This is a genomic window from Paenalicyclobacillus macrosporangiidus (assembly GCF_900116805.1).
Classification (GTDB): domain Bacteria; phylum Bacillota; class Bacilli; order Alicyclobacillales; family Alicyclobacillaceae; genus Alicyclobacillus_H; species Alicyclobacillus_H macrosporangiidus.
Genome location: NZ_FPBV01000020.1, coordinates 1 through 57,538, shown reverse-complemented (window position 1 = coordinate 57,538; position 57,538 = coordinate 1). Strand labels below are relative to the sequence as shown.

Below are 57,538 nucleotides of genomic sequence, written 5' to 3'. Positions count from 1 at the left end.
CCTCCTGGAGTCTTCATAACATAAGCCGTTTCCGGTCAAGGTGAGTGGGCACGCGTCCGCCAGCTGATGGATGGGTCCTAGCCGCTTCACGATACAGAGACATGCGTATCATGCTGAATATCTCGGGAGGAGAGGACGACGTTGTTGTGAATTCCAAAAATAAGATACGTGTCCGTGCCTATGGCATGCGCAAAACGAATCGGAAGCCCCAGTGTCTTGGCTCAAACGTTCAGGTATCCAAGACAAGCAGGAATACCACGTCGGCCCGGACGCAATCGCATGGCGACTGCCCTGCGGTCCCGGTTGTCAGAACCCGCAAGCGCCTATCGCGCGTGGTGATCTATGGGTGCCATGGCCGAAAAGCGCTTCCGGTGAAAGTCGACAAAAAGGGAAGACTCGTGACTCGTCCGAAGATCCGTGCGCGCCGACAAACGCTCAGTTTCCGCGAACAGCGCTACACAGTGGTGGCGATGGACGAGTTTGTGCCTCTCCCGTTGGAGGATATCAGCCATGCGGTTCAGTACGTATATCTGATTCACAACATGGGGGACACCGATGCTCAGGTGTTTGTGCAGGTCGGAACCGACCATGAGAATTTGGCGGATGACCTTGAAGGCATCCTGACCATACAACCGAACCAGACCACGGTGGTTACCCCACTACGTTTCTCCAAGTTTGTACGACTACTGTACCGTTGTGCTGACCCAGAAAAGACCACCAAACTGCGTATCGTATTTCAAGCCCAAATTATGCGCTAAGAAAAGTTGGTTCAACGGGCCTACGCGGCACGATCGTATACAAGCCGCTTCCAATCTCCCCCGCGGAAAATGTGCGTTCGCTTTAGCCAGGTGCCTGTGTCGTCCATGCAAGTCACTCGTACAATATGTCGAAGGTTCGCTCGTCGGCTGATATGCTCAACCGACCGCACCACCCCATCCTGCATAAAAGCAAAAGGGGGTGATGTACCGAAGACCGGTGATCGCCATTCATACCCAATACCACACTACCTAAGGAGATGAAAATCGTTGTCGACCAAGGTGTTTTCAGAAGTCGCGTCATCGCTCAAAGCCCAAGTGTTCCAATCTGCAGCATCCAATCTGCACACGCGCGTCTTCCAGACGGCGCAATCCAATTTGCAAGCACGCGTCTTCCAGACGGCGCAGTCCAACTTGAGGGCACGTGTCTTTCAGACGGCACAGTCTAACCTGAGGGCACGGGTATTCCAGTCGCTCCACTCGCTCTTGCAGGCTGGCGTCTTCCAGACGGCGCAGTCCAACTTGCAAGCACGCGTCTTCCAGACAGCCCAGTCAAATCTCAGGACGCGGGTATTCCAGTCGCTCCACTCGCTCTTGCAGGCTGGTGTCTTCCAGACGGCGCAGTCCAACTTGCAAGCACGCGTCTTCCAGACAGCCCAGTCAAATCTCAGGACGCGGGTATTCCAGTCGCTCCACTCGCTCTTGCAGGCTGGCGTCTTCCAGACGGCGCAGTCCAACTTGCAAGCACGCGTCTTCCAGACAGCCCAGTCAAATCTCAGGACGCGGGTATTCCAGTCGCTCCACTCGCTCTTGCAGGCTGGCGTCTTCCAGACGGCGCAGTCCAACTTGCAAGCACGCGTCTTCCAGACAGCCCAGTCAAATCTCAGGACGCGGGTATTCCAGTCGCTCCACTCGCTCTTGCAGGCTGGTGTGTTCCAGACGGCGCAGTCCAACTTGCAAGCACGCGTCTTCCAGACAGCCCAATCGAACCTCAGGACGCGGGTATTCCAGTCTCTCGCTTCTCTCCTGCGGGTGACCCTTGTTCAGTCCATCGCGTCCACCGCACCGTTCGTGAAACTGGGCGGCCGCGCAACCGTAAGTGTGGTTTCATCCATCGTGACTACGTCAAGCACGTCCTATTCGGTTGGACTCGCGCAGGACGTCCTTCAATTGTCCGCATTCACCTTCACCGTGCGTAACACAGGCGCCGGCAGCGTTAACGCGAAAATTCAGCTGAGCGCGGATGGAACGAACTGGTACGATGACCCTGGCTCCGTGGTGCAGACGCTTACGACCGGGAAAATTTTCACCTTTACGCCAGGACGGTTCACCAAGTACGTGCGCATGGCGGCGAAAAAAGCGGATGCGACCGGCAGCACGCTGCAAACGTTCGCCCAAGGCCATGTATGATTCGGAACGCCACTTTCGTGATTTTTGCCCTGGAGAATTCTCCAGGGCTCGCTTGTCTATTCGGCAACTTGAACAAGCGGAGTGATGCATTGTGAGGACATGCAGCCACATCATGATAGCACCCACGACTTCGTTACAGGAAACCATCCAGATCATCGACGCGGATGCACGACAGATCGCTCTGGTTGTGGATGACCACTCACGGTTGATGGGAACCGTCACGGACGGCGACGTGCGGCGGGCTATCTTGCGAGGCGTTGGCTTGAATGAGCCGGTCCGCTCCATTATGAACATGTACCCCACCGTGGTCGCACACGGCACGCCTTCACAAACCATTTATGCCCTGATGCTTCGTAAAGGAGTCCGCCGCATTCCCGTCGTGGATGGCGGACGACGTGTCATCGGCCTGGAAATGTTCGAAGACTACGTCGATTCTCCGAAACGGGAGAACTGGGTTGTCATCATGGCAGGAGGATTGGGTACCAGGCTGGCTCCGCTTACGGATACATGCCCAAAACCTTTGCTCAAAGTCGGGCCGAAGCCGATTCTGGAAATCATCTTGGAATCTCTCATCGCCCACTCGTTTCATCGCTTTTTCTTTTCGGTGAACTACAGGGCGGAAATGATCGAGAGTTATTTTGGCGACGGCAGAAAATGGGGCGTGCGCATCGAGTACCTCCGAGAACAGAAGCGTCTCGGCACCGCGGGTGCGCTTTCTCTCCTTCCGCACGAGCCGGCGCAGCCCATCCTCGTGATGAATGGTGATCTGCTCACCAGCGTCGACTTTGGTCATTTGCTTGCGTTTCATACCGAAAATCAAAGCATCGCGACCATGTGCATCCGAGAACACGTCCATGCGATCCCATATGGCGTTGTGCACATCGATGGACACAACTTCCTCGCTATGGAGGAAAAACCAGTACAACGCATGTTTGTCAATGCGGGTATCTACGTCATCGCACCAGAGGTGTTGCGACTCCTGGAGAAGGATACCTGCATCGATATGACGTCCTTATTCGACCGACTCGCCTCACAAAAATCCCCTGTCCATGTCTTTCCGGTCCGGGAATACTGGCTGGACATCGGAAAAATGGACGATTACGTACGGGCCAATCAAGAATACGGTGAGGTGTTCCTATGAAAACACTCGTCATCGGATTTGGCTCGATTGGACAACGTCATTGCCGCATCCTTCTCGAACTGGGATGCCGGGTTGCCGTGGTCAGTTGTCAGGATTCCATCCCTTTCCCAGTGTATCGGACCATGGCCGAAGCGTTGCAAGAATTCAAGCCTGAATATGTGGTCATTGCAAATCGAACATCGGAACACTGCGATACGTTGGCCGGACTGCTTGCCATTGGCCATGATGGACCCATCCTGGTTGAGAAACCGTTATTCGACAAACCGCACCATCTGCCTCTTCATCAACAAAAGGTGTTCGTGGGGTACAATCTCAGGTTCCACCCGGTACTGCATCAACTCAAACAGCGACTGCGGTCACAATCTGTCATCTCCGTCCAAGTGTACGCGGGACAATACCTCCCGGCCTGGCGTCCTGGCGATTACCGGGACTGCTACTCTGCAAGGCGCGCAAAAGGGGGAGGTGTACTCCGTGACCTCAGCCATGAACTCGACTATACCCAATGGTTGTTTGGAACATGGACGAGGGTTGTGGCCGTCGGCGGGCACTACAGCCACCTGGAGATCGACAGCGAGGACGCCGTTTCGCTTCTGATGAGCACGAACGATTGCCCCATCGTGAACATACAGATGAATTATCTAGACCGGGCCCGGAGACGAGAGATCCTCATCAACACGGATGCTCATACGTATCGGGCAGACTTGGTCCAGAACACGCTGCAAACCGATGACTGCACTGAGACGTACCCGTGCGACCTCGACGCAACGTATCTGGCACAGCACCAGGCGCTGCTTGCGGGTGACTTCACCACACTCTGTTCCGTTGCGGAAGCACAGGAAACACTCAACCTGATCCTGAACGCGGAACAGTCCATCATCGAAGGCGGGTGGATGATACGATGAAAAGGATCTGCACCATCTGCGCGCGGGCTGGGTCGAAAGGGGTACCTGACAAAAATATCCGAAACGTGTTGGGCAAACCGCTCATCGCCCATTCCGTTTTGCAAGCTCAGTGCTCCGAGCTGTTTGACGAGATCGCGGTGAGCAGCGACTCTGACCATATCCTGCGCATCGCGGAGGCGTACGGCGTCCGACAACTGGTCCTGCGTCCCCCCGAGCTGGCCTGTGACGACGCCCCCAAACTGCCCGCAGTACAACACTGTGTGAAGGAAGTGGAGAGGAACGTCGGCTTCCGGTTCGATACCGTCGTCGACCTGGATGTCACCTCACCGTTAAGAACGGTGGACGATATCGCCGCAGCCGTCTGTCTCTTGGAACAATCAGACGCCCAGAATGTTTTGTCATGTACCCCCTCTCGGAGATCTCCTTATTTTAATATGGTCGAGGTGACGAAGGACGGGACCGTGTCATTGGTGAAGCCCCCCGCCACATCCGTCACCAGACGGCAAGACGCCCCGGTCACCTACGACCTCAACGCATCGGTGTACGTCTGGCAACGCGACAGCCTCTTTAGCTGCGACACCTTGTTCAACCCGCGAACGCTGTTGTACGTCATGCCGGCGGAGAGATCGATCGACATCGATACACGATTGGATTTTGACCTGGTGGAGTATGTATTCAGCAAAAGAAGGGTGAACCCATGAGGATAGAGACATACCGCGATCTGTTTGACTTGTCCGCAAAAACTGCGATTGTAACGGGCGGATTGGGGATTTTGGGCCGCCACTTTTGCACCGGGTTAGCCGAATTTGGGGCACGCGTCGCAGTCATTGACTTGAACGAAGCAGAGGTTGAACAATTTTCCAAGGAGCTGGAACAACGATATGGAACGCTCTGCATCGGCGTTCCGTGCGACGTCTCCAGTCCATTGTCTGTTCAGCGCATGGTGCAGAGGGTCGCGAAGGTACTGGGTCCCATCCAGATCCTTGTAAACAACGCGGCGAGCAAATCAAACGACCTGCAGGCCTTTTTTGCGCCGTTCGAAAACTATACACTGGAGCAGTGGCGAAAAGTGACGTCGGTGAACCTCGACGGTATGTTCTTGGTGGCGCAGGCCGTCGGAAAGCACATGATTGAACACGGCAGAGGAGGATCGATCGTACAAACTTCCTCCATATACGGTCTGATGGGGCCCGACGACCGGATATACGAGGGATCAAACTACCTGGGAGGTGCCATCAACACACCGGCCGTTTATGCCGCGACGAAAGCGGGCGTCATCGGCTTGACGAAGTATTTGGCGACGCGCTGGGCGAAGCATGGCATTCGCGTCAACACGTTGATCCCTGGCGGCGTGGAAAGCGGGCAGAACCACCAGTTTCTCAAGAATTACGCCCATCGGGTCCCGATGCAACGCATGGCGCAACCCCGTGAACTTGTCGGTGCGGTTCTCTTCTTGGCATCGGAGGCTTCCAGTTACGTGACAGGTCATAACCTCATCGTGGATGGCGGATTGCATGCCTGGTAACGGGTATCGACCACTTCGCGTCTGTCACCTGGCCGGTACGCCCTTGACCACTTGATGGTCGGGGACATTTCGGGTCACTACGGCCCCCGCCCCGACCGTGGCATATCTGCCGATGATTATCTTTTTTTCGGCAGATGAACCCTGTAACACGATGGCACCCGTTCCGATGTACGCACCTTCCTTCAGATGGACATTTCCGGAAATATTCGCTCCTGGCCCAATCGTCACATAATCTTCCACGATGCAATCGTGAGCGATGGTGCAATTCTGATTGTAGATGCCAAAATGACTACACCGAATGTCGCTCGTCATCCGAGCCCCCGCAAAGACGATGTTGCCCATCTTTCGTTCAAGTTCCGACCTTTGGCGTCGACCGAATGTAGCCGCAGGGTGAATGACGTTCACATACCGGATATCCGGATATCGGTGGTGAATGCGCCGGCGAATCTCGGGACGCCCAATGGCGATGACAAAATGGTAGGCGACATCAGCCAATGCACGCACTTGATCCTCGGTAGTGACCGGAAATCCGGAAACCTCGCCCGTCCTCTTGTCCCTGTCGATGAGCATCACGCTGTCATATCCGATTTCCCGGCAGATATCAGCCACTTCCACCGCCAGTCCGGAAGCGCCGAAAATGGCGATATTCACCGGATCATCTCGTCCTTGTGAAAGGTTTTCGCAGCTGTCTTACCAATCAATTCCCAGTAATACATGGGAGATAAACCATGGCCAGGCCGTTTGACGGCAAGATTGTCTTCGGAGTACACCTCTCCAGTCTGAATGAGGCGAGCCGCCACAATGCTCCGGCGAACCAACTCAGCGGTTTTTTGCTCCCCCATCGTGGGCAGTTTGGCGGGCGATCCCAACGCATCCTCCACTTGTCTGACGGCCTGAACCAAAGTGTGAAACTCATCCGGCTCCAAGGACGCTCGGTGGTCCGGTCCTTCCATTGTCCGGTCTAGTGTAAGGTGCTTTTCGATCACGACAGCCCCCCGCGCGACCGCAGCAACCGCCACCGCGATGCCAGGCGTATGGTCTGACAGTCCGACAGGAAGTTGGAAGGCTGCAGCTAGGGTGTCCATGGCGCGTAAATTCACATCCCGAAATGGGGCAGGGTATTCCGACGTGGCGTGTAACAGGATCACCCGTTCCGCCAGTGCCCGCTGACCCGCCTCGGAACTGTACACGCGACGCATTTCAGATAAACTGGGCCGAGCGCCAGGCGGTTGCGTAAATCCAAAGGCGAGTACCGCCAGGGCCTGTTCAACTTCTCCTAGTGTGCACATTCCGGTGGACAGAATTACCTTCCGCTGAGATTGCGCAGCTTTCAACAATAAGGGTGCGTTCGTGACATCCCCTGACGAGATTTTGAGCATGGAGACACCGAGATCGCGGACCAACAACTCTACACTTTCGTTGTCGAACGGTGTCGACAGAAAGCCAATTTGCCGGTGTTGACAGTGGGCATGCAATTGTCGATACGCTTCGGCGGACAGTTGGAATCTGCGCAGCATGTCATACTGGGATTCGTTCGCGACGGTCGTCTGTCTTTGATACTCAGGTTTGGGCGCATCGGTGCGCACCAAATTTTCTGATAGAAAGGTTTGAAATTTCACCGCATCTGCTCCCGCTGCGACTGCGGCATCGACCAGCTGCTTGGCCAGATCCAACGAGCCGTTGTGATTGACACCAATCTCAGCCACAATCAAGGTGCGCGAATGGGCCATTAGCTTCCCACCTCGTAAAAGTGTTTGGGCTGACTCTGTCCAGACTGCAAGTGCCGCCTTAACTCCTGCACGATCTTTTGGCTGCTTGTTCCGTCGCCGTACGGGTTCTCTATATTCGAACCATCGAATTGGTAAGCCGCCTCAATGGCCCGGAGAATCGCGTCTCTGCGGGCTTCACAATGAATGACCGAATTTCCCCTCAGCCTTCCCTTCTGCCGATCTCCAATGTCCACTGTCGGCTTCCCTAAGGCAGGAATTTCATAAATGCCGCTGGAAGAATTCCCGACCACCGCGTCGACCCACTTGGCAACGCTGAAATAATACTGTGACCCGAGTGAAGGATACGCTTTGGCATTTGGGTGGTCGCATACAAATCCATCGACCATTTCGGCAAGCCTGCGTCCATGGGGGTCCGCGTTCGGCTTGGTGAACAAAATACCCGTTTTCTCTCCAAGCTGGTCCAGTGCGTCCAGCAGTTCGTCAAACTCTGCCGTCGAATCCCTGTTTCCCAGCGTGACTGGATGGAATGTCACCAACAGATTTCGTGATAAAAAGCGAAACCCCAAGGCGCGTTCCAACTCGTCTCGAGGCAGCAACGACAATCGCACAATGCGGTCGATACCAGGGTGACCGACATTGAAGACACGGGCTGGATCCTCACCGAGTTGACACACGCGCCGACGCGAGGCCTCATTTGTCACGAAATGAAGGGATGCCATCTTCGTAATGCTGTGCCGGATGGCTTCATCAAGGGCTCCCTCGGTCACGTCTCCTCCCCCGATGTGCGCGATGGGTATGCGCGCAACGTACGCGGCCAGTGCCGCAGCGAATATTTCAAAACGATCCCCAAGCACGATGACGATATCCGGACGCAGCCTCTGCAGGGCGTCCGCAAACCCAATCACCCCAAGGCCGATGGATTTGGTCATACCGACCGGAGTATCACTCGACACAAGCATCTCGATCTGTTCTGTCATTTCAAACCCATCTGCCTGAATGGATTGGACCGTCAAGCCGAATTCCGGTGAGAGGTGCATGCCTGTCGCAACAACCTGCAGCTCAAGCTCTGGGTCCGCCTCGACCTCTCGCATCACGCCGTACAACAGTCCGTACTCTGCACGGCTACCGGTGACCACACAGATCCTGGCCTTCGCCATGATATCCTCCCAGAAACGAACTGCTTGGTAGATTCACCGTCCGCACTGCCAAACTCTCTGCCACAGAGAGATCCATGCGTGGACAATGTTTGTACATCTCCAACTGATGCAAGGGCGTCCAAAACGGCCGTGTCATGATACCCTCACGATTCGTGCGCTCGAGCAATTCATCGAAACAGTCTGCAAACGATTCGTCCAAAATCAATGCGTTGAGCCAGTAATTGCTCCTTGCAAATGGTGGTTCCTTGAAACAACGGTAACCTTGAGCCCCGTCAAATGCCTTGTGATACGCGGACGCCAGTTCGCGCTTAAGACGCAGCAAGTCTGGCAAGCGCTGCAATTGCGCGATTCCCAAGGCCGCGTTCAGATTCGGCATCCGGTAATTGTACCCAATCTGATCATGGACGAACTTCCATGGATGCGGTAACTTCGCCACCGTGGTGAGATGCCTTGCCATGCGCGCCAATTCGTCGTCGTTTGTGAGGATCGCTCCCCCTCCACCCGTCGTCACGATCTTGTTTCCGTTAAAGCTCAAAGCCGAAAGTTTTCCCCAATTCCCAGTGTGGCGGCCTTTATAGAAACTGCCCAACGCCTCTGCTGCATCTTCAATAAGTTGCAATTTGTACCGGCGGCACAATTCTGCGAGCGGGTCTAAATCCACCGGATGCCCAAACGTGTGAATCGGCACCAGGGCTTTCACCCGCCGTCCACTCATACGATTCCAACAGCCGTCCGGTCGAATCTCAGCCACGTCCTGGAGGTAAGATTCCAGCTTCGTCGGGTCCATGCCCAGTGTTTCTTCCGAGCAATCGACCAGGTGAGGGATGCCGCCACAATACGAGACCGCGTTGGCTGTCGCCACGAACGTCAGCGCGGGAACCAACACCTCATCGCCTGGTTCGACACCCGCGACGAGCAAGCAAATGTGTAACGCGGCTGTGCCATTCACCGTGGCGATGACATGCTTGACACCCGTGTATAACGCCAAGTCCGCCTCAAATCGCTCGACAAACCCACCGACGGAAGACACCCAACGCCGATCCAAGCACTCTTTGATAAATACACACTCACTTCCGTCAAAATCAGGCTCGTGCAGGACTATCTGCGTATCCGTGTTCGGAAGAACACTCCGCAACCGGCACAAGATGTCGTTGACCATTTGCACTTTCATCATAGGTTGTACATATACGGCTTATAGCCGCGAAGATTTGCTCGGTCCGTAAACCATGCCACCGTTTCCCGCAAGCCACGCGTCAATCCATCGCGCCCGTGGTATTCAGGAGTCCAGCCGAGGAGTTGTCGGGCTTTCGAGTTATCCGCCCATAGGCGTTCCACCTCGCTGGTCAACGGGCGAAGTCGATCCGTGTCCACTTCCACTTCCGCTTCAACCCCCATCACCTCAGTGATCAATTGCACGAGATCGCCAATTGAGATCTCATCGTTGCTGCCAATGTTTATCACTTGGCCTACAGAGGAATCCGACTGCGCCATCGCGGTGAATCCGCGGACCGTGTCTTTCACATACGTAAAGTCGCGGGTGGGCCGAAGGGACCCCAGTTTAATCCTCCTCGCCCCTGTCGCCATTTGCGCGATGATGGTCGGTATGACGGCTCGCAGAGACTGCCTCGGACCATATGTGTTGAATGGGCGAATGATGGAGACAGGTACGGCGAACGCATGGTAAAAAGACAAGGCCAACTGATCCGCTGCGATCTTGGTGGCCGCGTAGGGTGATTGACCGTGCAAGGGATGTTCCTCGGTGATCGGCACAAATCGAGCGGTGCCGTAAACTTCACTGGTTGAAGTGTGAATGACCCGCTTGACCTCCAGCTCGAGAGCTGCTTGGAGGACGTTCAGCGTGCCCTTGATGTTCGTGTCCACGTACGTCTGCGGCGCGTGAAAAGAGTACGGCACCCCAACCAATGCAGCCAAGTGAAAGACAATGTCCCGATCACGAAGCGCCTCTCTGACTACATACGGATCGCGTATGTCTCCTGAGACGATGTCGATCTGGGATTTGATGGGGTTCGGCAGGTGATCTAGCCACCCAAACGAATTGAAGGCATTGTAAAAAACAAACGCTCTTACGTCAGCACCCACACGGATCAGTTCTTCAACCAGGTGTGAGCCGATGAACCCATCTGCCCCGGTGACCAGCACTCTTTGCTGGGCGAGCTCCACCGCTCATCCCCCCATCTGTCGCAACGCGAGATCTTCCCTTTTCGATCATCGTATTCACCGGATGGCCGTGATGTCACCGACCAGAACTCCTCAACGATTCATCCGCCGTCATCGCAAGGTCAAACATAAAAAAGCGCGCCCATAGGCGCGCCTCCCTTCGCAATACCTCGTATATCCAATCCCTTCAACTGCCCGAGCGGCCAGCCGATCTTGCCCCGCCGCCGGCCAGCTACCTCACGTCCTCGACCTGATGACCGCCTCCCGCCTCAACGGCCGGCTCACTCCGTCTCGATGAACGCCTCGTGCAATGCCTTGACGGCCCGCTCCAGCTCCGCGGCCGCGATGATGCACGAGACCTTGATCTCTGAGGTGGACACCATCTTGATGGGGATGTCCGCGTCCGCCAGCACCTGGAACATGTGCGCCGCGACGCCCGGGTTGCTGATCATCCCCGCGCCGACGATGGACACCTTCGCCAAGCCGTCTTCGCGGACCAGATCCCGGTAGCCCAGGTCCGCCTGCAGGTCGCGCAGGATGCGCATCGCCCGCTCAGAGTCCTCCTCCTTGACGGTGAACGACACGTCCACGCCCGCCTGTTGCACGACGCTCTGAACAATGACGTCGACATTCACATTCCGCTCGGCCAGCGTCCCAAACACCGACGCCAGCCCGTGGCGCTGCAGCGGCACGCCCACCAACGCGATGCGCGCCACCTCCCGCTCAAACGCAATGCCCGTGACGACGTTCCTCTTCTCGAATCCAACGGGGGTCTCGACCACGTACGTTCCTTCCTCCTCCGTGAAGCTGGAGCGAACCACCAGCTTGACCTCGAACTGCTTCGCGTTCTCGACTGCGCGCGGATGCAGCACCTGCGCACCCAGGTTGGCGAGCTCGAGCATCTCGTCGTACGACACCTCGGTCAGCTTGCGGGCGTTCGGGACGACGCGCGGATCGGTCGTGAAGACCCCCGTGACGTCGGTGTAGATCTCGCAGACGTCCGCCTTCAGCACCGCCGCCACCGCGACCGCGGTGGTGTCCGATCCCCCTCGGCCCAGGGTCGTGACGTCATCCCCCGCAATCCCCTGGAAACCGGTGATGACCGGAATGATGCCCTGCTCCAGTGCCTCGCGCAGCACCTTGGTCTCGATATTCAGCATCCGCGCGGCGCCGTGCACCCGCTCCGTGTGGATGCCCGCCTGCCAGCCCGTGAGCGATCGCGCGCCAAAGCCCCGCTTCTGCAGCGCCATCGCCACCAGCGCCGCCGAGACCTGCTCGCCCGTCGACAGCAGGGCGTCCATTTCACGGCCGTCCGGGTCGGGATCAATGGCGTGCGCCAGCCTCACCAACTCGTCTGTGGTGTGGCCCATCGCCGACACCACCACGGCCACCTGGTGACCCGCCCGCACCGTCCGCGCAATCCGATCCGCGACAGCCTCAATCCGCTCGATGCTCCCGACGGAGGTTCCCCCGTACTTTTGTACAATCAGCATCTCTCCAGCTCCCTGTCTCTCTGTTCCACTCATTATATTTTTGAACTTCCGCGTCGGTCAACGCCAAGAGAACGCGAAAAACCCGCACCGAAAGCGTGCGGGCCGCACCCGCCGGGATCGACCGGAAAGGAGGCGTGCGCCGTCCCATCGTCTCGTCCCGCGGTTTGACAAGTTGTTGTTTGTGAAAGATAGACGAGGTTTGTGGCATGCAGCGTGGACAAGCCGAGTGAAGCGGCTGGCCTCAACCCTGCGCCTTTGCTTCCGCCAACACCTCGCGCGCGATGGCGAGCTGGCGTGTCACCGCCTCCAGCCCTGTGCCGCCGCGCACGTTGCGCGCGTTGACCACCCGGTGCAGGGCGATGGCGTCGTAGATGTCCGGCCCGAAGGCCGGCGACGCGGCCTCGTACACTTCCAACGGAAGTCCCGCGAGATTCGTGCCCGTCTGCACCGCGTGCAGCACCAATTTCCCGACGATCTCGTGCGCCTGCCGGAACGGCACGCCCTTCTGGACCAGGTAGTCCGCCACGTCGGTCGCGTTGGAGAAATCGCGATCGAACGCCGTCGCCAGCCGCTGCTCCCGGATCTGCATCGTCCGCACCATGCCCGTGAACAAGGTCAGGGCCGGCAGCACCGTGTCGATGGTGTCGAAGACCCCTTCCTTGTCTTCCTGCAGGTCCTTGTTGTACGCCAAGGGCAGGCCCTTCATCACAGTCAGCAGGCCCAACAGGTGCCCGTACACCCGGCCCGTCTTGCCCCGCACCAACTCCGGAACGTCCGGGTTCTTCTTCTGCGGCATCATGCTCGATCCGGTGCAGTACGCGTCCGCCAGCTCGAGCCACCCGAACTCCTCGCTCATCCACAGAATCATCTCTTCCGAGAACCGGGACAGGTGCATCATTAGGATGCTCGCCGCCGACAGGTAGTCGAGCAGATAGTCCCGGTCCGACACCGCGTCAAGGGAGTTCTCGTACAGTTGTGTGAAGCCCAGCTCGCGCATGACGAACTCGCGGTCGATGGGCAGCGTCGTCCCCGCCAGCGCCCCCGCGCCGAGGGGCATCCGGTCCGTCCGCCGAATCACGTCCGCCATCCGCTCGGCATCCCGCTCGAGCATCCAGAAATACGCCAGCAGGTGGTGCGACAACAGCACGGGTTGCGCCCGCTGCAGATGGGTGTAGCCGGGGATGACCACGCCGAGGTGCCGATCCGCCTGTTCCACCAACGCCTCCTGCAACGCGCGGATGCCGGCGAGCGTCTCCGCCGCCGCCCGGCGCATGTACAGGTGCATGTCGAGCGCCACCTGGTCGTTGCGGCTTCGCGCCGTGTGCAGCTTTCCCGCCACCGGCCCCAGGCGTTCGTGCAGCAGCCGCTCGACATTCATGTGGATGTCCTCGTCCTCCACGCGAAAGGACACCGCGCCTCGGCGGACGTCCGCCAGCAGGGCCTCGAGCCCCGCCACCAGCGCGTCCGCCTCCTCCCGGGCGATGATGCCGGTCGCCCCGAGCATCTTCGCGTGGGCGATGCTCCCCTCGATGTCCACCTCAGCCAGTCGTTGGTCGAACGCGATGGAGGACGTGTACTGCTCGACCAGCTTGTCGGTCTCCTCGGTGAAGCGCCCGCCCCACAGCTTCATGCCGTCGGCGCTCCCGCCGCCGCAGCCGATCCCGTCGCGGCCTCCTCCGCCTCGATGGCATGGCTGTGCACCGGATGCGCGTCCGCCGCCACCGCGCCCACGCCCTGGTGCACGCCCGCGTACACCGTCGTCGGCAGCCCCCACAGGGTGATGAATCCGACCGCGGCCTGGTGGTCAAAAGCGTCTCCCTTCGAATAGGTCGCCAGGTCGTGCCGGTACAGGGAGTGCGGCGACTTGCGGCCGACGACCTGGAAGTGCCCCTTGTACAGCTTCACGCGCACGTCGCCGGTGACGTCCTTCTGCGTCTCCTTCACGAACGCGTCCAACGCGGCCTTGAGCGGCGAGAACCATAGGCCGTTGTAGATGAGCTTGTGGTACTCCAGTTCAATGCCCGCCTTGAACTGAGCCACTTCCCGAGTCAGCGTGAGCGCCTCCAGCTCTTTGTGCGCGTGCACCAGGACCACCCCAGCCGGCGACTCGTACAGTTCGCGGGATTTGATGCCGACGAGGCGGTTTTCGACGTGATCGATCCGCCCCACCCCATGTGCCCCGGCGATGGCATTGAGCGCGTGGATGAGTTCATGCAACGGCATCGGCTGGCCGTTCAACGCCACCGGCACGCCCTCTTCGAATGCGATCTCCACGTACGCGGGCTCATCCGGCGCCTTCTCCGGGCTCGTGGTCCACAGATACGCGTCCTCCGGCGCCTCGGCCCACGGGTCCTCCAGCACGCCGCACTCGATGGCGCGCCCCCACAGGTTGGCGTCGACGCTGTACGGGCTGTCCTGGGTGACGGGAATCGGGATGCCGTGCTGTTTCGCGTACGCAATCTCTTCGTCCCGGGTCCAGCTCCACTCGCGCACGGGCGCAATCACCTTCAGCGCCGGGTTGAGCGCCTTCACCGACACCTCGAACCGCACCTGGTCGTTGCCCTTACCGGTGCATCCGTGCGCCACCGCCACCGCGCCCTCCTGGGCCGCCAGCTCCACCAAAAGCTGCGAGATGAGCGGACGCGACAGGGCGGACGCGAGCGGGTACTTGCCTTCGTACAGGGCGTTGGCCTGCAGCGCCGGCAGGATGAAATCGTAGGCGAAGCGGGCCACGGCGTCGATCCGGTAGGACTTCACCGCCCCCACCTGGATGGCCTTCTTCTGCACAAACTCCAGGTCCTGCCCCTCGCCCACGTCGACGCACATGGCGACGACGTCGTACCCGTACTTCTCCTTCAGCCATTGAATGGCGACCGATGTGTCGAGGCCGCCGGAATACGCCAACACCAGTTTCTCTGCCATGGAATGTCAGTCCTCCCCGAATGCGCCCGCGTCCGCCATCAGCGCGGACAGAATGGCTTTCTGTACGTGCAGCCGATTCTCGGCCTGATCGAACACGACCGAGTGCGGCCCGTCGATGATCTCCGCCGTCACCTCTTCACCACGGTGCGCCGGCAGGCAGTGCATGAAGATGTAGTCCGGCGCGGCCTGCGCCACCAATTCCGCGTTCACCTGATAGTCGGCGAACCGCTGCTTGCGCTCCTCCGCCTCCGCCTCGTCCCCCATGCTGGCCCACACGTCCGTGTACACCACGTCCGCGTCCTCGATGGCCCGCAGCGGGTCCGTTGTGACGAGCACCTGCGTGCCGTTGGCCTGGCCCCAGTGGATGGCCTCCTCGACCACCTCCCGCATCGGCAGATACCCGCTCGGGCACGCGACGCGGATGTTCATGCCGAGCTTGGGCGCCAACTGCAACAGCGAGTGGGCCATGTTGTTGCCATCGCCGAGGTACGCGATAGTGATGCCCTCGAGGCGGCCTTTGTGCTCCAGGATCGTCAGGGCGTCGGACAGCGCCTGGCACGGATGATGCTCGTCCGTGAGCCCGTTAATCACGGGGATGGTCGCATACTCGGCGAACTCCTGCACAATTTCATGGCCGAAGGTGCGGATCATCACCGCGTCCACGTAGCGGGACATCACCCGGGCGGTGTCCGCGATGGGTTCGCCGCGCCCCATCTGTGTGGTCCCGCTCGGCAGGTACAGGGCGTGCCCGCCCAACTGCAGCATCGCCACCTCAAACGACACGCGCGTGCGCGTCGACGCCTTCTCGAAGATCATGCCGAGGGTCTTGCCGACCAGCAGGTCGTGCGTGAACCCGGTCTTTTGCGCCTCCTTCAAGGTCTCTGCCAATTTCAGCAAGGCGCGCAGTTCGCCGCTGGAATAGCTGGAGAAATCCAAGAAATCCTGACCGCACAGCGACTGGTGGGCCGCCATCAAGGCATTCTGCAGTCGCACCGACAGGTACCCTTCTCCCAGCGGCACCACCGTCGCGTGCCGGCGCCCGATGGAACTCCTCATGCTGCGGACGCTCATCGCCTCGCCCCTCCCCCGGCGCCCCTGTCGCGCCATGTTCAATCGTTCTTATGCATTATTATACATGATAGCGTATGTTTATCAATACACGATTTCAGCGTGATCAGCGCGTTTCGCGAACGCCAGTCCGGCCAGGGTCCGTCTTCTTCAAGCAACGACGGGGCGCCCCCGCCTGGGGTGCGCCCCGTCTCCCGCTCCGATTCCGGTCACAATCCCTGCTCGCGGTGCCCGGCCGCCGTGAGCGGCGCCGAAGGCCACGTCACTCCGTCGCGATCGACTGATCCGTGATGTCCTTCCCTGGCCGGATCATGCGGAAGTGCTCCGCCGGATGCGCGATGAGCGGCAACAGCCGCTTCGCCGCCTCCGCTTGGCCGCTGCGCCGCAGCTCCCGGTGATACGCGAGCAACAGCTCCGTCACGTCGGAGACGCCCTGCTCATCGAGCACCGTCAGCGCCACCTTGGCGCCCTTGGCGATCCGCCGGCGCAGCGCCTCCTCTGTCAGACCCATCTCCGGGTCGTGCCGCAGATACACCGAGCCGCCGGTCATGCCCGAGCAGATCCACGGCCCCGGGTCGCCCAGCACCAGCGCGCGGCCCGCCGTCATGTACTCGAACGCGAAGCCCTTGATGTTCGCCCGGGCGCCGATCCAGCCTTTCCTGTCCTCCAGTGGCTCCCGCACCTCGCCGCCAATCACCAGGTCCGCGCCGGACAACCGGATGCCTGCGCGCGCGTCCGCGTCACCCTGGACGATGATGAGCCCGCGCTGCGCCCCGTAGGCCAGGCCCTTGCCGACGGAGCCTCCGCGCCACCGGCCGTCCGCCGCGCGCTGTTTCAACACCACCACGCGGCCGCCGTACATGCCCTTCGCTGTGCCGTCCTGCGCGCCGCCGAGCGCCACCGAGTGCATTCCCACCGTGTGGTAGGCGGCGAATCCGTTACCCGCCACCGCCGGGTGGATGGCGATGCCCTTTCCGTCGCCGCCGCGGCCGCCCCGTACGTGTTCACCGCTCTCCCGGGTGCGCACCGCCCGCAGCGCGTGCAGCAGCGTCGTCCCTCCGTTCGATCCCGCCGGCGCCTCCGCCAACCTCGGCCCCCGGCTCACCGCGCCACCCGCGTGGGTCACGCCCGCCGCCGACGCCACCGCGTACGACTCCGTCCCGACGGCGTAGGCCAGGGGCGCCGCCGCCACCTCTTCCCACGCCTGTTCCGCGTCGTAGTCGCGGTAGACAATCCGCGTCCCGAGTCCCGCGAACTCCTTGCGCACCGTCGTCAGCCACGCCAGGTCCATCTGCGCATGGCCCTGGAACTGCTCCAGCAGATCCGCGCGCCCCACCAGGTCCTGCGTCCGCGTGGCCCCGAGCCGCTTGGTCAACACCCGCACCTGTTCGCCGATGGCTCCGAAGAAGGCGCACAACTGCTCCACCGCGGTCTCGAAGATGCGCGGATGGAACGACGGGACGCCCTTCTCGCGCGCCTCCTCGACGCTCGTCATCTGCGTCGCGATGCCCACATGGCAGGTGTCCTTGTGGCAGGCACGGCAGGCCGTGCACCCGATGGCCACCATCGCCATGGTGCCGAAGCCGACCCGGTTGGCCCCGAGCAGGATGGCCTTCATCACGTCCACCGCCGACTTCATGCCGCCGTCCGCCCAGATCTCCGCCGAGTTGCGCAGCCCCGCCTCGCATAGCGCCTCGTGCACCAGTTTGATGCCGATCTCCACCGGCAGGCCCACGTGCCGGATGGCGTGCGCGCGCGCCGCGCCGGTGCCGCCATCGAAGCCCGACAGGTTGACGATGTCCGCCCCCGCCTTGACGATGCCCACCGCGATGGTCCCGATGTTCGGCACCACCGGCACCTTGACTGCGATTTTGGCGTACGGGTTGATCTGTCGCAGCTCGTGGATCACCTGCGCCAAATCTTCAATCGAATAGATATCGTGGTTGTTCGACGGCGAGATGAGGTCAATCCCAGGCGACGCGTTTCGGGCGTTGGCCACCTGCACCGTCACCTTCGATCCGGGCAGGTGTCCGCCCTCTCCCGGCTTCGCGCCCTGCCCGATCTTGATCTCGAGCACATACGCCCCGTTGCACAACTCCGCATTGACGCCAAACCGGCCGGAGGCCACCTGTCGCCCGCGATTGCGCGGGTACTTGGTCAGGATGTCCTTGATCTCGCCGCCCTCGCCGTTGAGGCCGACGATGTTCAACCGGTACGCCGCCTCCGCGTACGCCCGGTAGGCCACCTCGCTCTGCGAACCGAACGACATCGACGAGATCACCAGCGGGTACGCGTGCCCGTCGATGGTGGTATCGATCTCGCCGGCATCCACGGCCTGCGCCTCGCCCACGGTCTCGCGCAGGCGCAGCAGGTGCTTGATGTTGATGGGATGCTCCCGCTCGAACGACAGCAGCTTCTCTTCGAACTCCTCGTACGAGGTGTGGCCCGTCGCCACCATGCCGGCCGACTTCCAGATGCGCGGATAAAGCTGGAACACCCGGTTCTTGGCCACCTGCCGCTCGTCCGCCGCATCGTACACCTGGCGCCGTTTGACGGCCTCTTCCTCCAACTGCACCAGCCCGTACCCGGCCCCTTCACCGCCGCAGAAGTTCGGCACCGCCAGCAGCTCCGCCACCTCGGGCGCCAGCCCGATGCCGCTGAACAGCCGTTCGTACCCGCGCACCTCGTGGATGCCGATGGTCGAGATCACCTTCTCCACGCCTTTGCACAGGGCGACATACAGGTTCTCGAGCCCGGCGACGCTCGCCTTCTCGGCCGCGAACTCCCACATCAGGTACGGGTTGACTGCGTCCGCCCCGAGCCCGATGGCGGTCATGATGTCGTGCAGGTTGCGGATGCCGCCGCTGCGCAGGATGATGCTCGTGCGCCGGCGCAGGTGCTCGCCCCCGCGCTTGGACGCCGGGCGCAGCAGCGCCCTGTGGACGACCGCCAGGGCGAGCAGCGGATCGACCCATTCGCCGCGGGCGAATTGCAGCCGATCATCGAGCACCAGCGCATGCGCCCCCGCCTGCACCGCCTCCAGGGCCTCCTGGCGGAACCGCTCCAGGGCCTGCTGGAGCGTCTCGCCCGGCTCGCGGTGGATGAGGATCTCGACCGTTCCGTACGGATCGGTCCGAAGGGCCGCCAGCGCGTCCTCGTAACACAGGGTGCCGTGCCGGTGCGCGATGGCCCGCACGTCGTCGCGCTGGACATCGAGATCGGCCGGGAGTTCCTCCAGCAAGAGCGGCGACTGCGTCTCCACCCGCGGTGCCTCCTGGTACAAGCCCTCGAAGGACGGCCGCTTGCCGATGAGCGAGCGCGTGCTGAAGTGTTCAATCTCGCGCTCGCGGTCGATGGCCGGGTTCGTGACCACCGCGACGGTCTCCTGGAGGAAGTCGGACAACTGTTTCACGCCCGGATCGAGCGCCGGCAACGGTCCGTCGTACCCCAGCGACCGGATGGGCTCCGCCCCACTGTGCACTTCAAAATCGAGCATCTTGAGGTCATCGTCGCGCCAGCCGAAGGCCGCCGCCCGGACGAGGCGCGGCTTCCCATCCCGCGCCGGGTGCACCGCATCCGCGTCCGGCACGGCGCCCGCGAAGCGGAGGGTCTCGCTCTGGCCGCGGAACGCGTAGCGCTGCCGGGCCCGCTCCAGGACGACCCGCTGCAGATCCGTGTACAGATACAATCGCACGCCGTCGGGCCCTAGTTCGGCGCCAATCTTCTCGCCGGGTGCCAACGGCTTCGGGTCCGCGACCCATTCGGACACCGGCACAATCCCCTGCTCCGAGCTGAACGCGTACCCGTCCGCCGTCTCCAGCAGCCACATCGGCCGCAGGCCGAGCGCGTCGATGCAGAACACCGCCTCACGGCCCGCGCGCAGCATCATGGCGGCCGGCCCCTGCGCAAACGGGCCCCACAGGGCGCGGTAGAACATGTACAGGTCGGCCAGCTCGGCCGGCATCTGCTTGATTTCGTTGATGATGGGCGGGAACAGGAGCTCCGCCACCTCGAACAGGGACCAGCCCCGCTCCTTCGTGAAGTGATCCACCACGCCGTTGACCATCTGCGAGTCGCTGTAGCCGGCGTCGAGCGGAATGTCAATCATGTGCGCCTCGGCGTAAAAGCGCGTGATGGTGTTGATCTCGCCGTTGTGCCCCAGCGCGGAGAACGGCTGCACGCGCGAGAACGACGTGGCGGTGTTCGTCGAATAGCGGGTGTGCGCCAGGACGTACCCGGACGTGAACAGCGGATGGCGCAGGTCCGGATAGTAGGCCCACAAGGTGTCGCCGTCTCCGACCACCTTGTAGACGGCGGTGTCGCGGCTCATCGACACCACGTGCACCCCGGGGATGCCCTCAAGGGCCACCGTCAAGCGGTACAGCAGGGCGTTGTCGCCATCGGGCGTAAGGCCGCCCACCTGGACAAACACGGGATCCTCGCGCCGCGCCGACGGTCCGAGGGCATCGCGATCGGCCGCGTCCGTTCGCGCCACCAACACGGTGACACCGCTCGCCGCCAGTTTCTGTTCAATCCGCGTCCAGCGGCCTTCCCAGTCCGCCCGCTGCAGGAACAGGTGCAGAACGAAGAACCGCTCATCGTCTGCCAGCATCTGTTCATGGCCCGCGTCCTGCAGCCAACGCCGCCACAACTTGCGCGGAATGTCGAGCAAGAGCCCACACCCGTCGCCCTCTCCGTGGACGTAGCCGGCCCGGTGCCGCAAGGCGCGCAGCGCCTGGATGCCGAACTCTACCGGTTTTCGGCTGTGCCCTCCCGTCTTGTCGATCCAGGCAAAGATCCCACAAGCGTCATGCTCGCGGTGGAGCTGCGTCGTCAGTGCACTGAGATTCAACTACGTCACTTCCTTTCCTTAGGGTATGTGTCCCGGCGGATGAGGCGTTGTCCCTGAATCCGATTTGCCCCACCGCCGTTCATCTGGCTCAACGGTTGCGGGCCGGCCGCGGCCCACTTTCAGGCCTGCGACCCTCCCATTTCTCTCGTCGCACCACGGCGATTAAGAAAGAATATACGACGAGTTGAATATAAATACAATCCCGTGTTATAAATATTCTTGCATGCTACGCTCTGCGCGCGGGCACGGGAGGGAACAGCATGGAGATACGGAAAGCCACCATCCACGACGTCGATGAGATGCAGCCACTGATTCAACAATACGCCGACCAAGGACTGATGCTGCCTCGCAGTGCCAAGTCGCTGTATGAACACATCCAGTGCTTCACGGTGGCCGTCAAGGACGGGAAAGTCGTCGGAACCGTGGGACTGCACATCCTGTGGAAAGACCTGGCCGAGGTGCGATCCCTCGCGGTCGATCCCGGGTATCAGGGCCAAGGGATCGGCCGGAAACTGGTCGAGCGGGCCATCTGGGAGGCGGAACAGCTCGGGGTGGAACAGGTGCTGTCACTCACCTACCAAGCCGACTTCTTTCGCAAGTTGAACTTCCACATCGTCGATCGGGACTCCCTCCCGCACAAGGTATGGAAGGATTGCGTCTACTGCAAGAAATTCGACCGATGCGACGAAATTGCTATGGTGTATTATACACAATCTTTCAAGAGTGTGCACGACCCGGTCGCGTCCATTCTGTGAACGGATGGCGCCCCCGGTGCAAGTGGCGAGCGAATCCAACGGATGGTGCCGCCGTGGCGAATCGCGGTGGACTCGGATGCCCTGAGTCGTTTGCCGATGACATATGGCGGAACGGCGCTCTAAGACACGGAACACCAGCGGCAGGGCCGTGTTCCGTCCTCCCACTTACAAACGTTTTCGTCCTCAATTTGTCACGGCGATGCATCACCACCATGGCCCCACCTCGCCACGGCCCCTCATCACCACAGCCCCGCCACGGCCCGCCTTCCTTCACACCCGCGCAGCCACGCCCGCCAAGCGATCCGCCATCTCGTCGATGTGCACCCGATCCACCACCAGCGGCGGCACGAACCGCACGCGCGTCTCCCCGACCGCGGTGACCAGCACACCGGCCTCCGCCGCCGCGGCGACGAACGCCTTGGCGTCCGGCACGGTGATGCCGTACATCAATCCCAGCCCGGATACCTCCGTGCCGATGCCCTCCAGGCGCTGGCGCAGGTATGCCCCCGCCTCGCGGACGTGCGCGAGGAAGTTCGCGTCCGACACCACGCCGACGACCGCCAGAGCGGTCGCCGTCGCCAACGGGTTCCCCCCGAAGGTGGACCCGTGGCTGCCCGGCGTGAACGCCTCAGCGACGCGGTCGCTGGCGAGCACCGCCCCAATGGGCACGCCCCCCGCCAATCCCTTGGCCATCGTCACGATGTCCGGCTCCAGCCCCGCCTGCTCGAAGGCGAAGAACGTACCGGTGCGTCCGACGCCGGTCTGCACCTCGTCCACGACCAGAAGCGCCCCTGTCTCCCGGCAGCGGGCCTGGATCGCCTGGAGCACCTCCACCGGTACCGGATGGACGCCGCCCTCGCCCTGGACCACCTCCACGAAGCAGGCGGCCGTGCGCTCCGTGATGGCCTCGAGGACCGCGTCCCAAGCCGGCGGCGTGGCGCACCCTGGCACCAGCGGGTGGAATCCCTCGTGGTACTTCGACTTGCCCGTGATGGAAAGGGCGCCAAACGTCCGCCCGTGAAAGCCGCCTGGCAGCGACACCAGCTCCGTACGATCCGGCTCGCCGTTTTGCCAGGCGAACCGGCGCGCCAGCTTGATGGCCGCCTCGTTTGCCTCCGCGCCGGAGTTGCAGAAAAACGCCTTCCCCAGCCCGGACAACTCCGCCAACCGTGCCGCCAACCGGTTCTGCCAGGGGTTCTGGTACAGGTTCGAGCAGTGGATCAACGTCTTGGCCTGGTCCGCGATGGCCTGAGTGACCACCGGGTGCGCGTGGCCGAGGGCGCACACCGCAATGCCCGCCGTGAAGTCGAGATACGCCCGGCCCTCGGCGTCGTACAGGTACACCCCTTCTCCGCGGACCATCGTCAACGGCCGCTCCCCGTAGTTGCCCATCACATGCGCGTCTGTTTCGTACCGCGCTGTCATCCCACCGCCTCCTCCAATTTCACCATCGTGCCGTGCGCGAACGGTGCCGCCGTGCCCTCGACCGGTGCGGTCAGGGCGCACGCGACGGCCAGCGGATCGCGCCCGTCAATCACAAACGCCGCCTGCACCCCGCCCTCGAGAGCCGTCAGGACCGCCGTGACCTTGGGGATCATGCCGGCGGTAAACCGCCCTTCCTCGAGCAGGCGCAGCAAGCGCCCCGCCGTCGTCTCGTGCAACAACCGGCGGGCCGAGAAGTCCTCATAGATGCCCGGAACGTCGGTCAAGAACACCACCCGCTCGGCGGCCAGGGCGCCGCCGACCGCCGACGCCACCAGGTCGGCATTGACGTTGTATCGCCCGCCCGCCGCGTCCAGCCCCACCGGCGCCACGACCGGGATGGAACCTTGCATCATCAGACCGCGGAGCCGGGCGTGGTCAATGCCGGTGACCTGCCCGGTCCGCTGCAGCCCAGGCATCGGCTCGGCCCGGACCACCCCATCCGCGCTCGTCACGCCCACGGCCGGCAGCCCGGCAGCCCGCAGAGCGTTCACCCACGCGGGGTTGACCTGCCGACACAAGACCTCGTCCACCACCTCCACCGCCTCCGGCGTCGTCAGACGGTGGCCGCCGACAAACGGCAGATCCATCCCCCGTTCCTTCAGGGCCTCCGTGATGCGCGGCCCGCCGCCGTGCACCAACACCGCGGGACGGCCGGCCGCCGCCAGCTCCCCCAGTCCCGCGACCAGGGCATCCCCCCCTGCGCCGCGCAGGGAACCTCCCACCTTGATCACCACGACGCCCCGCATCCGCATCCCTCCTCGCTTCGCGGGCCGATACAGTCCCCAATGGGGACCAGGCCCTCTTCATGGGAACATGGGGCCGCCCGCCAAACCCATGGTCTCCGGCAGTCCGTGCATCAGGTTGAAGTTCTGTACCGCCTGGCCGGCCGCCCCTTTGGTGAGGTTGTCGATCACGCTGAACACCTGCACCACCCCCGTGCGCTCGTCGACGAACAGCCCGATGTCGCAGAAATTCGATCCGCGCACATGCTTCATCTGCGGGACACGCCCGGGTGCGTGCACGCGCACGAAGGGCGCATGCTTGTACGTTTCGCGGTAGAGCGCATAGACTTGCCCCACGTCGGCCGCGCGGTCCAGGGTGACGTACGACACCGCGTAGATGCCGCGCGCCACCGGCAGCAGTTGGGTCGTCAAGAGCACCTTCGCCTCCACGTGCCGGCCCAGCTCCTGTTCAATCTCCGGCGTGTGCTGGTGCGCCCCCACCTTGTACGGGAAGAAGTTCTCGTACAACTCGCCCAGATGCGTGTTCAGGGTCGGGGTGCGGCCTGCCCCGGTGACCCCGGACTTGGCGTCCACCAGCACCGGATGCGCCGGACTCAGCCAGCCCGCGACGGCCAGCGGCAGCAGGCCGAGCAGGATGGCGGTCGCGTAGCAGCCGGGGTTGGCAACGAGGGTCGCCTCGGCGATGCGATCGCGGTGCCACTCCGGAAGGCCATACACCGCTGCCGTTTGGACGGCGGGATCGACCGGTTCCCGCTTGTACCACGCGCGGTACAGGTCTGCGGGTACGCGCAGGTCGCCCGACAGGTCGATCACGCGCCGCCCGCGCTCCCACAGCTCGGCGGCCACCTGGCCGGACGCCCCGGACGGCAAGGCCACGAAGACCGCGTCGCATCGTTCGGCGCAGGCCGCCGGATCGAACGCGTGAAGCGGTGCCTCGATGACGCCGGCGAGGTGCGGGAACCACTCGGTGAAGTCCGGACCGCCGTCCTTGCTCCCGGCGAGATACGTCAGTTCCACCGCTGGGTGGGCGGCGAGCAGCCGGACCAATTCCAGGCCGCCGTATCCGGTCGCGCCGACGACGCCGGCGCGAACGCGAGACGTGTGTGGTGTCGTCATGCATGAACATCCCCATTGATGTATTTTTATTCAGTATAGTGGCTCGCCGGTCAATTGTATAGAGGGTGAGCCCGCCCGGAATCCGCGACTGTCCGTATCCGTCGGCGGATGTCCCCTCATCTGATGAGGTATCTTCCGGAGGAGGGATGAGAAGCGATGTACGGTGTGTTCGGCTCTTACACCCGATGGGCCGTCGTGTTCCTGATCATCTTCGTGCTGTTCTTCCTGTTCGTGCCGGGATACGGGTACGGGTACGGCGTCGGGGTGGCGCCCGCAGCAGTGCCCGCTGCCCTGCCGGCAGCCCTGCCTGCTGAGATGCCCACCACAGGGGTGACGGTCTCCAAGTTCCACGGGTACAACATGATGGCCGCTCCCTACATGGACTACGAGAGTCTGGAGAGCGCAGAGAGTTCCTAATATGGTGCGGCTGAAGGCCAGAGCCGGTGATGGCCATGCCCGGCCCGTGCTGAATCGTCACACGGGCGAACCCCCGGGTTCGCCCGTGTGGCATTTACAGGCAGAGCGGCGCAGGGGTATGATGGGAACGGGAGATGATGTCCGTGTTCCAGAATCCAGGTCCGGAAGAGATGGCCCGCATCCTCAAGGAGGCCAAGACCATCGCCGTGGTCGGGCTGTCCGACAACCCGGCGCGCGACAGTTACGCGGTCGCTCAGCACATGCAACGCTGCGGCTACCGCATCATCCCGGTCAACCCGAATATCACCGAGGTGCTCGGGGAGAAGGCCGTGGCCAAGCTCTCCGACATCCGCGAACCCATCGACATCGTCGACGTCTTTCGGCGCAGCGACGCCCTGAGGGCGGTCGTGGAGGAAGCCATCGAGATCGACGCACCGGTGATCTGGGCGCAGGAAGGCGTATATGACGAAGCGGCCGCGGCCTTGGCGCAAGCCCACGGCAAGACCATCATCATGGACCGCTGCATCGCGGTGATGCACAGCCTGTACGCGCGTCAGCGATAACGAAGCGGTGTGCCATCAGCGGATGGGGGTGTACGGGATCCCATCCGCCGCCGGCGGCGTGCTCCGCCCGACCAGCCCCGTGAGGGCCAGGATGGTGAGGACGTACGGAATCATCGACAACAGGTCGGGGGAGACACCCTGCCCTTGCAGGGCGATCCCGAGCGCCGTCGAAAACCCGAACAACAGCGATGCCAAGAATGAACCAACCGGCGTCCATTTCCCGAAGATCATCGCGGCGAGGGCGATGAACCCGCGCCCGTTGGTCATGCCGACGTCGAACGAGTTGAGGATGCCGATGGACAGGTACACCCCGCCGAGCGCAGAGAGCATGCCCCCCACGATGACCCCGGCATAGCGCAGACGCCACACGTTCAGCCCGGCTGTGTCTGCCGCGAGCGGGTTTTCCCCGACCGCCCGGATACGAAGCCCGATCCGGGTGTGGAACAAAAACCAGTGGGACAACGCCACGATGGCGAACATCACGTACAACAGTACGCTTTGGTGGGAGAAGACGGGCCCGAGCCACGGCAGGGAGACGAACGGCAGCGGCGGCGTATCCGGCGGCGTGCCCTCATATCCGAAGAGCGTGTTGAGCAAGAAGGCGGTGAGCCCCGACGCGAAGATGTTGACCGCCATCCCGAGGACCACCTGGTCCGCCGCGAGGCGGATGGCCGCCCAGGCGAACACCGCCGCCAACAGCCCGCCCATCAACACCCCGAAGACCAGGCCCAGCCACGCAGAGCCCGTCCAGTAGGAGAACGCCACCCCGAAGAACGCGCCCATCAGCATGATGCCTTCCATGGCGATGTTGACCACGCCCGCCCGTTCCGAAAAGGTCCCGCCGATGGCCGGCAATGCCAACGGCACCGTCATCGCCAACGTGGAGGCCCACAACTGCGGATTCGTCAAGACACTCACGCCTCACGTCCTCCTTCCCCCGCCGCGGCCACCTGCACCCGTACGCCGCGCCGCCGCCGATACCAAGCGATGGCCAGCGGCACCATCCGCTCGGCCGCGACGAAGAACACAATCAGGCCCGTCAGCACGTCCGTCAGGCTGCTCGGCAGCTGGGAGACCATCTGCATGTTCTGGCCGCCCGTGGAGAGCGCCGAGAAGAATACGGCGGCCAACAGCACGCCGAACGGGTGGTTGCGCGCCAACAGGGCGACCACGATGGCCGTGTAGCCGTAGCCCGTGTTGAATCCCCACATCAGGCGGTGGTCCAGCGCGAGCACCTGGACACCTCCCGCCAGGCCCGCCAACAGGCCGCTCAGCCCCAGCGCCAGCACCGTGTACGCCGGCACGAGGATGCCCGCGTAACGGGCGGCCCGGGCGTTGGCCCCGACCGTCCGCAGCCGGAACCCGACGGTCGTGTGGAACATGACCCACCACACGGCCACCGCCGTGCCCAGGGCGAAGAACACCGCCGTCGTCAACTGCGGCGGCACCAGGACCGTCAACCACGCGTCCTGACGGATGGGGTAAGATTGCGCGTTGTACCCCGGCGCGTGCATCGGCCCGCCCGCGGCAATCAGGTATTGGCCAAAGTAGATGGCGATGTAGCTCATCATCATGGTGGTGATGACCTCGTGCGCCCCCCGGTACGCCTTCGCGAGGCCGGGGATGAGCCCACCCCAGAGGCCTCCAGCCACGGCCGCTGCGACGACGCACACCAGCGTGTGCAACCAACCCGGCCAACCCGTCAGGTGGTATCCGAACCAGACCGCCGCGATCACGCCGATCCAGTACTGCCCCTCCGCACCGATGTTGAACAGGCCCGCCCGAAAGGCGACCGACACGCCGAGCCCCGCCAGCGCCAGGGGCACGGCACCGGCCAACGTGCTGCTGATGGCCATGGTGTTGCCGAAGGCGCCGGTGAGGAGGGCGCCGTAGGCGACGAACGGATCGAACCCGAGGATGTAGGCGATGGCCGCACCGATGAGGATCGCCAATGCGGTCGCCAGGACGGGCGTCAAGAGATTGCGGATTACCGGTTTGATGGCTGCGCCACCTCGCTTTCACCCACCCGCGTCCCGGTCATCAACAGGCCAATCTGTTCGCGCGTAGCCGTCTCGGCCGGCACGATGTCCACCACCTGGCCGTGGTGCATCACCGCGATCCGGTCGGACAAAGACAGGATCTCATCCAATTCCAGCGAGACGAGCAGGATGGCCTTGCCCGCTTCGCGCAGCCGGAGCAGCTGGCGGTGGATGCCTTCGATGGCCCCCACGTCCAAGCCGCGCGTGGGCTGCACCGCGATGAGCAGACTGGGGTCCCGGGAGACCTCCCGCGCCAGGATCATCTTCTGCTGGTTGCCGCCGGACAGATCGCCCGCGTGCCGGTCGGGATCGCGCGGCCGGACGTCGAACGCCTCGAGCAGCCGCTCCGTGTACGCCCGGGCCGGCCGGTGCTGAAGGATCCCACGGCGGGAAAAGGGCGGGTGCGAGACATCGCGCAGCATCGCGTTCTCGACCAGGGTGAAGTCGAGGACCAGCCCGTCCCGCTGGCGATCCTGCGGCACGTACGCTATGCCGCGCCGGGTCCGTTCCCCGGGCGGCAGGCGCGTGATATCCTGGCTGAGAAACGCCACCTGGCCACCGGAGGCCGGCAACAGCCCCGCGATGGCGTCGGCGAGCTCCGTCTGGCCGTTGCCATCCACGCCGGCGATGCCGAGGATCTCGCCAGCCCGCACCTCGAACGAGACGTCCCGGACCCGCAGCCTGCGTTCCGCGTCGGTGACCGACAGATTCCGGACGGAGAGCACCACGTCCCCGGGGGTCCGGGGCGGTTTGTTCACGCGCAGCACCACCTCTCGCCCAACCATGAGGTTGGCCAGCTCCTGCGGACTCGCGTCCGCGGCTGGCACGGTGGCGACCGTGCGGCCCGCGCGCATTACGGTGATGCGATCCGCCACGGCCCGCACTTCGTCCAGTTTGTGGCTGATGAAGAGAACGGGGGTCCCCTGCGCCTTCAGGTGGCGGAGCACCTGGAACAGTTCCTCCGCCTCCTGCGGGGTCAGCACCGCCGTCGGTTCGTCCAGGATGAGCAAACGCGCGCGCCGGTACAGGACTTTCAGGATCTCCACCCGCTGCTGCAGGCCGACAGACAGTTGTTCGACACGTGCGAGCGGATCGACCTCCAACCGGTACTTCTGAGACAGCGCCCTCACCTGCGCAGCGGCGGTCCGGCGTTTGTACCGTATGCCGCCGGGCTCGTCGCCGAGGACGATGTTGTCCGCCACCGTGAGCGCCGGGATCAGCATGAAGTGCTGATGCACCATGCCGATGCCCGCCCGGATGGCATTGCGCGGAGATCCGAAACGCACCGGCCGCCCCTCGAGCCGGATCTCGCCCGCGTCGGGCTGGTACAGTCCGGAGATCAGCTTCATCAGCGTGGATTTCCCGGCCCCGTTCTCGCCGAGCACAGCGTGCACCTCTCCGGCCCGGACGTCCAGGTTCACGCCGTCGTTTGCCTTCACGCCTGGGAAATATTTGTGAACGTCAACGACTTCCAGAAAACTCGACATGTTTGCCCTCCCCGCGCTTCGTTCACCCTCGCCCGGCGGAAGCCGTCACGATTTCGGGAGTTGGTCGCTGACGGTGAGGGAACCGTTCTTGATTTGATTCGCCAGGTCGTTCACCTGGTTGACAATGTCGGCAGGCACCACACTCGTGGTCTTGGAGATCCCGACGCCGTTGTTGGCCAGGTCGAAATCCTGCACCCCGGGTTTGAACTGGTTGTTCAGCGTGTCCTTGATGACATCGTAGGTGGCCGTGTCGACCCCCTTGAGGGCACTGACAATCACGGTGTTCGGCGCGACATAGTTCTGGTCGGCGTCCACCCCGATGGCGAACACCCCGGCACTCTTGGCGGCGTTGATGACGCCGATGCCGCTGCCGCCGGCCACCTGGAACACGATGTCCGCTCCGCCCGCGATCTCGGTCTGGGCCACCTGGCTGCCGCCCGCCTGGTCATTGAAACTGTTCACGTACTTGACAATCACCTGGGCGTCCGGGTCGGTCTTCTTCACCCCCTGCAAGAAGCCGGCGATATAGGAGTCCACGGGCGGGATCTTCTGGCCGCCGACGACGCCGAGCACGTTCTGTGGATTGAGCCCCTGGATGTCGCTGCGCTTTTCCATCAGTCCGGCCAGCGCGCCGACCAGGTACCCGCACTGCTCTGTCTTGAACATGGCGGAGGTGACGTTGTTGATGTCGGTGATGGGATCGTCGATGATGAGGAATTTGGTGTTCGGGTACTGTGGCGCGACCTGTTTGACCGCCTCGTCCATCAGGTATCCGACGGCAATCACCAGGTTGTACCCCTGCTGCGCGAAGCGCTGCAGGTTCGGGACGTAGTCGCTCTCAGATTTCGACTCGACCACGCTCCCGCTGACCCCGAGCTCCTGTTTGGCCTTCTCCAAGCCAACGTCCGACAGGTGGTTGAACCCGTGGTCGTTGAGTCCGCCGGAGTCGGTGACGAGGCCCACCTTGAAGTTCACCTTCGGCGCCCCACCCGCCGCATTCTCCGTCGTCCCGGCCTTGTTCGCCGCCACTCCGCAGCCTGTGACGAATCCCATCAACAGGATGGCTGCGGTGGTCGTCGTGGCCATGCGTCTCATGAAAATGCCCCCTTCCGTTCATTCGCTCGCTCCCGGCGTGGTGATGATGGTCTATTTTGACACAAAACCACGATTATTGTGCCCATTCAGATAAAAAAGCGCAAGTACCTGGGCGGCCACGCGGCGAGATTTTTTGCGCTCCTTTGCGCTCCGCCGTTCGGGCGTGAAGTCGCGGTCGAAGTGCCCCGCCGTGTGACCGGACAGGCGCCAGGTCCGCGCGGTCGGCACCGGGGCATGAGGCTGCCCCATCCGGCGCACACTAGGCGAGACTAAGAATTGAGCAACCAGGAGGGGATTTTGTGCCACAGCCTCAAATGCCGCAGCGGCCTCAGCCGCAACCACAACCGCAACCCACGATGATACAGCGTATGCAAGCCCAAGCGCAGCAGCAAGCCCAAGCGCAGCAGGCCGAACAAGCCGCTGTCCCAGCCCGACCCCAAGCGGGGCCGCGGATGACCACGCCGCCGCAGGTCATCACGTCGAAGGACGCGTCGTATCTCAAGGACCAGTTGTCGTGGCTGCTCGTGGCGGCAAAAAAGTGCGCCCACTACGCCAAGGAGTGCTCCGACGCGTCGGTCGCTTCGGCCATTCAGCGGATCGGCCAGATGCACCAGCATCACTACCAGCTTCTGTTAGGCCATCTGAAGACGAACAACCAGCAGGCGATGCAGAGCGTTCCGCAGCCGCCGCAACCAGCGCACTGAGGGGGGAATCCGGATGCCTCAGAATCCAAACAGCCAGCAGATTGCGAACCCGAAACCGCCCGGAGAGCCGCAGGTCAAGGGACCGGAGATGAACGACCGGGATCGGCTGCAGGACCTTCTCGCCACCGAAAAGTACCTCACCGACAGCTTCAACGTCGCGGCCCGCGAGGCGAGCCATGACGCGCTGTTCCGGGACGTCCTGACGGTCCTCACGGAGACGCACCGGGCCTGCCGGGACGTGTTCAACCTGATGTTCCAGAAGGGCTGGTACAAGCTCGAGGCGGAGCAACAGCAGAAAGTGGATCAGGCGTATCAGCAGTTCAGCGGCTACAGTAGCCAGTTCCCGTATCCTGCCCGGGTGCAGTGACCGCGAATAGGATGGAGCCGGATGAGGCCGGCGCCCCATCCCCATTTCGCAGTACCCGTCCAGGAATGGGAGGCGAGTGCCCGCAACAATCGAAATGCCCGCCCCGCGACACTCGCGCGGTGACGGGCATTTCACGTATGGTGCGCCTAGAGGGAATCGAACCCCCGCACCCGGTTCCGGAGACCGGTGCTCTATCCTCTGAGCTATAGGCGCAAAGGACGATTAGTAATATACCACACGATGGACCGCTGCACAAGAGGCGTGGTCCCCCGAATTCATGCCAACTTTCGTCAGCTCAAGCTCTCTGCATCCACCCCGGTCAAGATCGGTGGAGCTGTCCCCGCCCGCCTTACGACGGCTTGGAAGACAGCCCCGACGCTCCTATCCATGGAGCCCGCCCGCGGCACGCGCTCCGCGAAGGCTCCGTCACACCGTCTCCGTCATGGGCCGCCGCACCCCCAGCACATCCATGACGGCGGCGGCCTTGTGGCCGCACTCGAGCCACTCCTGATGCGGGTCGCTGTCCGCCACGATGCCCGCTCCCACCTGCACATCGTACACGCCTGCATGTTCCACCACGGTGCGGATGACGATGGCCGTGTTGGCGTTGGCATCGAAATCGATCACGCCGATCATCCCGCCGTACGGCCCCCGCCGGTACCGCTCCAGCTCGTCGATGATCTCCATGGCCCGAATCTTCGGTGCCCCGGACAGCGTCCCCGCGGGGAACGTCGCCAGGAGCGCGTGAAACACGCTGACGTCCGGGCGCAGTCGCCCCGACACGCGCGACACCAGGTGGAACAGGTGGGAGTACGGCTCCACATCCATGAACGCGTCCACCCGAACGGAACCGACCTGGCACACGCGGCCGAGGTCGTTGCGACACAGATCCACCAGCATCACATGCTCGGCCCGCTCCTTCTCATCCTCCAGCAGGCGCCGGCGAAGCTGCTCGTCCTCCTCGGGTGTGCGCCCCCGCCCTTTCGACGTCCCCGCGATGGGCTTCATCTCCGCGACGCCGCCCACCGCGCGGAACTGGGCCTCCGGGCTGGCGCCGAACAGGCGAAATCCCGGATACTCCGCCATGAACATGTACGGCGACGGGTTCAACCGGCGTAGCCGATCGTACGCCGCGTACGGGTGGACCCGCTTTGCAACGCGGACCCGCTTCGAGAGCACCACCTGGAAGATGTCCCCCGCCCGGATGTACGCCTTCGCCCGCTCGACGTTGGCCTCGAACTCCTCCTGGCTCACGTCGTCGACCGCCTCAGCCGGTTCGGACGGCGCTTCCGGGAAGCGAGGCGCCACAGGGTGTTCCATGTACGACGACACCAGGGCACGTACCTGGTCGATCCGCGCCGCCAACGCCCGCACCGCATCCGGCGTGTACACTTTGGCCAACCCTTCCAAGGCGTCAAACACACGAACCGTGTCGTCCTGGAGATGGATCATCACCGCGTGCCACTGCAGGCGGATATCGGGCAGCCCCCGGTCGTCGACGGTGGTCTTCGGCAGCCGCTCCAGATAGTGCACCGCGTCGTAGCCCAAGTAGCCGAGAAACCCGCTCGAGAATGGCACCTTCTGCGCCCCCTGCAGGTCGCGCAGGATGGCGCGGAGTGCCTCGAGCAGGACCATCGGATCGTCCGCATGGCCGCTCCAGGCCAAGGATTCGATCACGCTGGGCAAAAACCGCCTCGTCCCCGCCCCATCGGCCGTTGGCACACCGCCCGCATGAAAACCGGCCTCCTCCAACCGGCCCCTCACGTGGGAAGCCAGTTCCGCCTCCGCAAACACGGCGACCACGCCGTCTTTCACCTGCACTTCCAACAGCGGCAGTGCGCCGATGAGACTCATCCGATACTGCGAAGGTCCCGCGTCGCGCGCCGCGTCCAGCAAGAACGCCTGTCCTTCCCCCAGTGTGCCCGAGACTTGAAGGTACAGGGAAAAAGGGTCACAATACGAACCGCCACTCCTCATCCTGGCTCGCCTCCCCGGTGTCATCGAATTCTGTCTGCGTCCCGTCAACTGGCCAAGAAATTGGCGAGCATCCGCTTCCCGTCGGGCGTCAGAATGGACTCCGGATGGAACTGCACCCCCGCCGCACCCGTCGGACGGTGGCGGAGGCCCATAATCAGCCCGTCGCAGTCGGCGATCACGTCGAATGTGTCCGGCAGCGATTCGCGTTCCACCACCAGGGAGTGGTAGCGCGTCGCCTGAAACGGGTTCGGGACGCCGGTGAACAGCGGATCCCCGTGATGGCGGATGAATGAGGTCTTCCCGTGCATCAGGCGCGGGGCGCGCACCACGCGGCCGCCAAAGGCCTGCCCCAATGCCTGATGGCCCAGGCACACGCCGAGCACGGGGATGCGGCCGGCGAAGTGACGGATGGCGTCCAGGGAACATCCGGCCTCATTCGGCGTGCAGGGTCCGGGCGACACCAGCAGCGCATCGGGCCGCAGGTCCCTTAATTCGGAGAGGGGAGCATTGTTTCGGCGGACCACCACGTCCGCCCCCAGTTCCGCGCAGTACTGCACGAGGTTGTACGTGAAGGAGTCGTAGTTGTCAATCACGAGGAGCATGACATCCACCCTTTCAGCTCTGTCGAGCTGAACCGGAGGGAGAGGATTCACAAGAGGCGCCAAAAAAACCACAGCAGGGCTGTGGCAAGCTTGAGCGCGGAATCCATGGAGCTATGCAGGTTCCCCTCAGGCTCGACTCAGCTCAACTGACTCAGCTCATCTACGCACAGCATACCGGGTGGGCACCGGTACGTCAACGGCGGATTGCAAACCGCTCACATCCCGGCGGTCCTCCCCGATGATCCAAGTGTACTACTGTGCCTGATCGGATCGTCACGCAGGTCCGCATGACCCACCGGGTGTGGAACCATAGGCCATGGAGACTGCAAACCAATGCAAACAAAAATGATACAACCCGGTCTTGTGGGGGCTCCTCAGTTTGTACATCATTTGTAACGTGGAAATGCTGGAAGTCCTGTGTTCTTCGCCCGTTTTGCAACGAATCGTGAGGACAACTCGGGAGGGACGGAGCCGTGTTCCTGGAGAACGTCGTTCATGCGTGCTGGGTGGCCGCAGGCATCATTGGGTTTTTGGAAGCATTCTGCCGTCTGCGACAGGTGAGATGGCTTCGCCGCATCCCGGATGGCGTATGGGATCTGTTGGAAATTGCCAGTGCATGCGTGGCACTGGGAACCTGGGCGTTCGCCGTCGACGAGCTCAGTCTGTTTGTGCTGCCCGTCACCGCGGCGGTACTGATGGACTTGCATTGGCGTCCGGATACCAAGCAACGGCATTCATGGGCAACCTGTGCGACGCTGGCCGGTTTCGTGGCCTTGACGTGGTGGTGGCCCGTCCATTCTCCCATCCTGAAATGGGTGAATTGTATTCTGATCCTCCTCGCGGTCCTTCTAACACGGTTCAACCGGTCTCCCTTGACCGCCGTTCCGTTTGTACTGACCGTCGCGGCGGTGTTTGTCTTCGTTCCTCACGAGGGGATTTCATTCATGGACGTCGTCGTCGGTTCCGTCGCGAGTCTGCTGTTTGTCACCTACTGTCACGAACGACGTCGGCGGGAACGTGCGCTTCGGGAAAGTCTCCTGGATCACCTGACGAGGTGCCTCAATCGCCGCGGCGCCTACCGGTGGATCCAAAATCACAAGGACGAATGGGTCACTGCCATCATTGTGGACTTGGATGAGTTCAAGTTTGTCAACGACACCTACGGACACGATGTGGGCGATCAACTTCTTCAAGAGACCGCACGACGCTTGCACGCGTGCGTACGGGCGGAAGACGCCGTCATTCGATGGGGTGGAGATGAATTTCTGATCTTGCTCGTTTCGCCGCCCTCCTCGGAGAATCCGGAGAAAGTGGCTGAGCGCATTCATCAGCGTCTGACCTCGCAACCGCTCGAATTGAATCCCTTGCCGAAGCCGTTTTATATTCGCGCCAGTATTGGCATCGCGACCGGACGGCTGAACGACGACCTGTTGAACCGCGCAGACCAGGCGTTGTTGCGCATCAAGCGCTTTGGCAAAAACGCCATCATGGCTTGGAGTGGGACAAGCTCCACGCCTTCCTATGAAGACGAGTATGTATCCTTCGGCCGCCACTTGAATTGGGCCGTCCAGGCGTTTCAATCCATCGTCCGAAACAGTCCGGTCGGCTTCGTCCTGACCACCGAGGACCACACCATTATCGATGTCAACCCCGCATTCGAAAAAATGACCGGGTATCCGCGCAGTGAACTGGTCGGGCGTAAACCCAGCGTGCTGGCTTCTCACGCCGCGGCCAACACAGAGCTGTACCGGCGCGTTCGTGACGAACTGGCGAAACACAAGCAATGGGCGGGTACGTTTCAAAACGTTCGGTCGAACGGGGATCGTTGGAATGCACAGGAATACATCGGCGCGGTGGAGTTAGGAAACAACACGGTGGGCTATTGCAGCGTGGTCATCCCTGAACAGGCGTCGGTTTGCGAAGCTTCTCTGGCTACGTCGGCTGCGACGATGAAGGAGACTCAGGAGAACAACTTGGATCTTTATGCCTCCTTTCTGTCCGGCCTCGCCCATATTGCGGAAATGGGGATTCCCGGCCTGCCTGAACATGTGGATCGCGTACAGCAGTACGTGCACTGGCTGGGCGAACTTGCGGCCGCTCACGACATCGTGAACGACGAAGACGTGCAGTTGATTGCGATGGCCAGTGTGGCTCACGACATTGGAAAAGCATTCATCGCCCGCGAACTTCTGCTCAAGCCTTCCGCGCTGACCAAAGCGGAGTACGCCTACGTGCAGAGTCACGCAGAAATCGGACGGGACATGCTCATGCATTTCATTGGCAGATGGGTCACCGTGCGCAACCGTCCCATCGAACGGCTTCTGGCCTTTGCGCTGGACATCGCATGGACACACCATGAGCGGTGGGATGGGCAAGGTTATCCTCGCGGACTGGCGGGACACGACATCCCGTTTGCGGGGCGCTTGACCGCGATTGCGGACGTTTTGGACGCATTGCTCAGTCCGCGGCCTTACAAGAACGCTTGGCCGGAGGAGCGGGTCGCTTCATACTTTCGCGAACAGAAGGGCCGTCAGTTCGATCCAACCCTGACCGATCTCTTGCTGCAACATTGGTCTCATCGCCCGTGTCCTGCAATCGGAAGCCAGGGCTGAGATGGCAAAATACCGGTTGGCGGGGGTTTTGCGATGCGTCTTACCCACCGGCACAGGCGCAGGGCAATCCCCGCCAACCTCGTCAGTATCGCATGTTCGGATACGTCCATTTCTGATAGATGCCTTTCACGAAGCTGTACACGGCAATGTAGACGGGAAGCCGGGTCTCGTAGAGTTCACGTGGACTCACCTGGTCGAAGGTCATCACCGTAAAGGCCGTGCGCATATATCCGTTATAGGCAGGCAACCCACGGTTGAAGTAGTCATAGATGTGGTTCTCGTCATACAGCAACCCCTTCCCGCACACGACTTGTATGCCGCACCGATAGGCCCTTGCAAACGTGGCCGCGTGGTCAATCCAGTTCCAGTCCAGTGCCGTATTCCCGGAATAGTTGGGATGCAAAGCAATCACGTCGAAACCGAGGTCGGACCATTCGGTGGAATGGCCCGCACCGTAGTTGGTGAGCCACATGAATTGCCTGCCGAACGCACGCACCACCGTGCTCACCAAGGGCACAAAATCGACGTCCACATCCCCGATCACTTCCCGCGGCCAACGAAAGCCCCGCAAGCGGAGGGGTCCCTCCAGCCCGGATGTCATCCAGCGCGAGACAAACTGGCCTATCCACCAGTTGACGGCCGTCAGCCGGTGCACATTCCGCTGGAAGTCGAGCGCCAAGCCGTTCACCGCTCCAAAGTCGGACTGGCGCGCGTCGGGATACGGCAGCGTGATCCAGACATCCACGGGCATGCAGGGCACCGGCGACTGTTGCGCCACATCCTTCAGCGCGTGTAAATGAAAGCCGGGACGGAACAGTTCATCCAACCACTCTACCCAATCGGTCTCGTTCGACGCCGGTTCGAACCCCGTGAACACCGGGTTCAGAAAGCGACCGCTGAGCGCCCGATTCGGAGAAAAGACAAAAGCGCGAAACAGGGTGTCACAGGGACGGCCGTCTATCCAGTAAAACAGATGGTCCGCCAAGTCGGCGGCACTCCATCGGCGATACCCGCTGCGGAGGAGGTCGTCGCCGCACCTGAGATGAACGACCGGGCTCTCGTTGTCGTGAACGTTCCACGGAAGGTATGGGTTGGGGCTCGGTTTCTCCATCACGATGAACGCTCCTTCATGGCTGGTCTCGCTGGATTCACGACCTCACATCCACTTCGTTGGAAATCTCCCTGTACACGCGAAGCAACTGCTGCGCCACCACTTCAGCCGCATGGTGCCGTTCGGCGTACAGCCTTCCCTGTCTTCCTTTCTCCACGCGCAGCACCGGGTTCTGGATGAGTTCCTTCAGCGCATCGTACACCTGGTCCGGGTTGGCCGAAACAATCGGCGGAGTCTCCGGAAATGTCTTCACCAGGTCTTCCCGAATGTACCCGACCACGGGTTTGCCGAGGCTCATCGATTCCACCGCCAACAGGCCGTACGATCCGCACAGAATCTGATCCACCACGATGTCGGCACTGCGGTACAAAGCCAACGCCTCTTGGTTGCTGACGTTTTCCACTCGCTGGTACCTGAAACGCAGACCTTGCTCGCGGAGTGTCTCGATGGCCTCCTCGATGTACGCGGTGCCCTTGAAGAGGGGATTCGTGGGTGCGTGTACAATCAACGGCCGGTCCTCCTTCACTGAAGGAGGGCTAGGCTGGATCGAGCGAACATCCAATGCAATGGGCACGACGTGCACGCGTTTGTAGTAGGAAGCGACGTAAGCATAGACCTCGTGGTCCTGCACAATGGCGTGCCGGACATATCGTGTGATCTGCGTCAGCGTTTGGTGAATTTGCTCCGGCGGGGGTGAATCCCCCGTATACACGTACGGATTGTTGGCCGAAGCCAACGCGTGGGTCCGAACATCGTTTCCCCAGTGGTGCATCACCATCGGTTTTCCGAGGCGGAAAATCTCCGGCAGGTCCGCGAAGTCTGGAGCCATCGTCTGCCCGTAGTGAAAGTGAAACACGTCGAAGTGCTGGATGGCATCGCCCATCATCGCTTCGAGTTCGTACGGGTCGACGTTGTAAATGTGATCGCGGTACCCCAGATAACTGTGAAACGTGTTGTAGGCGGTCGACTCGATGCCCGCTCGCGCCAGTGCCTTTGTCAAGATCCCCATCTGACCCGCAATCTCGGTCGGACATTGGAGAACTCTCATGTCCGCGCACCCCCCTTCGAATCCCCGTTCTGGGCCTCGATCCCGCGGATGTACTGGTACAATGCGCGATACGCAGGCTCGGCTTGCTGACACCACTGGCCCACCACACCAAAAGGCAGTTCCAGCAGTTGAACCGCCTCGCGGATCCGGTTGCGAACGGCCTGCAGCACCTCGGTCAATGAATCAGGACACCTCGCTCCATCCCAGGCGAGGATCACCCCATGCCCGTGCTGTTCGGCAAATGCCGCCGCGGCGTCGATGCGGTGGATGCCGCGGGCGAGGAGTGGCCGGTTCAGGCACAGATCGAAACCGAGTTCACCCGCGCTGTCAGCGCCCTCCGTCCTGTCGTGATAACACCACATCAGCTTCAGTTGGTTTCGGTGGACCCACTCGGCGACCTCCCGGATCACGCCGTGATCCGCCGGCCACAACATGCTTCGCGTCCAGGCGAATCCGCGAAACACCACGCGGTGCGACGGCACGCGCCGCGACGTCCTCTGCCAGCGTCTGCAAACCTGTTCCATCCACCACACCACAGCCTCGGTTCTGTGCTCCGGGTTGCTCTGAAAGTTCAGTCGCTTGCCTCGGACCGTTCCGAATCCGGGTTGATTTTCGAACGGATACGGCAGGGCAATCCAAAGGTCAACCTGCCTCCCGGCAGGCAGCCGTTGCGAGGTCTGCAGCAAGGCTGGGACGTTCTGCTCCGGACGAAACAACTCCTCGACAACATCCAGCCAGGTCCTTGCCGTCGGAGGTTGACCAAATCCCATGGATCGGGGCGAGATCATTTCACCCCGACACGAGAGATCCGCTTCAAACAGGACGCCTTCGAAACATTGGTCCAGAACTTTACCGGACTGCACAAAGGCGAGACAGGGAAGGAGCTGGTCAACCCTCCAGCGCCGGCACCGGGGTGCCGAGGGGGAGCAGAGGATGCCACACCGGATCATGTGCGGTTGAACACCTGACTCCACCGCGGTCAGAAACGCCACGGACACTCCTCCCTTACTGCTTCTCCTGCAAGATTTCTTCGTAAATCCGAATGAGCCGTTGGACGACCACACCCGTATCGTGGTACTGCTCGGCGTACCGCCGCCCCTGCATGCCGAGCGCCCGCCTGCGGCCGGGATCGGAAATCAGGGCGGCCACGTTGACCTCCAGCGTATCTGGGTCGGCGGACACGATGGGAAGCGGGCCGGGATAGGTGGGGCGCAGGTCGTCCCGGATGTAGGCAATCACCGGTTTGCCCATCGCCATGGCTTCCACGCTCAGCAGACCGTACGTCCCGCACATCACTTGATCAATGACGATGTCCGCCCGTTCATACCAACTCATCGCCGCTTTGTGGTTCATCTTTTCAATGCGCTTGTATTCAAACCGATACCGGCTCCTGAGGTTGTCGATGGCCCTCTCCACGTAGCGGGTGCCTTTGAACTCGTCACTCGTCGGAGCGTGCACAATCAGCGGACAAGGATTGGACACATTCGGGTAGACGGGCTGGAGCGCTTTCGTGTCCACCACCAACGGCAACTCGTACACCCGCTTGTAGTAGGGAGCGATAAATTCATACAGTTCATGGTCCTGGATGATGGCGTGATCGATATACTGCGACAGCGTGGCCAGTTTGGCACGAATCTCGTCAGGCGTATGGTACGAAGGCGGCAACGGATACTTCAGTCTCCGATTGAGGGTTTCCACGTCGCGCACGTCGTTGCCCCAGTGATGCATGACCATGGGTTTTCCCAACGCCTTCAACATCGGCAGGTCACGATAGTCCGTCAACATCGTGTCTCCGTTGTGAAAATGAATGATATCGGCCGCTCTCACCAAGGGTTCAAACACGTGCATCAATTCATAGGCGTCGGTCTGGACAATCGGACTGTCGTATTGAAGGTAGGTATGAAACCAGTTGTATCCGTTCGCTGTCCAGCCAAAATTGCGCAGACCCTGGCAGAGCGTTCCCATCTGACCGGCAATTTCAATAGGAGCGTGCAGCACTGTAGGCACCGTCATTCACCTGCCGTTTCTTCTGGGATGATGGCAGCGGAACCTATGCTGTGGCCTGGCTCTGTCAGGATTCAGCGTTCGCCGAAAAACGGCGAATCGACTCGATGACGTGGTCCTGGTGGTCGGTTCTGAGCCACGGATACAGCGGCAACGACAGACAGTGTTCAGCGAGGTGCTCGGCGACCGGAAAATCCCCCGGTTGATATCCGAGTCCGCGCAGAGCGGGCTGCAGGTGCATCGGCAACGGATAGTACACCTGGGTCTCAATACCCTGCTTCGCCAGTGCGGCTTTGAGCGCGTCTCGCGGCTCCGTCACGATGGTGTACAGGTGATACACGTGCCGTACCTGTTCGGGAGTGACGGGTACCTGCAGCGGCAGGCCGCGAAGTCCTTCGTCGTAGCGCCGCGCCAAAGACCGCCGCCGCTCCGTCCATTCGTCCAACTTCCTCAGCTTCACCCGCAAGAGAGCGGCCTGAATTTCGTCCAAGCGGCTATTCCACCCCACCTCCTCATGCACGTATTTCTGCACACTCCCGTGAACGCGCAGGCGGCGCAGCCGCTGCGCCAGCCCTGCATCCTGCGTCAAAATCATGCCTCCGTCTCCACACCCGCCCAGGTTCTTGGTCGGGAAAAAGGACAGGGTCGCCGCGTTGCCGTAAAAACCGGGACCGTTTCCCTCCCAGGTCGCCCCAATCGCTTGGCACGCGTCCTCCAGGATGAGCAAGCGGTATGCCTTGGCCAGTTGGAGCAGCCCCGGCATATCCGCCATGAGCCCAAAGATGTGCACGGGGAGGATGGCCTTGGTCCTCCGGGTGATTCGCGCTTCGACGGTCTTTGCCGTGATGGTGAACGTGTGCGGGTCCACGTCGGCAAACACGGGAACCGCGCCGACCTGCAGAATGGCTTCGACGGTGGCGAAAAACGTGAAGGGGCTGGTGATGACCTCGTCCCCCTTGCCCACCCCGAGCGCGTACAGGGACAAGACCAAGGCGTCCGTCCCGTTTCCGACCGCCACACCGAACCGGGTGCCGCAATAGGCCGGGACTTCTTGCTCCAGCGCCGAGACTTCACTTCCCAAGATGTAGTGCCCACTGTTCAGGACGCGTTCCACAGCGGTCCGGAGCTCCTGTCTCACTTCCTCCGACGGGTCACTGAGATCCATGAACGGTACCTTCACCGGTCTTCCCCCTTGTTCACTGCCTCACCGTTCAGGCGGCGGACTCATGTCTGCGTCCCCGGCCGCCAGCCGCTTTCCCGTTCCGTGAGCGGGGACACCGACCACGACCACATGTGGAGGGACGTCACGCGTCACCACGGCCCCCGCTCCCACAATGGCTCCCGCCCCGACGCGCACCCCCGGGAGGAGCGTGGCGTTGTTCCCAATGCGCGCTCCCGTTTCGATGCAGGGACCGCGGTATGGGTAGGGGACCAGCCCCATGAACTTGTCGTTCGACGTGGACACCTCCGGTCCCACAAACACGTCGTCCTCCAAGACCGAATCCCCCGTGATGTACGCACCGGTCTGAATCACGACCCGTTTGCCGATGCGGGTATTCAGTTCAACCGTGGCACACCTGCCGATGACCGAATCGGCTCCGACGAAGACGCCTTCCCGAACCGATGCGAGATCTCCTACCAAGACACCGTCTTCCAGAACCGATCCGGCGGACAGGACGGCGCACGAACCGATGGCGGCATCCGCGCCGATACGCAGGGGCTCTGTGAGTTGCGGTTTTCTCTTGATGCGGCGATTCGTCATCGGTGGTTTCCCCAACACGCTGTTCGCCCCCACGGTGGTCCGGCTCCCAATCTCGGTACGTTCGTGAATGACGACGTTGTCGCCAATCTCGACGTCATCGCCAATCACGACATGGTCATGGATGACCACATGCCAGCCGATTCTGCACCGCTCCCCGACCCGCGCAGTCGGATGAATCACATATTCCTGCACGGCACCCACCTCCCATCCGTTCAGCTCCGGTGTTGGTTCAAGAACCATTCCCACGTGATTTTCAATCCGCTGTCCAACGTGTGAATCGGCTGCCAACCGGTCAAGGACCGCAGGGCTGTCGCGTCCATGACTCTTCGGTAGATGCCGTCCACTTTCCGCTTCTCGCGGTGTACGACCGGATGGCGGGGATTCCCGGTGGTGTTCATGACAAGCTGAGCGAGGGTGTTTACCGGCGTTTCAATGCCAGTCCCCACATTCAACACCCGGCCCGTGGTCCGTTCCGATACCCCTGCCAGGAGCGCGGCCTGAATGGCGTCGTCGACGAAGGTGAAATCCCGGGTTTGCGTACCGTCGCCATAGATGGTCAACGGCTCGCCGTCCAGGATTGCCTGCATGAATTTGGAGACCACTCCGCAGTACGGATTGGAACTCGTTTGACCAGGACCGTAGACATTGGAAAACCGAAGACACGTCACGGGCAGACCGAACGACCGGCCGTACGCCACGGCAAACAGCTCTCCGGCCAATTTGCTGGCTGCGTACGGAACGGACACGTCGTACGTTCCTTCCTTGATGGGCATTACCGGGCTGTTTCCATAGACGGACGCTGTCGACGCATACACCCATCTGCGGATTCGCCCGCGGTGCGCCAGACTGTTCAACAGCAGTTGCACGGTGCCGTGGGTGTTGACCAGGTAGTCGGATTCCGGTTGTTGAACGGACAAGACAATGTTCCTGGCGGCGAAGTGAAAGACGTAGTCGACGTCCGAGAGGAGTTCTCGGAGCAGACATCCGTCGCTCACCGAGCCCTTGATGAAGGTGACGTTCCTTGAGCTGGGCAGTGCTTCGGCCCGCCCCGTCGACAGGTCGTCCACCACCCAGACGTGGCCGGCATTGACCGCCAATCGTTCAACCAGCCGGCTCCCGAGAAAGCCGGCACCACCTGTCACGAGAATGTTGGCCCCTTCGTACACGCATGCTTCCTCCCTACGATGTGAACACGTTGTTCATCTGCAGCGTGGATACATCTTCCGCGGGCAGGCGAACCCCGCTTCGCCGCAGCGACGATGAGTAGACGCCGAAAATGGTCTCCAACGCGGGCAGCGCTTCCTTGCCGCTGACAAAGGGATCGCGATTCTCCGCAACCGCCTCGGAAAAATCCTTGTACAATCGCGCGTACGGATCGACGTCCACGAATTCCGGAACGGGCTCTTCCTCCACTTTCCAGGACGTGGGTTGCATCGTCTTTCCGGACAGTGTCAATGCGCCGCGCGTTCCGACCAGGGTCATGTATTCTTCCGAGTGGCCCTTCGGCGCGCAAACGGTGGCCGTGACGGCCGCGATTCCCCCGTCCGCCATCGCCACCACCGCCGCGGCCGTGTCCTCCGCCTCCATCGGTCTCAGCAACCGTTGAACCTGTCCCAGCACCGATACGGGGTTCCCCATGAACCAAAGCAAGAGATCGATGTCGTGAATCGCTTGATTCAACAGCACCCCCCCGTCCATCGCCCAGGTGCCGCGCCACGGAATCGATTGGTAATACTCGTCTGTCCGGTTGTAGGCCAGTGACACCGTGCCAAAGACAATCTGACCCAGCCTGCCGCTGGCCACCAAGGTCCGGATATGCTGCAGATGAGGGTAGAACCGCTTCTGGTGGCAGACGGCCAGTTTGCGTCCCGTCTCCACAGACAGCGCCACCAGGGACCTGGCCTCTCCCGTTGAGAGCGCCATCGGCTTTTCCAGAATGACGTGTTTTCCGGCCCTCAAGGCGGCCATCGCGATGGTCGCATGCAATCCGCTCGGCACGGTGATGGACACCGCGTCAATCCGGCTGTCCTCCAAGAGCAATCCGTAGGTACTGCACACCTGCACCGGATCCGTGTCCGCCCGGTCCGCCAGACGGCGGTACCTGTCCGCGAACTCCTCTGCGCGGCGGACTTCGGTGTCGCAGACAGCGCTCAGCCGGATACCGGGCACCTGCGCCAGCCCCTGAACGTGTTTCTCGCCAATGTATCCACAGCCAATGATGGCGACGTTCATGGGCACCACCTCAGCGCCGAACCCCCGTTAAACTGCGCCGACACATCAGCCATCCGGATGTCCGCGTCCGCGGCAACCGAAAGCGCATGAATCGATATCATGGCAAGATCCGCATCGAGACCCGTGACGCGCGGACCTGTCTTCGCAAACGGCATCGCCATCGGCGATCCGACGAAGCCGGGCCCGCCCTCATCTGCGTGTCCGACCGAATCCTGCGAACGCTCTGGATGCACTCTCCCTCTCCCCCTTCGTTTCGATGTTCAAGCCATCGTACGAGCCGATGAGGAGAGATGAGACCGACAAGGGGCCAATGTGGACAAATTGGACCCTATCTGCGGCGGATTCACGTCACTGGCATGCGATCTTCTCTGACGCCCTTCATGGGTTGGATTCATTCAAGGGGTATCGACGTGGAAGTTTTGTGGATTCACAAACCGTTTTCTGGGCCTCTTTGAGATGTATTGACCATCTGCATCCATGAGCCGTTTTCGGGTACATACGAGTACGAGACCTAGCGGAGGATATCAGGATGATGTTCACACCATCTTCCTGAAGGGGGATGCACATGGGAACCAAATTTGTCCGTGTCCGCAAGGATGGGCGCGGCAACATCACGCACCTGTTAACGAACGACGGCCGTGTGGTGTCCATTGACGAAGCACGCACGATGGCCCAGAATGGCGAAGTGGATTCGCTGTCCGACGTACACGCAGACGGCACCTGGGAGATCCGCGACGCGGCAGGATCAACCGAATACGCCGAAGGGAACAATCTTGATCAGCTCCCGGAGTTCTAGAAACAGGCAACCTGGTTCAAATCTGTGGCTGGACCGCGCTGTGGACTCTGCGCCCTGTTTCCGCGGACCTCGTCTGGCATCCCTCCTCAATCTGTCTCCCCACCATTTTGAAATGTTGCATGCACGTCCCCCACAGTCGACCAGTGTCCTGTTGGCCGGCGGAACGGGGGGCGAAGTCTGGATTCCAGAGTATACGAAGACCATTTCGAGACGGTGGGCTATCCCCCAATCCTACGGAAACCCCCCATGCAAAACCGCGTCATCTAAGTTAATCTGATAAAGAACAATTGCAATGACTTCCGCGTGACTGGATTCGGGCAAATTTCGCTTTGCCAAGACGAGACAGTTCAAAGTGGAGATCAACCCCGTCCATGTGCTCTCCGGGAAGGAACGAGAGGGGAAACCGATGTACAAGATTCGACCCATAGCGGCCACCGACGCTGAACCATACCTTGAACTCTGCCGTCGTCTGGATCGCGAAACATCGTTTATGCTCTATGAACCGGGCGAACGAACCACAACGATCGCTGAACAGCGGAAGCAAATCGAGTCGATATTGAAGACGGATAACCAAATGATTTTCGTGGCAGAGTCTGACCATCAGCTTGTCGGGCATTTGCAGGCATACGGTGGTCGGCTACGGCGAAATCGCCACACCGTGTATCTCGTGATCGGTGTGTTGCAGGCGTACGCCGGGCAGGGTATTGGCACCGCATTGTTCCAAACGATGGAGGAGTGGGCTCGCAGCGTTGGGGCACATCGACTCGAACTCACCGTGATGACACACAATGGGACGGCGATCGCTTTGTATCGCAAGATGGGCTTCGAGGTTGAAGGGATCGCACGGGAGACGCTGTTTGTCGATGGCAGGTATGTGGACGAATATTGGATGGCGAAATTACTTTAATATGTGCCAGGCGCCGATCCGGACCAATGTTCTTCGTTGCGTTGATCACCAACAGAGAGCGGGATCGAGCCGGACGGACGAATTCGGCCATTCAACTACATTCCGTCCCCGCCTCCTTGCACCTGCAAGGCGTGCCTCAAATACGCCTTCAGAGCCGTCAGTTGACCGCGCAGATTTATGGATTCGCGGCCAAGATGGAGAATGTGCAACGTCAATCCATCAATGAACGATAGCGTGGACTTTGCGATATCCTCAATGGGGAGTATCGGACGAAACTCCCCACTCTCTACTCCGTGCTGAAGGATGCTGACGTACATGTCGACCGTCTGTTGATAACGCTGTTTCGCCAACGCCCTTTTTTCTTCGTCTCTCCAGGAACCCATCAAGACTTCGTACACCACGGGACCGATGTCATGGGTGACGTTCGGCAGTTCGTGTTCCGCCATCTCGATGAATTCCTCAACGACTCCCCACATGGTCTCGTGCCTATCCACCATCTCCCGAATGCCAGCAAACAATTCTGCGTCGTTCTGCTCGAGGATGGCGTCAAAGATCTCCTCCTTGCTGGAAAAGTACATGTACACTCCGCCGCGGCTCATGCCCGATTCTTCAACGATATCGTGCATCGTCGCCTGGGCGAACCCCTTGCGTTTGAACACGCGCTTCGCCGCTTCGACGATTTCACGCTTCCGTTGCTCCTTGTGTTCCTCCGTTACTTTCGGCGACATATGAATCCCTCGGTTCAATCTTGTTCTTTATGGCGAGAATGACGAGTCCGAGCATCACCAGCGCGATGCCACATCCCAAGAATGCGCCGACGACGCCGCAAGTGGTCACCAGAATGCCTCCCACGACCGGTCCGAGAATCGTGGACAAGGTCATGACACTGTTCAGTGTACCAAACACCCGTCCCGTGAACTCAACCGGCGTCCGCTTCTGCATGGCGGCTTGAAATGGGATAAAGACCAATGCCGCACACGCGCCACCGACCAGAAACAGCGCAGGAAGAAGGGCCCACGCAAGTGTGATGCTCACGTGCGTGAAGTTGGCCGCGAATCCGTATACCACCCCAATCCCTGCCGATCCGCTTCCCAACGCAGCCATCACCGACCGAGTGGATCGCTGGCTCAGTACACCAGCACCAAGCAACATCCCAATCCCCGAGGCCGCCATGGCGATCGCGATGAACGTCGGCGACATGTGTGGAATCTGGCGCAACAGCACCGTCAGTTGAGAGTCCGCCACCATCACGGCAAGGAGAATGGCCCCGAGAACCAGTGTGCCGTACCAGAGGACGGCATCCTTCCGGATGAACTTGGTGCCCTCGACAAGCTGTTGCCACATCCGCTCTTTGCCCTGGCCGGTCTTCTGCTTTGACGCCCATCGCGACAATTGCGTGAGCAACAAGGCGGAGCATAAAAAGCTCATGGCATCGATGTAGAACGCCGTGTGGATTGAAAACACAGCGACCAAAACCCCAGATAGACGTCACCCATACGATGGAGAGGACGAGTCCCGCTCTCACCAAGTCTGACACAATCATGAGCGTCTTTCGCTCCATCCTGTCGGCAATGACGCCCGCGACCGGGCCCAACACAACCGCCGGTGCCGCGAATGCGAAAATGCAGAGCCCAATTTCCATCGGGGACGCGTTCCACTTGAGTCCCACCAGTGCCAGAAGTGCCAAGTAATCCAACCAATCCCCGAGACTTGAGATGACCTGAGCAAGGGTTAGGTACCGGTAATCCCTGAAATGAAATATCCCTGTCGCCGCCCGCTGATTCCCTATCAAGATTCCCACTCCCAGAACCGAATCAAAATAAACGACACATGTGTCGTTTATGAGAATAAGCGACATGTGTGTCGTTTTCAAGAGGGTGGCGGAGAATTTTTTATGAGAACGCGTCGACTTCCAATCAGTTCGGCAGCAAAGCCCCCATCCTCGTGGGAGGGGGTGTCTGTCGACTCTCTGCACTCCTTTGAGGATTTGGTTCGATCCCACCGTGTCGCCAACTTCCCCTTCACAGAGGTGCGTTGGAGGCTTCAACGTATCTCCCGCAACCACAACGCGGACAAGAATTGGACAGACGCGGCGATGCTGAATGGCAGGATGTACTCTCCCTCATCCAACATATGACCGAATGCCACAGGCCAGGCGCCCGTGGTCAGCGTCAGGACCAGTACCGAGGTCACGCGCTGCTGCCAGGAACGCGGCTGTCGTGGGCGAGCGGTCAGGACCAGGGAACGACTTCCTCGACTGCCCAGATTGAGGGACATGCACGCCGCATTGAGCACGGCAGCGAGCCAGAACCACGGTGCGAATGGCAGTGCGAGCACAAGCAAGGCGCCGTACAGTTGCGTGACCACCAATGATTTGACCTGACCCAACCGATTGGACAGGTGCGTATGGACCACGGCCATCACGCCGGTGGCCAGATAGGAGAGTGAAATGACGAGCCCAATCAGCGCCTCGTTCGCATGAAAGCGGGCGGAGAACCAGTAGGATGTCATGGTGCTGGAGAGCGCAACGGCAACGCTGTTGATGGGATTGACCAACGGATTGGGTGCGTGCGCCTGCTGCCCAGACGAAGTGTCCCGACGGCTGATGGACTGACCCTTGGACAAATGCCACGCGAGAACCGCATAACGGTAGGACAATTTTCCAACGAAGAGGATGAGAACCGCCAGAACAGGGACCAAAGGGCCTATCCTTTCAGCGCGCGGAAACCAACGATTCCAATGGGATGTCGTGACGGTCACAACGATAACAATGAGAGCCACCACCAGCAGATTCGAGCATGCACCGCGATTGTTCGAACGGCGTCCAGTGACGTCGGCACCGTCATGGTCCGACGATGGTTGTACGCTTCGGCGCTGCTTGCGTTCGCCACCCGATGCCAGATGAATGATCCATGAACATGCGAAGGACAGGACAGCCACGACGACGAACACGGGGCGATACGCGATGGCTCCCGAAAACCAAACTTTGAGGCCCGAGGGAAGTGCGGCAATCAGGGATCCGATACACATCCCCAGGTACCCCAGGGCCGCGTTCATGCCAAAGATGACACTGGTTGCGCGGGCATCACGCTGGCGCGTATAGGCCCGCAACCATGCCCGCTCGATGGGCGATGTGGGGCCGCCGGATCCACTGTGGCCGCGCCCGAAGCCAGCCAAGCTGGTGGCACAACAAATCGCAACTGGATTTGCCGTGACCGAGAGCACGAGCGCTGCAGCGCCGGACAACAGATGGAAGCTCATGATAAAACGCTTTGCACCGAGATATTGAGTGAGATCTCCAGAGAACACCGTCCACAGGCTCCGAAACACGCCGGAGACCGCGAGGACACCGCCGATGGCAAGTCCGTTCCATCCCAATGATTGGAGGTAGAGACTGACATCCACCACCGAAATCCCCTGACAGATGCTGTGCAACAGTGCAACGCACTGCAGCAATCGAACGGTGCGATGGCCTCCGAATCCAACGCGAATCCAGTTCATGGTGTACCCTCGTTCACATCGGTTGTTCGAATTCACCTTGGTAGCGTAACATGGGATTGTTGACATCCAGTGTCAGTGATTTCGTTGGGGAGGGTGAGCAGGCGGATGCGTGCGGATCGACTCCTGGCCATTCTGATGTATCTGCGAACCGAGGGGAAATTGACAGCGCGGGAACTTGCGCGGCGGGTTGAGGTGTCTGAACGAACCATCTATCGCGACATCGACGCACTGAGCGCCATCGGTGTGCCCATCGTCTCAGACGCAGGTGCCGGTGGTGGGTTTCAACTGGCCGAGGGATTTGAGTCCACCGTGGAGGCACTGACTCGCTCGATGAGCGACACAGAACTCGAGTCGCTGTTGATGAATTTGTGCAGCATGGGATTTCGCGATCTCGCAGGTGTGCTGCCTCTGCGTACCGTTTTCCTAAAATTGTTGCACACGCTGCCGCCGGACAAACAGAGGCAGGCCAGGTGGATTCAGAACAGCATTCACCTCGATCCCACCCCTTGGCATGCGGAATCCGGAAGTCCGGAATTCATCCGGATGGCGAAGCGGGCAATTGCCACGCAGTGCGTCGTTGAATTTGTCTACGAGTCCGCGCAGGGAATGACATCGTCTTGGCGTGTTCAACCGTATGGCCTCGTGTCGAAAGCGGGTTTGTGGTTTCTCGTCGCGACGGACGGAGACAACATGCGCGCGTTTCGAATCGCACGCATGCGGGATTTTCGGTTGACCACCGAGTCGTTTGTTCGGTCAAGTGCGTTCAATTTGCAGGCATTTTGGTCGGATTGGGTTCAAAAATACCATGGTCATCGAGCTTCTGAAGCCCCCGGTTCCTGACGATAGTCGGGGTTCAGCGCCGTTCATTTTGACCTTTTCGTCATCCGAATGCCGTTGACTCCGAGAGTGGATTGCGGATTTCCTGCCAGCACTCCCTCGCCCCAGGGAGCTCCTATGGCAAAAGAAAAGCGCCGTCTCTGACGGCGCCCTGAATTCTCGGTCCTTACACCACCACAGCATCCGCCGTGACCCCAAGTTGCTCCGAAAACTGTAAATCCACCCGAACCCGGTGTGGAGACACGGACTCCCGTTCCGCGACAAACTCCGCCACTGCGTCCACCAGGTCCTGCTGGCTCAGTGCCCGGTGCCGCCAGCCGCTGATTCTCGCGTCCGCCGCAAACCGGCCATTGTCAAACTGCAGGTCCACCTCGACCTGTTGCGGCGCGCAACCTTCCCGCCGCGCGACGTATTCGCAGCAGGCATCGACCATCGCTTGTTCGTCCAGATACATCGCCATACCAGCCCCCGAAGGATCCGTCACGCCCGGCGATACGGTTGCGAACACGCCCGCGCGCTTCCTTCGACGACGCCGTACCAGTGCCACAATCGCCAGCACCACGGCGGCCAACAAAATCAAGTCAAGGATCGTGCCGACCCATGACCACCCCGGAGCAGCCACAGCCATCCCCGCAGGTGTCGCCCCGATTCCCCCAGACGCGTATACCGGCGCTGCGGCGTACGGTGCCGACCATCCCCAGCCGAACGGGTGCAGCATGCTGCCCAACAACATCCCCGCTCCAAACGACGCCACGTGCCCGGTTGACAACGACGGCCTCTGCACAGCGCCAGACGTGTACCCGGAATTGGGCGTCCGGACGCTCGGTGACGGCGACTGGTACCCGGAATGATACGTGGAGCTCGAACGGGTCTTCGTACCGGCGCTCGAAGACGGAGTGGTGTACCCGGAGCGGTACGAAGAACTGGAACCCTCCGTCGCCCCGACGCTCGACCCCACTGCAGCCCGGCTCCCCGACACGGAGCCAGCACTTGGCGACGAACCGGCGTAGCTGGAGGGATACGCGGAACCGCTGCTTGACCCTCCGCTGCTGAACGCGGAAGAACTCGACACCCTCGACGAGTAGGTGCTTCCGCCTCGATAGGTGGCCGCGTGAGCAATCGTGGGCTGAACCAGCAACAGACAGGCGGCCATGGTCAAAATCCACCGGCGCATCTGCACGAAATCGCCCCTCCCTCACCGTGCATGATAGCACATCCCGCGAGCTTCGGATTCGGACATTCGTGGTGTTGCGCACCCCGCGACCGTCAAGCACTCAGCAAAGGACGAACGACCCGTAGCATCTTGTCTCTCTTGTAACTCCCAACAACAAAAAGAAGAACCCTTGAGATCCCAAGGGTTCTTCCGAGACTGGATATTCAGCTGGTGGGCCTAAGAGGACTCGAACCTCTGACCTCACGATTATCAGTCGTGCGCTCTAGCCAGCTGAGCTATAGGCCCTTGATTGGCGGAGCTGACGGGATTCGAACCCGCGGTCTCCAGCGTGACAGGCTGGCATGTTAGGCCTCTACACCACAGCTCCAGTTGGTTGCGGGGGCAGGACTCGAACCTGCGACCTTCGGGTTATGAGCCCGACGAGCTGCCAACTGCTCCACCCCGCGTCGCATCCCGTATAAGGGACGATTCAATTGTGGTGGGCGGTGGCAGGATCGAACTGCCGACCCCTCGCGTGTGAGGCGAGTGCTCTCCCGCTGAGCTAACCGCCCGCTGGTGACCCCAGGGGGACTCGAACCCCCGTTACCGCCGTGAAAGGGCGGTGTCTTAACCGCTTGACCATGGGGCCTCGTCGGCCGCGGCACGCATTTCCGGGAAACACCGCGGCAGGCGAACGCTGGCTCCCCGAGCAGGATTCGAACCTGCGACCCTCCGGTTAACAGCCGGATGCTCTACCGCTGAGCTATCGAGGATCGTGGTGGAGCTAAGCGGATTCGAACCGCTGGCCTCCAGAGTGCGATTCTGGCGCTCTCCCAACTGAGCTATAGCCCCACGCTGGTGCCGAAGGCCGGACTCGAACCGGCACGGTTTCCCGCACGATTTTGAGTCGTGTGCGTCTGCCAATTCCGCCACTTCGGCAACTTGGTGCGCCCGGAGAGATTCGAACTCCCGACCTCTTGATTCGTAGTCAAGCACTCTATCCAACTGAGCTACGGGCGCATGCTTTGTTGTTCTTTCCGTTGCCGCTCCGACTGTCGGGCTCGTTTGCCGTGCCAGCCGAGCGACAAGGCTTATTATACGGACCTGCCCTTCGGTTTGCAACACCTTTTTTCGAAGAAAATCATGGAAATTAGAAGGTCCTGCTCCGCGCCTGTTTTACCGCGAACCGGGGCGCGGCACATCCCTTTGACAAAGCAACGCCCTGCCGAAGCAGGGCGGTGGAGAACAATTGTTTAGCCGCTTGACATTATGGTATCCTGAAGAAGGAACCTTTCCCGTTCCGCGTCGCGCACCGTCAACGCAGCGGACCAGACAGATGTTGCTCGGCGAATGCCACGAGCCGCTTGGTGATCTCACCACCGACCGATCCGTTTTCCCGCGATGTGGTCTCACCGCCCAGGTTCACACCAAACTCGGTTGCGATTTCGTATTTCATCTGTGCCAACGCATTACCCACCTGCGGAGTTACGTACTGATTCCGGTTCGGCATCTTGGATCATCCTCCTTTTTGGTTGGGTGCAGTTGTAGTATCTGCGGCCCAATCGCCGATATACGTGTGACCACGCACATGAATCTCACCAAAAGGGGGTAACTGATGACATTGATCCCAACCTCTGTGACAGAAGGAGTCGGACATGCCGTGAACGTCAGACGAAAGCACCGGGTGAAGATGATTCAGCGCGTGATCGCGATGCTGGTGGGCGCCGCCCTGGCCGCGGTCGGCCTTGAGGAGTTCCTCATCCCCAACGACATCATCGACGGCGGGATCACCGGGATCTCCATCATCCTCGCCCATGTCACGGGCATTCGTCTGGGCGTCTTCCTCTTCGTGTTGAACCTGCCGTTTCTCATCGTCGGCTACCAGCAGATTGGTCGCACCTTCGCCTGGTCCACACTGTTCTCCATCGTCGTGTTGTCCGTCACGGCGACCTTACTGGTACCTGTTCCCGGCGTGACGGACGATCCGCTGCTGGCCACGGTGTTTGGCGGCATCATCGTAGGCATCGGGGTGGGGCTCGTCATCCGCAGCGGCGGATCGTCGGACGGAACCGAGGTGGTCGCGGTCGTTCTGAACCGCCGACTCCCTTGGTCCATCGGACAGTTGATCATGTTTATGAATATCTTTATCCTCGGCAGCGCCGGGTTCTTCTTCGGATGGAATCGTGCCATGTACTCCCTCATCGCCTACTTCATCGCCTTCAAGACCATCGACGTGGTCACGACAGGCTTCGAGGAGACCAAATCGGTCTGGATCATCAGCGACAAATACCGGGAAATCGGCGAAGCCATGCTTCACCGGCTCGGGCGCGGCGTCACCTATCTCCAAGGAGAGGGGGCGTTCACGGGAGACGACAAGAAGGTGTTGTTCAGCGTCATCTCCCGACTGGAGGAAGCGAAACTCAAATCCATCGTCGAAGACCTGGACGAGGACGCTTTCTTGGCCATCGCTCCCATCGCGGAGGTCCGCGGCGGCCGGTTCAAGAAAAAGAGCATCCACTGAGCCCTGCAGACCGAAATACAGGGTGCGGCCGTGCCAGCGGTCCGCACCCTGGTGTCACCCCCCTGGTGGATGGGCTCAATCCCGCAAAATACCCGGCGCGTCGAATACGTCGGACTGCTCCCGCAACGCAGCAGGCACCACGCGCGTCCGTGACGTGAGGGCGGCGATCTCCCCCGCGGACACCGCTCGTTTCCCGTTCCACAACCGATGCCCTTCCAGTTCCAGCAGCCGGGCTTTGATGTACAGCCCTCCGCTGTATCCCGTCAATGAGCCGTCGCTCCCAATGACGCGGTGGCACGGTACCACGATGGGCACAGGATTCGCTCCGTTGGCCGCCGCCACCGCCCGAACCGCCGTCGGCCGCCCGATGGCCCGGGCCACGTCGGCGTACGTCCAGACCTCTCCATACGGGATCTGCATCAACGTTTGCCACACCCGAGTCTGAAACGGGGTACCATGGGCGGCCAACGGCACCGTGAACGTGCGCCGCTCACCCCGCAGATACTCCAGCAGTTCCTCCCGACACCTCCGCGTCGCGTCCGGATCAAAAACGAGATCCGCCCCCGGATGGTGCCGTTGAATCCACATCTCCACGGCCTCAAACGCCTCACCAGGGACAGTGACACAACACAACTTGCCATCCTGGTGCACGACCAAGTACAGCGTCCAGTCTTCGTGTTCCACCCGTCCCCAGAACACGGTCTCCTTCAAGAGCGCCACGTCCGTCCCCTCCCATCGTCCTTCGATGTCGACTTGTCCTCAGTGTAAACCACCCGCACGCCACTGTGGATGACGCAGAGGAGAAGTCCATCACTCCTTGCGAACCAAAAAGGGACGTCGATGCGGGAGCAGCGCGTCATCGTACGCCAAAATGGAATGTGCCTCGAATGGAATATCCGCTTCTGACGTAGGACTGGTTTCCTATTCTTCATTGTCCAAGCATGCATATGGTAACCATACCTCACAGCAAGGGGGGTGCTGGTCCATGTACGACGGCGGCGTGTTTGGCGGTGTCACCCGTTGGGCGGTGGTGTTTCTGATTATCTTCGTGCTGTTCATTCTGCTCGTACCAGGCGGTGGGTACTGACCCGGCCCATGAACAACCTTTGTCGCATCGACCATCCCCTGGACCCGCTTCTGCGGGTCCTTCTTTCGCTGTGTTCACACTTGATGTTGTTTTTCGGTATATCATTTAGAAAAAGGGGTGAGCGTGTGAAACACTATCAAATCCGTCCGGCAGAATTCGGTGACACGGATTCCATTGCGTCCGTTGCCATGGAATCGTGGAGACACACGTACCAATCCATTTACCCTGAGGACATCATCCATCAATTCGTCACGACCGCCTATTCGGTGGAAAACTTGACGGGGTCCATCGCCAGGGACCACAAACGAACCCATCCGCTTTTCCACGTGGCCACGGACTCCAATGGCGAAGTCATCGCCTTTTCGCAGGTCGTCCCACATCCGAACCGTGACACGTCCTTTGAGCTCGTTCGGATATACGCAGTACCACGAGCTCACGGCACGGGGGTTGGTTCGGCATTCCTCCATCACCTGTTGCAAACCGTCCCATGTCTCCACGAGTTGACCGCATGGGTTGAACGAGAAAACACCATTGGGAGACGCTTCTATGAACGGCATGCATTTCAAATTATAGACGAGAAAGAAGATGACTTCTTGGGATACAAGACGCACCTTCTCCGATACGCCTTCCACCGCCATCACGACTGATACCACGACTGAAACGGCAACCGTCGCCTGAAGGACATGACGACACGCCGGCCACAGACACGAGGGTGAACCCGGTCCCATCCAAGCGGACCCCCATTACTCGCTCGCACGCCATACATCCCGTCCACCCTCATGACCACTCCGCAGGTCCGGATGGCGGACCCGTTCTGGACCGCCGCGCCGCGCTTCGCATTCTTTGCACACGCCGAGGGGGTGATCGACACCGTCCAGTCTGGTGAATCCGGTCGTGAAGATTCGAGCCATATCGTCCTTGTCACGAAAGCGACGACAAGAAATACACATGGCTGTATTCATGGATCATCCCGCCTTCCACCACCCCTATGTCACAGAGACGATGGTGCAGCACATTGGGTTGGTCACCGTTACAACGTGCATGTACCCTATGCCTCAGACTTCGCGACGGCTCGAATCAGTTGTCCCGGATGTCTTTCCACCAAGGCCTCTGGCGGATACTTTCTGCAAATCTCCTCCCCTCTGTGGATCAGTTCGTCTATCAAATCCTGTCGAGCACGCCACGGAAGAGAAGCGGTTTGTTCTTCAAACGCATTCACGATGTTGACGATAAATTCGACGACAATATGAGGCGAATGGTAGTGTACTTCACCCTCACCATTCACAATGAAAATGTCTTCGAAATACGGCTGCATGGCCGCCGGAACGGTCTCCGGCCCGGGCAGGGCATCCGGATGGGTGGCTTGTGTCCCCAGCTTCAACAGGGGTTGGTAGTGTCCCGTCAAGTGGTGTAATTTCACCGTTTGTGTCTAATTTGTGACGTCGCTGGCTTTGCCCCGTTGGGGGGATTATATCGACCGTCGT

General features: G+C 61.1%; 51 protein-coding genes and 10 tRNA genes. 17 read left to right on the top strand and 44 right to left on the bottom strand.

Annotated elements, in window-relative coordinates; genetic code table 11:
• The first annotated feature begins 101 nt into the window (after positions 1–101).
• From BM357_RS19470 to BM357_RS14865, 6 genes are all read left to right on the top strand, one after another.
• Positions 102–758, top strand: a complete 657-nt coding sequence (locus tag BM357_RS19470) for a DUF6385 domain-containing protein (RefSeq protein WP_139234743.1) — start codon at positions 102–104, stop codon at positions 756–758.
• Positions 759–1,025: 267 nt separating this feature from the next.
• Positions 1,026–2,165 carry a DUF6385 domain-containing protein gene (locus tag BM357_RS14885; protein ID WP_074955180.1) on the top strand — a complete coding sequence of 380 codons (1,140 nt, stop codon included), beginning with the start codon at positions 1,026–1,028 and terminating at the stop codon, positions 2,163–2,165.
• Between the two features lie 112 nt (positions 2,166–2,277).
• Complete coding sequence (locus tag BM357_RS14880; RefSeq protein ID WP_074955219.1) at positions 2,278–3,306, top strand: nucleotidyltransferase family protein; 1,029 nt, start codon at positions 2,278–2,280, stop codon at positions 3,304–3,306.
• Positions 3,303–4,208: a Gfo/Idh/MocA family protein gene (locus BM357_RS14875; RefSeq protein ID WP_074955178.1), complete on the top strand. Its 906-nt coding sequence runs from the start codon at positions 3,303–3,305 to the stop codon at positions 4,206–4,208. Before BM357_RS14880 ends, BM357_RS14875 begins: the two co-directional genes overlap by 4 nt.
• A complete protein-coding gene (locus BM357_RS14870; RefSeq protein WP_074955175.1) occupies positions 4,205–4,909 on the top strand; it encodes an acylneuraminate cytidylyltransferase family protein in 705 nt (234 codons plus the stop codon). The genes BM357_RS14875 and BM357_RS14870 overlap by 4 nt, the downstream gene beginning before the upstream one ends.
• Positions 4,906–5,733, top strand: coding sequence for an SDR family oxidoreductase (locus tag BM357_RS14865; RefSeq protein ID WP_074955172.1), 828 nt, complete (start codon positions 4,906–4,908; stop codon positions 5,731–5,733). The genes BM357_RS14870 and BM357_RS14865 overlap by 4 nt, the downstream gene beginning before the upstream one ends.
• Before the next feature lie 24 nt (positions 5,734–5,757).
• Here BM357_RS14865 and BM357_RS14860 read toward each other — a convergent pair whose 3' ends face one another.
• From BM357_RS14860 to BM357_RS14815, 10 genes are all read right to left on the bottom strand, one after another.
• Positions 5,758–6,384: a NeuD/PglB/VioB family sugar acetyltransferase gene (locus tag BM357_RS14860; RefSeq protein ID WP_074955169.1), complete on the bottom strand. Its 627-nt coding sequence runs from the start codon at positions 6,382–6,384 to the stop codon at positions 5,758–5,760.
• Positions 6,381–7,463, bottom strand: coding sequence for an N-acetylneuraminate synthase (gene neuB, locus BM357_RS14855; RefSeq protein ID WP_074955166.1), 1,083 nt, complete (start codon positions 7,461–7,463; stop codon positions 6,381–6,383). The genes BM357_RS14860 and neuB overlap by 4 nt, the downstream gene beginning before the upstream one ends.
• Positions 7,463–8,620: a UDP-N-acetylglucosamine 2-epimerase gene (gene neuC / locus BM357_RS14850; RefSeq protein WP_074955163.1), complete on the bottom strand. Its 1,158-nt coding sequence runs from the start codon at positions 8,618–8,620 to the stop codon at positions 7,463–7,465. Before neuC ends, neuB begins: the two co-directional genes overlap by 1 nt.
• Entirely contained in the window at positions 8,586–9,779 is a 1,194-nt protein-coding gene (locus tag BM357_RS14845) for a LegC family aminotransferase (protein ID WP_245784026.1), read from the bottom strand. Before BM357_RS14845 ends, neuC begins: the two co-directional genes overlap by 35 nt.
• An 11-nt stretch (positions 9,780–9,790) precedes the next feature.
• Positions 9,791–10,801: an NAD-dependent 4,6-dehydratase LegB gene (locus BM357_RS14840; protein WP_074955159.1), complete on the bottom strand. Its 1,011-nt coding sequence runs from the start codon at positions 10,799–10,801 to the stop codon at positions 9,791–9,793.
• 278 nt (positions 10,802–11,079) lie between these two features.
• Positions 11,080–12,291: an aspartate kinase gene (locus tag BM357_RS14835; RefSeq protein WP_074955156.1), complete on the bottom strand. Its 1,212-nt coding sequence runs from the start codon at positions 12,289–12,291 to the stop codon at positions 11,080–11,082.
• Between the two features lie 241 nt (positions 12,292–12,532).
• A complete protein-coding gene (gene argH / locus BM357_RS14830) occupies positions 12,533–13,921 on the bottom strand; it encodes an argininosuccinate lyase (RefSeq protein ID WP_074955153.1) in 1,389 nt (462 codons plus the stop codon).
• A complete protein-coding gene (locus tag BM357_RS14825; RefSeq protein WP_074955150.1) occupies positions 13,918–15,213 on the bottom strand; it encodes an argininosuccinate synthase in 1,296 nt (431 codons plus the stop codon). Before BM357_RS14825 ends, argH begins: the two co-directional genes overlap by 4 nt.
• 6 nt (positions 15,214–15,219) lie before the next feature.
• A complete protein-coding gene (gene argF, locus BM357_RS14820) occupies positions 15,220–16,284 on the bottom strand; it encodes an ornithine carbamoyltransferase (protein WP_074955147.1) in 1,065 nt (354 codons plus the stop codon).
• A gap of 259 nt (positions 16,285–16,543) precedes the next feature.
• Positions 16,544–21,133, bottom strand: coding sequence for a glutamate synthase-related protein (locus tag BM357_RS14815; RefSeq protein WP_074955144.1), 4,590 nt, complete (start codon positions 21,131–21,133; stop codon positions 16,544–16,546).
• Between the two features lie 260 nt (positions 21,134–21,393).
• Between BM357_RS14815 and BM357_RS14810 the strand changes: the two genes are divergently transcribed.
• Positions 21,394–21,888, top strand: a complete 495-nt coding sequence (locus tag BM357_RS14810) for an N-acetyltransferase (protein WP_074955142.1) — start codon at positions 21,394–21,396, stop codon at positions 21,886–21,888.
• Positions 21,889–22,158: 270 nt separating this feature from the next.
• Here BM357_RS14810 and BM357_RS14805 read toward each other — a convergent pair whose 3' ends face one another.
• Genes BM357_RS14805 through argC form a run of 3 tightly spaced genes read right to left on the bottom strand, consistent with a single transcriptional unit; the run spans position 22,159 to position 25,232 of the window.
• Positions 22,159–23,313 (bottom strand): aspartate aminotransferase family protein, encoded by a 1,155-nt coding sequence (locus tag BM357_RS14805; protein ID WP_074955140.1) that lies wholly within the window; start codon positions 23,311–23,313, stop codon positions 22,159–22,161.
• A complete protein-coding gene (gene argB, locus BM357_RS14800) occupies positions 23,310–24,119 on the bottom strand; it encodes an acetylglutamate kinase (RefSeq protein WP_074955137.1) in 810 nt (269 codons plus the stop codon). Before argB ends, BM357_RS14805 begins: the two co-directional genes overlap by 4 nt.
• 57 nt (positions 24,120–24,176) lie before the next feature.
• Positions 24,177–25,232 (bottom strand): N-acetyl-gamma-glutamyl-phosphate reductase, encoded by a 1,056-nt coding sequence (gene argC / locus BM357_RS14795; protein ID WP_074955134.1) that lies wholly within the window; start codon positions 25,230–25,232, stop codon positions 24,177–24,179.
• 156 nt (positions 25,233–25,388) lie between these two features.
• On the opposite strand from argC, the gene BM357_RS14790 reads away from it, so the two are divergent.
• The gene (locus tag BM357_RS14790; RefSeq protein ID WP_074955131.1) at positions 25,389–25,649 is read left to right on the top strand and encodes a hypothetical protein; all 261 of its coding nucleotides are present in this window, start codon (positions 25,389–25,391) and stop codon (positions 25,647–25,649) included.
• A 170-nt stretch (positions 25,650–25,819) separates the two neighbouring features.
• Positions 25,820–26,212 (top strand): CoA-binding protein, encoded by a 393-nt coding sequence (locus BM357_RS14785; protein ID WP_425426555.1) that lies wholly within the window; start codon positions 25,820–25,822, stop codon positions 26,210–26,212.
• A gap of 15 nt (positions 26,213–26,227) precedes the next feature.
• Here BM357_RS14785 and BM357_RS14780 read toward each other — a convergent pair whose 3' ends face one another.
• From BM357_RS14780 to BM357_RS14765, 4 genes are read right to left on the bottom strand one after another with little or no spacing between them, the layout of a single operon-like run.
• Positions 26,228–27,130: an ABC transporter permease gene (locus BM357_RS14780; protein ID WP_245784025.1), complete on the bottom strand. Its 903-nt coding sequence runs from the start codon at positions 27,128–27,130 to the stop codon at positions 26,228–26,230.
• Positions 27,127–28,164, bottom strand: coding sequence for an ABC transporter permease (locus BM357_RS14775; protein ID WP_245784024.1), 1,038 nt, complete (start codon positions 28,162–28,164; stop codon positions 27,127–27,129). Before BM357_RS14775 ends, BM357_RS14780 begins: the two co-directional genes overlap by 4 nt.
• A gap of 35 nt (positions 28,165–28,199) precedes the next feature.
• Positions 28,200–29,738, bottom strand: coding sequence for an ABC transporter ATP-binding protein (locus tag BM357_RS14770; RefSeq protein ID WP_074955125.1), 1,539 nt, complete (start codon positions 29,736–29,738; stop codon positions 28,200–28,202).
• A 45-nt stretch (positions 29,739–29,783) separates the two neighbouring features.
• A complete protein-coding gene (locus tag BM357_RS14765; RefSeq protein ID WP_074955122.1) occupies positions 29,784–30,833 on the bottom strand; it encodes a BMP family lipoprotein in 1,050 nt (349 codons plus the stop codon).
• A 368-nt stretch (positions 30,834–31,201) separates the two neighbouring features.
• Between BM357_RS14765 and BM357_RS14760 the strand changes: the two genes are divergently transcribed.
• Positions 31,202–31,537, top strand: coding sequence for a hypothetical protein (locus BM357_RS14760; protein WP_342741633.1), 336 nt, complete (start codon positions 31,202–31,204; stop codon positions 31,535–31,537).
• 13 nt (positions 31,538–31,550) lie between these two features.
• A complete protein-coding gene (locus tag BM357_RS14755; RefSeq protein ID WP_074955119.1) occupies positions 31,551–31,904 on the top strand; it encodes a spore coat protein in 354 nt (117 codons plus the stop codon).
• Between the two features lie 138 nt (positions 31,905–32,042).
• Here the strand turns inward: BM357_RS14755 and BM357_RS14750 are convergent.
• The 3 genes from BM357_RS14750 to BM357_RS14740 form a co-directional block, all read right to left on the bottom strand.
• A tRNA-Arg gene (locus BM357_RS14750) sits at positions 32,043–32,117 on the bottom strand.
• A gap of 213 nt (positions 32,118–32,330) precedes the next feature.
• Entirely contained in the window at positions 32,331–33,881 is a 1,551-nt protein-coding gene (locus tag BM357_RS14745) for an anthranilate synthase component I family protein (RefSeq protein ID WP_245784023.1), read from the bottom strand.
• 44 nt (positions 33,882–33,925) lie between these two features.
• On the bottom strand, positions 33,926–34,483 hold the full coding sequence (locus BM357_RS14740; protein WP_074955114.1) for an anthranilate synthase component II: 558 nt from the start codon (positions 34,481–34,483) through the stop codon (positions 33,926–33,928).
• A 473-nt stretch (positions 34,484–34,956) separates the two neighbouring features.
• On the opposite strand from BM357_RS14740, the gene BM357_RS14735 reads away from it, so the two are divergent.
• Positions 34,957–37,095: a diguanylate cyclase gene (locus BM357_RS14735; RefSeq protein WP_074955111.1), complete on the top strand. Its 2,139-nt coding sequence runs from the start codon at positions 34,957–34,959 to the stop codon at positions 37,093–37,095.
• An 82-nt stretch (positions 37,096–37,177) separates the two neighbouring features.
• On the opposite strand, the gene BM357_RS14730 is transcribed toward BM357_RS14735, so the two are convergent.
• Genes BM357_RS14730 through BM357_RS14695 form a run of 8 tightly spaced genes read right to left on the bottom strand, consistent with a single transcriptional unit; the run spans position 37,178 to position 45,252 of the window.
• Positions 37,178–38,206 (bottom strand): DUF4855 domain-containing protein, encoded by a 1,029-nt coding sequence (locus tag BM357_RS14730; RefSeq protein ID WP_074955109.1) that lies wholly within the window; start codon positions 38,204–38,206, stop codon positions 37,178–37,180.
• A 37-nt stretch (positions 38,207–38,243) separates the two neighbouring features.
• Positions 38,244–39,254, bottom strand: coding sequence for a glycosyltransferase family 4 protein (locus tag BM357_RS14725; protein WP_074955106.1), 1,011 nt, complete (start codon positions 39,252–39,254; stop codon positions 38,244–38,246).
• Complete coding sequence (locus BM357_RS14720) at positions 39,251–40,204, bottom strand: DUF4855 domain-containing protein (RefSeq protein WP_245784030.1); 954 nt, start codon at positions 40,202–40,204, stop codon at positions 39,251–39,253. The genes BM357_RS14725 and BM357_RS14720 overlap by 4 nt, the downstream gene beginning before the upstream one ends.
• Positions 40,205–40,259: 55 nt before the next feature.
• Positions 40,260–41,267, bottom strand: coding sequence for a glycosyltransferase (locus tag BM357_RS14715; RefSeq protein WP_074955100.1), 1,008 nt, complete (start codon positions 41,265–41,267; stop codon positions 40,260–40,262).
• A gap of 58 nt (positions 41,268–41,325) precedes the next feature.
• The gene (locus BM357_RS14710) at positions 41,326–42,438 is read right to left on the bottom strand and encodes a DegT/DnrJ/EryC1/StrS family aminotransferase (RefSeq protein ID WP_074955097.1); all 1,113 of its coding nucleotides are present in this window, start codon (positions 42,436–42,438) and stop codon (positions 41,326–41,328) included.
• Positions 42,439–42,462: 24 nt separating this feature from the next.
• Positions 42,463–43,212, bottom strand: coding sequence for a DapH/DapD/GlmU-related protein (locus BM357_RS14705; protein WP_245784022.1), 750 nt, complete (start codon positions 43,210–43,212; stop codon positions 42,463–42,465).
• Between the two features lie 20 nt (positions 43,213–43,232).
• Entirely contained in the window at positions 43,233–44,186 is a 954-nt protein-coding gene (locus tag BM357_RS14700) for an NAD-dependent epimerase/dehydratase family protein (RefSeq protein WP_074955094.1), read from the bottom strand.
• A gap of 13 nt (positions 44,187–44,199) precedes the next feature.
• Complete coding sequence (locus tag BM357_RS14695; protein WP_074955091.1) at positions 44,200–45,252, bottom strand: Gfo/Idh/MocA family protein; 1,053 nt, start codon at positions 45,250–45,252, stop codon at positions 44,200–44,202.
• Positions 45,253–45,817: 565 nt separating this feature from the next.
• Between BM357_RS14695 and BM357_RS14685 the strand changes: the two genes are divergently transcribed.
• Both BM357_RS14685 and BM357_RS14680 read left to right on the top strand, forming a co-directional pair.
• Positions 45,818–46,048, top strand: a complete 231-nt coding sequence (locus BM357_RS14685) for a DUF3892 domain-containing protein (RefSeq protein WP_074955086.1) — start codon at positions 45,818–45,820, stop codon at positions 46,046–46,048.
• Positions 46,049–46,454: 406 nt separating this feature from the next.
• A complete protein-coding gene (locus BM357_RS14680) occupies positions 46,455–46,955 on the top strand; it encodes a GNAT family N-acetyltransferase (protein ID WP_074955205.1) in 501 nt (166 codons plus the stop codon).
• A gap of 95 nt (positions 46,956–47,050) precedes the next feature.
• Here the strand turns inward: BM357_RS14680 and BM357_RS14675 are convergent, their stop codons facing one another.
• The 3 genes from BM357_RS14675 to BM357_RS14660 form a co-directional block, all read right to left on the bottom strand.
• Positions 47,051–47,683: a TetR family transcriptional regulator gene (locus tag BM357_RS14675; protein WP_074955083.1), complete on the bottom strand. Its 633-nt coding sequence runs from the start codon at positions 47,681–47,683 to the stop codon at positions 47,051–47,053.
• Positions 47,637–48,428 carry an MFS transporter gene (locus BM357_RS14670; RefSeq protein WP_074955080.1) on the bottom strand — a complete coding sequence of 264 codons (792 nt, stop codon included), beginning with the start codon at positions 48,426–48,428 and terminating at the stop codon, positions 47,637–47,639. The genes BM357_RS14675 and BM357_RS14670 overlap by 47 nt, the downstream gene beginning before the upstream one ends.
• 570 nt (positions 48,429–48,998) lie before the next feature.
• Complete coding sequence (locus tag BM357_RS14660; protein WP_074955077.1) at positions 48,999–50,456, bottom strand: MFS transporter; 1,458 nt, start codon at positions 50,454–50,456, stop codon at positions 48,999–49,001.
• 93 nt (positions 50,457–50,549) lie between these two features.
• On the opposite strand from BM357_RS14660, the gene BM357_RS14655 reads away from it, so the two are divergent.
• The gene (locus BM357_RS14655; protein ID WP_139234741.1) at positions 50,550–51,296 is read left to right on the top strand and encodes a helix-turn-helix transcriptional regulator; all 747 of its coding nucleotides are present in this window, start codon (positions 50,550–50,552) and stop codon (positions 51,294–51,296) included.
• Between the two features lie 163 nt (positions 51,297–51,459).
• On the opposite strand, the gene BM357_RS19460 is transcribed toward BM357_RS14655, so the two are convergent.
• The 11 genes from BM357_RS19460 to BM357_RS14595 all read right to left on the bottom strand — a co-directional run bounded on the left by BM357_RS19460 (position 51,460) and on the right by BM357_RS14595 (position 53,956).
• On the bottom strand, positions 51,460–52,467 hold the full coding sequence (locus BM357_RS19460) for a DUF2653 family protein (RefSeq protein ID WP_245784029.1): 1,008 nt from the start codon (positions 52,465–52,467) through the stop codon (positions 51,460–51,462).
• A gap of 208 nt (positions 52,468–52,675) precedes the next feature.
• Positions 52,676–52,752 (bottom strand) — tRNA-Ile (locus BM357_RS14640).
• Positions 52,753–52,757: 5 nt separating this feature from the next.
• Positions 52,758–52,834: transfer RNA gene (locus tag BM357_RS14635), tRNA-Asp, on the bottom strand.
• Positions 52,835–52,837: 3 nt separating this feature from the next.
• Positions 52,838–52,913, bottom strand: a tRNA-Met gene (locus BM357_RS14630).
• A gap of 30 nt (positions 52,914–52,943) precedes the next feature.
• A tRNA-Val gene (locus BM357_RS14625) sits at positions 52,944–53,018 on the bottom strand.
• Positions 53,019–53,020: 2 nt separating this feature from the next.
• A tRNA-Glu gene (locus BM357_RS14620) sits at positions 53,021–53,095 on the bottom strand.
• Positions 53,096–53,144: 49 nt separating this feature from the next.
• Positions 53,145–53,219 (bottom strand) — tRNA-Asn (locus tag BM357_RS14615).
• Between the two features lie 3 nt (positions 53,220–53,222).
• Positions 53,223–53,298, bottom strand: a tRNA-Ala gene (locus BM357_RS14610).
• Positions 53,299–53,302: 4 nt separating this feature from the next.
• Positions 53,303–53,385, bottom strand: a tRNA-Leu gene (locus BM357_RS14605).
• A 4-nt stretch (positions 53,386–53,389) separates the two neighbouring features.
• Positions 53,390–53,466 (bottom strand) — tRNA-Arg (locus BM357_RS14600).
• Between the two features lie 295 nt (positions 53,467–53,761).
• Positions 53,762–53,956: an alpha/beta-type small acid-soluble spore protein gene (locus BM357_RS14595; protein ID WP_074955065.1), complete on the bottom strand. Its 195-nt coding sequence runs from the start codon at positions 53,954–53,956 to the stop codon at positions 53,762–53,764.
• A 180-nt stretch (positions 53,957–54,136) separates the two neighbouring features.
• Here BM357_RS14595 and BM357_RS14590 point away from each other — a divergent pair, with 180 nt between their 5' ends.
• Entirely contained in the window at positions 54,137–54,967 is an 831-nt protein-coding gene (locus tag BM357_RS14590) for a YitT family protein (protein WP_245784028.1), read from the top strand.
• Between the two features lie 75 nt (positions 54,968–55,042).
• Here BM357_RS14590 and BM357_RS20505 read toward each other — a convergent pair whose 3' ends face one another.
• Positions 55,043–55,687: a methylated-DNA--[protein]-cysteine S-methyltransferase gene (locus tag BM357_RS20505; RefSeq protein ID WP_074955059.1), complete on the bottom strand. Its 645-nt coding sequence runs from the start codon at positions 55,685–55,687 to the stop codon at positions 55,043–55,045.
• A 375-nt stretch (positions 55,688–56,062) separates the two neighbouring features.
• Between BM357_RS20505 and BM357_RS20750 the strand changes: the two genes are divergently transcribed.
• A complete protein-coding gene (locus BM357_RS20750) occupies positions 56,063–56,701 on the top strand; it encodes a GNAT family N-acetyltransferase (protein ID WP_083430560.1) in 639 nt (212 codons plus the stop codon).
• A 401-nt stretch (positions 56,702–57,102) separates the two neighbouring features.
• Here the strand turns inward: BM357_RS20750 and BM357_RS19455 are convergent, their stop codons facing one another.
• Positions 57,103–57,459, bottom strand: a complete 357-nt coding sequence (locus BM357_RS19455; RefSeq protein ID WP_139234739.1) for a hypothetical protein — start codon at positions 57,457–57,459, stop codon at positions 57,103–57,105.
• Between the last annotated feature and the right edge of the window lie 79 nt (positions 57,460–57,538).

Excerpts from the sequence above, each read along its gene's own strand:
- BM357_RS19460 (WP_245784029.1), bottom strand. The coding sequence starts at position 52,467 with ATGCGCCGGTGGATTTTGACCATGGCCGCCTGTCTGTTGCTGGTTCAG.
- BM357_RS14740 (WP_074955114.1), bottom strand. The coding sequence starts at position 34,483 with ATGCTCCTCGTGATTGACAACTACGACTCCTTCACGTACAACCTCGTG.
- BM357_RS14680 (WP_074955205.1), top strand. The coding sequence starts at position 46,455 with ATGTACAAGATTCGACCCATAGCGGCCACCGACGCTGAACCATACCTT.
- BM357_RS14870 (WP_074955175.1), top strand. The coding sequence starts at position 4,205 with ATGAAAAGGATCTGCACCATCTGCGCGCGGGCTGGGTCGAAAGGGGTA.
- BM357_RS14745 (WP_245784023.1), bottom strand. The coding sequence starts at position 33,881 with ATGAGGAGTGGCGGTTCGTATTGTGACCCTTTTTCCCTGTACCTTCAA.
- BM357_RS14720 (WP_245784030.1), bottom strand. The coding sequence starts at position 40,204 with ATGATCCGGTGTGGCATCCTCTGCTCCCCCTCGGCACCCCGGTGCCGG.
- BM357_RS14805 (WP_074955140.1), bottom strand. The coding sequence starts at position 23,313 with ATGACAGCGCGGTACGAAACAGACGCGCATGTGATGGGCAACTACGGG.
- BM357_RS14595 (WP_074955065.1), bottom strand. The coding sequence starts at position 53,956 with ATGCCGAACCGGAATCAGTACGTAACTCCGCAGGTGGGTAATGCGTTG.
- argC (WP_074955134.1), bottom strand. The coding sequence starts at position 25,232 with ATGACGACACCACACACGTCTCGCGTTCGCGCCGGCGTCGTCGGCGCG.
- argH (WP_074955153.1), bottom strand. The coding sequence starts at position 13,921 with ATGAAGCTGTGGGGCGGGCGCTTCACCGAGGAGACCGACAAGCTGGTC.
- BM357_RS14770 (WP_074955125.1), bottom strand. The coding sequence starts at position 29,738 with ATGTCGAGTTTTCTGGAAGTCGTTGACGTTCACAAATATTTCCCAGGC.
- BM357_RS14765 (WP_074955122.1), bottom strand. The coding sequence starts at position 30,833 with ATGAGACGCATGGCCACGACGACCACCGCAGCCATCCTGTTGATGGGA.
- BM357_RS14845 (WP_245784026.1), bottom strand. The coding sequence starts at position 9,779 with ATGGTCAACGACATCTTGTGCCGGTTGCGGAGTGTTCTTCCGAACACG.
- BM357_RS14785 (WP_425426555.1), top strand. The coding sequence starts at position 25,820 with ATGGCCCGCATCCTCAAGGAGGCCAAGACCATCGCCGTGGTCGGGCTG.
- BM357_RS14695 (WP_074955091.1), bottom strand. The coding sequence starts at position 45,252 with ATGAACGTCGCCATCATTGGCTGTGGATACATTGGCGAGAAACACGTT.
- BM357_RS14675 (WP_074955083.1), bottom strand. The coding sequence starts at position 47,683 with ATGTCGCCGAAAGTAACGGAGGAACACAAGGAGCAACGGAAGCGTGAA.
- BM357_RS14755 (WP_074955119.1), top strand. The coding sequence starts at position 31,551 with ATGCCTCAGAATCCAAACAGCCAGCAGATTGCGAACCCGAAACCGCCC.
- BM357_RS14875 (WP_074955178.1), top strand. The coding sequence starts at position 3,303 with ATGAAAACACTCGTCATCGGATTTGGCTCGATTGGACAACGTCATTGC.
- BM357_RS14880 (WP_074955219.1), top strand. The coding sequence starts at position 2,278 with ATGATAGCACCCACGACTTCGTTACAGGAAACCATCCAGATCATCGAC.
- BM357_RS14660 (WP_074955077.1), bottom strand. The coding sequence starts at position 50,456 with ATGAACTGGATTCGCGTTGGATTCGGAGGCCATCGCACCGTTCGATTG.
- BM357_RS14790 (WP_074955131.1), top strand. The coding sequence starts at position 25,389 with ATGTACGGTGTGTTCGGCTCTTACACCCGATGGGCCGTCGTGTTCCTG.
- BM357_RS20750 (WP_083430560.1), top strand. The coding sequence starts at position 56,063 with ATGAACAACCTTTGTCGCATCGACCATCCCCTGGACCCGCTTCTGCGG.
- neuC (WP_074955163.1), bottom strand. The coding sequence starts at position 8,620 with ATGGCGAAGGCCAGGATCTGTGTGGTCACCGGTAGCCGTGCAGAGTAC.
- BM357_RS14725 (WP_074955106.1), bottom strand. The coding sequence starts at position 39,254 with ATGAGAGTTCTCCAATGTCCGACCGAGATTGCGGGTCAGATGGGGATC.
- BM357_RS14810 (WP_074955142.1), top strand. The coding sequence starts at position 21,394 with ATGGAGATACGGAAAGCCACCATCCACGACGTCGATGAGATGCAGCCA.
- argB (WP_074955137.1), bottom strand. The coding sequence starts at position 24,119 with ATGCGGGGCGTCGTGGTGATCAAGGTGGGAGGTTCCCTGCGCGGCGCA.
- BM357_RS14730 (WP_074955109.1), bottom strand. The coding sequence starts at position 38,206 with ATGGAGAAACCGAGCCCCAACCCATACCTTCCGTGGAACGTTCACGAC.
- neuB (WP_074955166.1), bottom strand. The coding sequence starts at position 7,463 with ATGGCCCATTCGCGCACCTTGATTGTGGCTGAGATTGGTGTCAATCAC.
- BM357_RS14760 (WP_342741633.1), top strand. The coding sequence starts at position 31,202 with ATGCAAGCCCAAGCGCAGCAGCAAGCCCAAGCGCAGCAGGCCGAACAA.
- BM357_RS14825 (WP_074955150.1), bottom strand. The coding sequence starts at position 15,213 with ATGGCAGAGAAACTGGTGTTGGCGTATTCCGGCGGCCTCGACACATCG.
- BM357_RS14590 (WP_245784028.1), top strand. The coding sequence starts at position 54,137 with ATGATTCAGCGCGTGATCGCGATGCTGGTGGGCGCCGCCCTGGCCGCG.
- argF (WP_074955147.1), bottom strand. The coding sequence starts at position 16,284 with ATGAGCGTCCGCAGCATGAGGAGTTCCATCGGGCGCCGGCACGCGACG.
- BM357_RS14685 (WP_074955086.1), top strand. The coding sequence starts at position 45,818 with ATGGGAACCAAATTTGTCCGTGTCCGCAAGGATGGGCGCGGCAACATC.
- BM357_RS14835 (WP_074955156.1), bottom strand. The coding sequence starts at position 12,291 with ATGCTGATTGTACAAAAGTACGGGGGAACCTCCGTCGGGAGCATCGAG.
- BM357_RS19470 (WP_139234743.1), top strand. The coding sequence starts at position 102 with ATGCGTATCATGCTGAATATCTCGGGAGGAGAGGACGACGTTGTTGTG.
- BM357_RS14715 (WP_074955100.1), bottom strand. The coding sequence starts at position 41,267 with ATGACGGTGCCTACAGTGCTGCACGCTCCTATTGAAATTGCCGGTCAG.
- BM357_RS14865 (WP_074955172.1), top strand. The coding sequence starts at position 4,906 with ATGAGGATAGAGACATACCGCGATCTGTTTGACTTGTCCGCAAAAACT.